52 protein-coding genes (2 of these 52 running past the window's edge) are annotated in these 55,611 nt (G+C 60.3%); 27 read left to right on the top strand and 25 right to left on the bottom strand.

Translation table 11 applies throughout. The annotated features are described in order from the left end of the window. A protein-coding gene (locus LGH70_RS04310; protein ID WP_226183063.1) for a sensor histidine kinase crosses the window boundary here: on the bottom strand, window positions 1–597 show its 5' portion. It extends 513 nt beyond the left edge of the window; the window shows 597 of its 1,110 coding nt (coding positions 1–597); it begins with the start codon at window positions 595–597; its stop codon lies off the left edge, out of view. 128 nt (window positions 598–725) lie between these two features. Here LGH70_RS04310 and LGH70_RS04305 point away from each other — a divergent pair, with 128 nt between their 5' ends. Continuing rightward, on the top strand, window positions 726–2,012 hold the full coding sequence (locus LGH70_RS04305; RefSeq protein ID WP_226183061.1) for a hypothetical protein: 1,287 nt from the start codon (window positions 726–728) through the stop codon (window positions 2,010–2,012). Window positions 2,013–2,063: 51 nt separating this feature from the next. On the opposite strand, the gene LGH70_RS04300 is transcribed toward LGH70_RS04305, so the two are convergent. Further along, window positions 2,064–2,738: an HAD family hydrolase gene (locus tag LGH70_RS04300; protein ID WP_226183059.1), complete on the bottom strand. Its 675-nt coding sequence runs from the start codon at window positions 2,736–2,738 to the stop codon at window positions 2,064–2,066. An 811-nt stretch (window positions 2,739–3,549) separates the two neighbouring features. Beyond that, window positions 3,550–5,115, bottom strand: coding sequence for a T9SS response regulator signal transducer PorX (gene porX / locus LGH70_RS04295; protein WP_226183058.1), 1,566 nt, complete (start codon window positions 5,113–5,115; stop codon window positions 3,550–3,552). A 363-nt stretch (window positions 5,116–5,478) separates the two neighbouring features. Between porX and LGH70_RS04290 the strand changes: the two genes are divergently transcribed. From LGH70_RS04290 to LGH70_RS04265, 6 genes are all read left to right on the top strand, one after another. Then, complete coding sequence (locus LGH70_RS04290; protein WP_226183056.1) at window positions 5,479–6,711, top strand: HD domain-containing protein; 1,233 nt, start codon at window positions 5,479–5,481, stop codon at window positions 6,709–6,711. Between the two features lie 128 nt (window positions 6,712–6,839). Beyond that, window positions 6,840–7,880, top strand: a complete 1,041-nt coding sequence (gene lpxD / locus LGH70_RS04285) for a UDP-3-O-(3-hydroxymyristoyl)glucosamine N-acyltransferase (RefSeq protein WP_226183054.1) — start codon at window positions 6,840–6,842, stop codon at window positions 7,878–7,880. 133 nt (window positions 7,881–8,013) lie between these two features. After that, complete coding sequence (locus LGH70_RS04280) at window positions 8,014–9,408, top strand: bifunctional UDP-3-O-[3-hydroxymyristoyl] N-acetylglucosamine deacetylase/3-hydroxyacyl-ACP dehydratase (RefSeq protein ID WP_226183052.1); 1,395 nt, start codon at window positions 8,014–8,016, stop codon at window positions 9,406–9,408. 112 nt (window positions 9,409–9,520) lie between these two features. Then, entirely contained in the window at window positions 9,521–10,318 is a 798-nt protein-coding gene (gene lpxA, locus LGH70_RS04275) for an acyl-ACP--UDP-N-acetylglucosamine O-acyltransferase (protein WP_226183050.1), read from the top strand. Continuing rightward, complete coding sequence (locus LGH70_RS04270; protein ID WP_226183048.1) at window positions 10,308–10,940, top strand: ABC transporter ATP-binding protein; 633 nt, start codon at window positions 10,308–10,310, stop codon at window positions 10,938–10,940. The genes lpxA and LGH70_RS04270 overlap by 11 nt, the downstream gene beginning before the upstream one ends. 301 nt (window positions 10,941–11,241) lie before the next feature. Beyond that, window positions 11,242–11,595, top strand: coding sequence for a hypothetical protein (locus tag LGH70_RS04265; RefSeq protein WP_226183046.1), 354 nt, complete (start codon window positions 11,242–11,244; stop codon window positions 11,593–11,595). 75 nt (window positions 11,596–11,670) lie between these two features. Here LGH70_RS04265 and LGH70_RS04260 read toward each other — a convergent pair whose 3' ends face one another. Together LGH70_RS04260 and LGH70_RS04255 are read right to left on the bottom strand one after the other, a co-directional pair. Continuing rightward, entirely contained in the window at window positions 11,671–12,429 is a 759-nt protein-coding gene (locus LGH70_RS04260; protein WP_226183044.1) for a DUF4197 domain-containing protein, read from the bottom strand. Between the two features lie 158 nt (window positions 12,430–12,587). Continuing rightward, on the bottom strand, window positions 12,588–13,406 hold the full coding sequence (locus LGH70_RS04255) for a DUF4197 domain-containing protein (RefSeq protein WP_226183042.1): 819 nt from the start codon (window positions 13,404–13,406) through the stop codon (window positions 12,588–12,590). Window positions 13,407–13,507: 101 nt separating this feature from the next. On the opposite strand from LGH70_RS04255, the gene LGH70_RS04250 reads away from it, so the two are divergent. The 3 genes from LGH70_RS04250 (at window position 13,508) to LGH70_RS04240 (ending at window position 16,741) form a co-directional block, all read left to right on the top strand. After that, window positions 13,508–14,770, top strand: coding sequence for a competence/damage-inducible protein A (locus LGH70_RS04250; RefSeq protein ID WP_226183040.1), 1,263 nt, complete (start codon window positions 13,508–13,510; stop codon window positions 14,768–14,770). A 300-nt stretch (window positions 14,771–15,070) separates the two neighbouring features. Continuing rightward, window positions 15,071–16,459, top strand: a complete 1,389-nt coding sequence (locus tag LGH70_RS04245; protein WP_226183038.1) for a dihydrolipoamide acetyltransferase family protein — start codon at window positions 15,071–15,073, stop codon at window positions 16,457–16,459. Between the two features lie 78 nt (window positions 16,460–16,537). Beyond that, window positions 16,538–16,741, top strand: coding sequence for a hypothetical protein (locus tag LGH70_RS04240; protein WP_226183036.1), 204 nt, complete (start codon window positions 16,538–16,540; stop codon window positions 16,739–16,741). Window positions 16,742–16,807: 66 nt separating this feature from the next. Here the strand turns inward: LGH70_RS04240 and LGH70_RS04235 are convergent, their stop codons facing one another. Continuing rightward, window positions 16,808–17,821 (bottom strand): hypothetical protein, encoded by a 1,014-nt coding sequence (locus LGH70_RS04235; RefSeq protein ID WP_226183035.1) that lies wholly within the window; start codon window positions 17,819–17,821, stop codon window positions 16,808–16,810. Window positions 17,822–18,129: 308 nt separating this feature from the next. Beyond that, window positions 18,130–20,760: a valine--tRNA ligase gene (locus LGH70_RS04230; RefSeq protein WP_226183033.1), complete on the bottom strand. Its 2,631-nt coding sequence runs from the start codon at window positions 20,758–20,760 to the stop codon at window positions 18,130–18,132. 233 nt (window positions 20,761–20,993) lie between these two features. Here LGH70_RS04230 and LGH70_RS04225 point away from each other — a divergent pair, with 233 nt between their 5' ends. Together LGH70_RS04225 and LGH70_RS04220 are read left to right on the top strand one after the other, a co-directional pair. Beyond that, the gene (locus LGH70_RS04225; RefSeq protein ID WP_226183031.1) at window positions 20,994–21,923 is read left to right on the top strand and encodes a carbon-nitrogen hydrolase family protein; all 930 of its coding nucleotides are present in this window, start codon (window positions 20,994–20,996) and stop codon (window positions 21,921–21,923) included. A gap of 18 nt (window positions 21,924–21,941) precedes the next feature. Next, complete coding sequence (locus LGH70_RS04220) at window positions 21,942–23,159, top strand: adenine nucleotide alpha hydrolase family protein (RefSeq protein ID WP_226183029.1); 1,218 nt, start codon at window positions 21,942–21,944, stop codon at window positions 23,157–23,159. Window positions 23,160–23,404: 245 nt separating this feature from the next. Here LGH70_RS04220 and LGH70_RS04215 read toward each other — a convergent pair whose 3' ends face one another. Then, the gene (locus LGH70_RS04215; protein WP_226183027.1) at window positions 23,405–23,755 is read right to left on the bottom strand and encodes a 4Fe-4S binding protein; all 351 of its coding nucleotides are present in this window, start codon (window positions 23,753–23,755) and stop codon (window positions 23,405–23,407) included. Between the two features lie 202 nt (window positions 23,756–23,957). Between LGH70_RS04215 and LGH70_RS04210 the strand changes: the two genes are divergently transcribed. Both LGH70_RS04210 and LGH70_RS04205 read left to right on the top strand, forming a co-directional pair. Then, on the top strand, window positions 23,958–24,971 hold the full coding sequence (locus tag LGH70_RS04210; protein ID WP_226183025.1) for an acyl-CoA reductase: 1,014 nt from the start codon (window positions 23,958–23,960) through the stop codon (window positions 24,969–24,971). A gap of 110 nt (window positions 24,972–25,081) precedes the next feature. Next, a complete protein-coding gene (locus LGH70_RS04205; protein ID WP_226183023.1) occupies window positions 25,082–25,381 on the top strand; it encodes a hypothetical protein in 300 nt (99 codons plus the stop codon). A gap of 126 nt (window positions 25,382–25,507) precedes the next feature. Here LGH70_RS04205 and LGH70_RS04200 read toward each other — a convergent pair whose 3' ends face one another. The 9 genes from LGH70_RS04200 to xerD all read right to left on the bottom strand — a co-directional run bounded on the left by LGH70_RS04200 (window position 25,508) and on the right by xerD (window position 37,603). Beyond that, entirely contained in the window at window positions 25,508–26,380 is an 873-nt protein-coding gene (locus tag LGH70_RS04200; RefSeq protein WP_226183021.1) for a nucleoside phosphorylase, read from the bottom strand. A gap of 171 nt (window positions 26,381–26,551) precedes the next feature. Continuing rightward, window positions 26,552–27,505, bottom strand: a complete 954-nt coding sequence (gene trhO / locus LGH70_RS04195) for an oxygen-dependent tRNA uridine(34) hydroxylase TrhO (RefSeq protein ID WP_226183019.1) — start codon at window positions 27,503–27,505, stop codon at window positions 26,552–26,554. Between the two features lie 101 nt (window positions 27,506–27,606). Beyond that, window positions 27,607–28,239: a NeuD/PglB/VioB family sugar acetyltransferase gene (locus LGH70_RS04190; RefSeq protein WP_226183017.1), complete on the bottom strand. Its 633-nt coding sequence runs from the start codon at window positions 28,237–28,239 to the stop codon at window positions 27,607–27,609. 111 nt (window positions 28,240–28,350) lie between these two features. Beyond that, window positions 28,351–29,595, bottom strand: coding sequence for a hypothetical protein (locus LGH70_RS04185; protein ID WP_226183015.1), 1,245 nt, complete (start codon window positions 29,593–29,595; stop codon window positions 28,351–28,353). Window positions 29,596–29,612: 17 nt separating this feature from the next. Continuing rightward, entirely contained in the window at window positions 29,613–30,914 is a 1,302-nt protein-coding gene (locus tag LGH70_RS04180) for a DUF2851 family protein (protein WP_226183013.1), read from the bottom strand. Between the two features lie 159 nt (window positions 30,915–31,073). After that, window positions 31,074–31,718, bottom strand: coding sequence for an outer membrane lipoprotein periplasmic chaperone LolA1 (gene lolA1, locus LGH70_RS04175; protein ID WP_226183011.1), 645 nt, complete (start codon window positions 31,716–31,718; stop codon window positions 31,074–31,076). 107 nt (window positions 31,719–31,825) lie between these two features. Further along, window positions 31,826–34,795 carry an FtsK/SpoIIIE family DNA translocase gene (locus tag LGH70_RS04170; protein ID WP_226183009.1) on the bottom strand — a complete coding sequence of 990 codons (2,970 nt, stop codon included), beginning with the start codon at window positions 34,793–34,795 and terminating at the stop codon, window positions 31,826–31,828. Window positions 34,796–34,877: 82 nt separating this feature from the next. Then, a complete protein-coding gene (locus LGH70_RS04165) occupies window positions 34,878–36,587 on the bottom strand; it encodes a DUF6044 family protein (protein ID WP_226183008.1) in 1,710 nt (569 codons plus the stop codon). 113 nt (window positions 36,588–36,700) lie between these two features. Further along, complete coding sequence (gene xerD / locus LGH70_RS04160; protein ID WP_226183006.1) at window positions 36,701–37,603, bottom strand: site-specific tyrosine recombinase XerD; 903 nt, start codon at window positions 37,601–37,603, stop codon at window positions 36,701–36,703. Window positions 37,604–37,865: 262 nt separating this feature from the next. On the opposite strand from xerD, the gene aroQ reads away from it, so the two are divergent. The 8 genes from aroQ (at window position 37,866) to LGH70_RS04120 (ending at window position 43,683) form a co-directional block, all read left to right on the top strand. Continuing rightward, entirely contained in the window at window positions 37,866–38,312 is a 447-nt protein-coding gene (aroQ, locus tag LGH70_RS04155) for a type II 3-dehydroquinate dehydratase (protein ID WP_226183004.1), read from the top strand. Window positions 38,313–38,332: 20 nt separating this feature from the next. Further along, window positions 38,333–38,572: a hypothetical protein gene (locus tag LGH70_RS04150; protein ID WP_226183002.1), complete on the top strand. Its 240-nt coding sequence runs from the start codon at window positions 38,333–38,335 to the stop codon at window positions 38,570–38,572. A gap of 110 nt (window positions 38,573–38,682) precedes the next feature. After that, entirely contained in the window at window positions 38,683–39,747 is a 1,065-nt protein-coding gene (locus tag LGH70_RS04145) for an aminotransferase class V-fold PLP-dependent enzyme (protein ID WP_226183001.1), read from the top strand. A 102-nt stretch (window positions 39,748–39,849) separates the two neighbouring features. Further along, a complete protein-coding gene (locus LGH70_RS04140) occupies window positions 39,850–40,410 on the top strand; it encodes a MarC family protein (RefSeq protein ID WP_226182999.1) in 561 nt (186 codons plus the stop codon). A gap of 165 nt (window positions 40,411–40,575) precedes the next feature. Continuing rightward, window positions 40,576–41,040 carry a ribonuclease HI gene (gene rnhA / locus LGH70_RS04135; RefSeq protein WP_226182997.1) on the top strand — a complete coding sequence of 155 codons (465 nt, stop codon included), beginning with the start codon at window positions 40,576–40,578 and terminating at the stop codon, window positions 41,038–41,040. Continuing rightward, a complete protein-coding gene (locus LGH70_RS04130; RefSeq protein WP_226182996.1) occupies window positions 41,040–42,155 on the top strand; it encodes an acyltransferase family protein in 1,116 nt (371 codons plus the stop codon). The genes rnhA and LGH70_RS04130 overlap by 1 nt, the downstream gene beginning before the upstream one ends. 44 nt (window positions 42,156–42,199) lie before the next feature. Further along, entirely contained in the window at window positions 42,200–42,922 is a 723-nt protein-coding gene (locus LGH70_RS04125) for a hypothetical protein (protein WP_226182992.1), read from the top strand. 38 nt (window positions 42,923–42,960) lie between these two features. Further along, window positions 42,961–43,683 (top strand): tRNA1(Val) (adenine(37)-N6)-methyltransferase, encoded by a 723-nt coding sequence (locus tag LGH70_RS04120; RefSeq protein ID WP_226182989.1) that lies wholly within the window; start codon window positions 42,961–42,963, stop codon window positions 43,681–43,683. A 5-nt stretch (window positions 43,684–43,688) separates the two neighbouring features. Here LGH70_RS04120 and LGH70_RS04115 read toward each other — a convergent pair whose 3' ends face one another. The 3 genes from LGH70_RS04115 to LGH70_RS04105 are packed head-to-tail and all read right to left on the bottom strand — an operon-like array spanning window position 43,689 to window position 46,722. After that, complete coding sequence (locus LGH70_RS04115) at window positions 43,689–44,408, bottom strand: ATP-binding cassette domain-containing protein (RefSeq protein WP_226182987.1); 720 nt, start codon at window positions 44,406–44,408, stop codon at window positions 43,689–43,691. Then, window positions 44,401–45,339: a hypothetical protein gene (locus LGH70_RS04110; RefSeq protein WP_226182985.1), complete on the bottom strand. Its 939-nt coding sequence runs from the start codon at window positions 45,337–45,339 to the stop codon at window positions 44,401–44,403. Before LGH70_RS04110 ends, LGH70_RS04115 begins: the two co-directional genes overlap by 8 nt. A gap of 18 nt (window positions 45,340–45,357) precedes the next feature. After that, window positions 45,358–46,722: a saccharopine dehydrogenase C-terminal domain-containing protein gene (locus LGH70_RS04105; RefSeq protein ID WP_226182983.1), complete on the bottom strand. Its 1,365-nt coding sequence runs from the start codon at window positions 46,720–46,722 to the stop codon at window positions 45,358–45,360. A gap of 263 nt (window positions 46,723–46,985) precedes the next feature. Here LGH70_RS04105 and LGH70_RS04100 point away from each other — a divergent pair, with 263 nt between their 5' ends. Next, entirely contained in the window at window positions 46,986–47,480 is a 495-nt protein-coding gene (locus LGH70_RS04100) for a cytidine deaminase (RefSeq protein WP_226182982.1), read from the top strand. Window positions 47,481–47,579: 99 nt separating this feature from the next. Next, the gene (locus LGH70_RS04095; RefSeq protein ID WP_226182980.1) at window positions 47,580–48,248 is read left to right on the top strand and encodes an alpha/beta hydrolase; all 669 of its coding nucleotides are present in this window, start codon (window positions 47,580–47,582) and stop codon (window positions 48,246–48,248) included. 55 nt (window positions 48,249–48,303) lie between these two features. Here the strand turns inward: LGH70_RS04095 and LGH70_RS04090 are convergent, their stop codons facing one another. From LGH70_RS04090 to LGH70_RS04075, 4 genes are all read right to left on the bottom strand, one after another. Beyond that, window positions 48,304–49,053, bottom strand: a complete 750-nt coding sequence (locus LGH70_RS04090; RefSeq protein ID WP_226182978.1) for an SDR family NAD(P)-dependent oxidoreductase — start codon at window positions 49,051–49,053, stop codon at window positions 48,304–48,306. Window positions 49,054–49,083: 30 nt separating this feature from the next. Next, a complete protein-coding gene (porT, locus tag LGH70_RS04085; RefSeq protein WP_226182976.1) occupies window positions 49,084–49,887 on the bottom strand; it encodes a type IX secretion/gliding motility protein PorT/SprT in 804 nt (267 codons plus the stop codon). Beyond that, window positions 49,836–50,561 (bottom strand): bifunctional demethylmenaquinone methyltransferase/2-methoxy-6-polyprenyl-1,4-benzoquinol methylase UbiE, encoded by a 726-nt coding sequence (gene ubiE / locus LGH70_RS04080; RefSeq protein WP_226182974.1) that lies wholly within the window; start codon window positions 50,559–50,561, stop codon window positions 49,836–49,838. The genes porT and ubiE overlap by 52 nt, the downstream gene beginning before the upstream one ends. Window positions 50,562–50,689: 128 nt before the next feature. Beyond that, window positions 50,690–52,957, bottom strand: coding sequence for an OmpA family protein (locus tag LGH70_RS04075; protein ID WP_226182972.1), 2,268 nt, complete (start codon window positions 52,955–52,957; stop codon window positions 50,690–50,692). A gap of 440 nt (window positions 52,958–53,397) precedes the next feature. Between LGH70_RS04075 and yihA the strand changes: the two genes are divergently transcribed. The 3 genes from yihA to LGH70_RS04060 all read left to right on the top strand — a co-directional run bounded on the left by yihA (window position 53,398) and on the right by LGH70_RS04060 (window position 55,264). After that, window positions 53,398–54,015, top strand: a complete 618-nt coding sequence (gene yihA, locus LGH70_RS04070) for a ribosome biogenesis GTP-binding protein YihA/YsxC (RefSeq protein WP_226182970.1) — start codon at window positions 53,398–53,400, stop codon at window positions 54,013–54,015. A gap of 74 nt (window positions 54,016–54,089) precedes the next feature. Then, the gene (locus LGH70_RS04065) at window positions 54,090–54,578 is read left to right on the top strand and encodes an energy transducer TonB (protein ID WP_226182969.1); all 489 of its coding nucleotides are present in this window, start codon (window positions 54,090–54,092) and stop codon (window positions 54,576–54,578) included. A 32-nt stretch (window positions 54,579–54,610) separates the two neighbouring features. Continuing rightward, the gene (locus tag LGH70_RS04060) at window positions 54,611–55,264 is read left to right on the top strand and encodes a DUF5606 family protein (protein WP_226182968.1); all 654 of its coding nucleotides are present in this window, start codon (window positions 54,611–54,613) and stop codon (window positions 55,262–55,264) included. Between the two features lie 73 nt (window positions 55,265–55,337). Here LGH70_RS04060 and fbp read toward each other — a convergent pair whose 3' ends face one another. Next, window positions 55,338–55,611, bottom strand: the 3' end of a protein-coding gene (fbp, locus tag LGH70_RS04055) for a class 1 fructose-bisphosphatase (RefSeq protein ID WP_226182966.1). 749 nt of this gene lie beyond the right edge of the window; the window shows 274 of its 1,023 coding nt (coding positions 750–1,023); its start codon lies off the right edge, out of view — the gene reads right to left on this strand; its stop codon occupies window positions 55,338–55,340.

Genomic DNA, 55,611 nt, shown 5'->3' with positions numbered 1-55,611 from the left:
GAGCGTGTGGAAGAGAAACTGCGGGTTGATCTGGGCCTTGAGGTAGCTACGCTCCAGCCGCAGATGGTCGCGCTCCAGAGCCAGCCGCCGCCGGTCGACCACCAGAGCATACACCAGAAAGCTCACCACCAGGGGAAAGAGCATGGGCGCCAGCATGCCCACAAACGAGCCCAGCATGCCCGTAAAGCTGGTCAGGTCCTGCCACAGGGTTTCCACGTAAAACGCGTGCAGAGTGCGCCGCAGCACCGGGTCGAGGTCCACGTAGGTTTCAGCCAGGCGGGAGCCGGCGTACATCCAGAGCCGGTAACCATAAATTAACACCAGCCCCCCGCCCAGAGCCGGCCAGAAGCGCCCTTTCAGCAGCCAACGCGGGATAATGAGGTAGGTCAGGCTGTTGAACAGGATAATGGCAAAGCCGATCTGCAGCAGCACCAGGGGCCAGATGGGGCCGTCGAAGTGGTAGTTGGGGCGGTTGTTCCAGACCACGTAGAAGCCCGCCAGCAGCACCCACAGCAGCAGCTGCAGCAGCGTGGCAGTGGTGCGGGCACTCAGGGTTTGCCAGCGCAGCGTCGGCCAGCGGAAAGCAGATTCAGGCATGAAAAAAGGCAGACCACTTCAACCGTTGGTGGTGTGGGGCGGTGATTTGGTCGAATAAAATTCCAGTGCCTAAAGCTGCGCAATTTCTTTGGACCAGATCTTCTTCTTCACCCCAAATCCTTACCACCGTGCCTTCTTTCCGCTCCCTTCTGCGCCGCCTCACTCCTGCTGCCTCTTCCGCTGCCGCTCTGGCCGGCCGCCACCGCCACCTGACGCTGGTCCTGCTGGCGGGCTTGCTCGGCGGCTCGGCCCAGGCCCAGGAAACCGATACCACTTTTATCCGGCTGCTGCGCAAAAACACCTTTACCCTAACCCAGAACGGCCCCGAGCTGGCCGGCCCCGGCTGGGCCCGCCTGCAGCAGGATATTCAGCAAAGCCAGCTGGTGCTCCTGGGCGAGGACCACGGTGTGGCCCAGATTCCGGGCTTTGCCACGGCTGTAGCCCGCGAGTTGAAACCGGCGCTGTACGTGGCCGAAATCGACAAGTACCAGGCCCAGGATTTGAACCGCCTGGCCGCGCAGCCGGGTTTGCCCACCGCGTATAACAAACAGCACGCCATGGGTCTGGCCTTCTACAGCTGGGCCGAGGAGTTTGAGCTGGCCCGCTTCCTGCGCGCCCAGAACGTTCCTATCATGGGCGTCGACCAGGTAGGTATTATGACCACGGGCAGCCTGTTTGAGCGCATGGCCGCGCAAGCCAAAAGCAAGGCAGTACGCCGTGAGCTGCAGCACCGCGCCGCTGCCTACCAGGCTCAAGACCGCGCCGTGATGGTGAAGGGCGCCGGCAACTTCAGCATTTACCAGCGTCCCTCGGCCCTCGACAGCCTGCGCGCCCTCACCCAAAAGGAAGGGCCGCAGGTACAGCAAATGGTGCGCGACTTCACCCAGAGCAGCGAGATTTTTACGCTCTACAACACCCAGGGGGCCAAAAGCCACCAGCAGCGCATCAATCTGATGAAGCGCAACCTGCTGGAAAGCCTGCGCCCCTACGACCAGCCCGGCCAGCCCCTGCCCAAGATGCTGTTTAAGTTTGGGGCGGGCCACGTGGCGCGGGGCGTGAGCCTGACCGGCGGCGTGTACGACGTGGGCAACCTGGCCCTGAACCTAGCTGAAGTGCACGACCAGAAGTCCCTGCACATCTTCATTATCGGTAAGCAGGGCCTCAAAGCTGGCATGCCCAACCCCGACGACCTGAGCAAGCCGGGCCTACCCTATTCCAACGCCACCGACAAAATGGTGCAGGCCTTCGCCGCCCCGGCTGCGCCTGGCGCCTGGCAGGTATTCGACCTGCGCCCCCTGCGCCGCTACCTGCAGGCCGACCGGCTGAAGGTGAGCAGCCAGACGCTGAGCACCATTATCCAGGGCTACGATTATATGGTTATCATTCCGGAAACCACCGCCAGCCGCCCTTACTAAGACTTGTTGAAGCGGCTCATTTTTGGCACCATGCCCCCTTACCCCGCCTGCTTACGCCCGGCGCAGAGCCGGAATTTCCAGCAGGTGGCTCACGGTGTGCGTGGGCTGCAGGGCGCGGCACTGGTCGGCCTCACCGAAGCCGAAGGTAACCCAGCAGGAGTCGATGCGGCTGTTGTGGGCAAACTGCAAATCGGCCGTGGTGTCGCCGACCATCAGAATTTTATCGGTAGGCACCTCCGGGAAGCGCGGCCGCACCACTTCGTGAAACGCCATGGGGTCGGGCTTTTTGGCCAGCTGCTTTTCCGGCATGGTCCCGTCGCCGATAACCAGGGCCACGAAGGGCAGCAGCCCGAGCTGGGCCAGGGAGGCTTCGAGCACCGCCGCGCCCTTGTTGCTGAGCACCCCGATGAGCACGCCCCGCTCCGAGAGCTGGGCAAACAAGGCCAGCGCGCCGGGAAACGGGATTACCAGCGGCTCGGCCTCCCGGGCGTAGATGCCGCGGTAAGTAACGACCCACTCCGCTACTTCGGCTTCGGACAGCTCGGGAAACAGCTCCCGGAACATATCCCCCAGCACCAGGCCCTTGTTGATGATGGTCTGCAGTACCTCGGGCGCGGGCGCGGCCACCTGGTAGTGGGCAAAGGTGCGCTCGAAGCTGAAGACGATGGCGCGGCGGGTGTCGCACAGCGTGCCGTCGTAATCGAAGAGGAATAGCGAATAGGCCATACGGGCAGGCTACGGGTAAAAGCTTCGTAAGCTACGACGAGCGGGCGGATTGATAGGCCACGTAGCGCGAACTTTGTAGTTCGCGTGCCAGAACGACCTAATAGCGCGGGCCACGCGAACTACAAAGTTCGCGCTACGCATCATGCATCCCCATTAATATGGAATTCATACCATACTCGTCGGCTTAGATTAATTCTTACGTGGAACATAGAGCTTCCTCCGTCACTCTGGTGCGCCATTCTGGTACGCCAGCGGATGAAATAATCACTCGAAAAACCACGGATGTACACTACCTTATCACCTGAGACTGTCGTAGCCGGTATTAATTGCAGACGGTAGCGAACCAGACTGATGGTGTCAGGAGCGACAGAGGAATACTTAGGATATTTCTTCTGAAACTCCTTCGTCCTGCGTTTCTCTTTTAGGTTATACTCATCAACGAAGACCTGTAATAATTTATATACCTCATCTATTTCCTGCTCCGATAAAAAGGCTGGTTTTGAACCGGGGAAAATATTTCCACCCCCTCCGAAAAGGGAAGAATTGTAAACTCTCTGATTTTCGTTTTGGGTGGTAGTGACCTATGAGTATAACTGGGAAGCGGCAGACGCGGGAGGTGAATTATAGTAGCTGGCAGTGAAGCCTCTTGCTGGGTTTGCTTGGCAGTATCGGGCGGCTGGCAACTCGCCAGGATGGCTAATAAAAGCAGTGGTAAAACCTTATTCATTTTTCTCTTAAGGCTGATATAACACAATAGCGGCGGGCCTCCGAAGAAACCCGCCGCTACCAATGTATCTAAAAACTTCCTCCGCTACGCCTTCGAGGTGAGCGTGATAAACGGAATAATCACCTCCTCCAGGGAGATGCCGCCGTGCTGGAACGTGTCCTTGTAGTAGTTCACGTAGTAGTTGTAGTTGTTGGGGTAGGCGAAGAAATAGTCGCCCAGGGTGAAAACGTAGGCGGTGCTCACGTTTTCGCGGGGCAGGAAAATGCGCTCCGGCTTGCGCACCACGTACACGTCCTTGTCGGTGAAGCCCAGGTTTTTGCCGTGCTTGTAGCGCAGGTTGGTGTTCGTGTTCCGGTCGCCCACAATCTTGAAGGGCCGCTTTACGCGTATCGTGCCGTGGTCGGTAGTGATGATGAGCTTGCCCTTTTTCTCGGCAATCTGCTGCAGCATCTCATACAAGGGCGAGTGCAGGAACCACGAGCGGGTGATAGAGCGGTACGCCGACTCATCGGCGGCCAGCTCCCGAATCATGGCCATGTCGGTGCGGGCGTGCGAGAGCATGTCCACGAAGTTGTAGACGATGACGTTGCACTTATAATTGTTGTGCAGGTTGCTCATCTTGCCCAGCAGGTCCTTGCCGGCCTGCAGGTTCGTGACCTTGTTGTAGCTGAACTTGTGCTTCTGGTTGGCCTTCTGGAACATGATTTCCATGAATTCGGCCTCGTTCAGGTTCTTGCCCTCGTCGTCGTCGTCATTCACCCACAGATTCGGGTACTTCTTCTGAATCTCGCCGGGCATCATGCCCGAGAAGATGGCATTGCGGGCGTAGGCCGTGGTGGTGGGCAGAATCGAGTAGTACATTTCCTCCTGGTCCACCGTGAACAGCTCAGCAATGATGGGCTCCAGAATCTTCCACTGGTCGTAGCGCAGGTTGTCAATCAGCAGGAAGTAGACGGGCGTGTCGCCGGTTTCTTTGAGCAGCGGAAATACGCGCTTCTGGAACAGCTCGTGCGACATCAGCGGGGCGTCGTCGTCCTCCTTGTTCACCCACTCCTCGTAGTTGTCCATGATGAACTTACAGAAGTAGTTGTTGGCCTCGTCCTTCTGCATGTTGAAGACTTCGGCCATGCTTTTGCCTTCCGTCTCGTCGATTTCCAGCTCCCAATACACGAGCTTCTTGTACACGTCGGCCCACTCCGAGGGGCTCAGCCGGTCGCCGAGCTGCATGCCCAGCTGGCGGAAGTCGCGCTGGTAGCTGCTGTTGGTTTTCTCCGAAATCAGGCGCTTGTTGTCCAGCACCTTCTTCACGCTGAGCAGAATCTGGTTCGGATTGACGGGCTTGATGAGGTAATCGGCAATCTTGGAGCCGATGGCGTCCTCCATGATGTGCTCTTCCTCGCTCTTGGTAATCATGATGACGGGCAGCGTGGGCTTCACCGCTTTAATCTCCGTCAGGGTTTCCAGGCCGGTCAGGCCGGGCATGTTCTCGTCGAGAAACACGATATCGAAGTTCTGCTCCTGCACCTGCTCGATGGCATCGGCGCCCGAGTTTACGCCGGTCACGTCGTAGCCTTTTTCGGTCAGAAAGAGAATGTGGGGTTTGAGCAGGTCGATTTCGTCGTCGGCCCAGAGGATGGAGTACCGTTGCATATAAGGATGTTGGGAATCTTGAAAAAGTCGCGCCCGGCTAGCAAACCCGGCGTTTCGGAAAGGCGGCATGCGGGCAAGCCGACCGCCAGCTATTCAGTTGTCCTCAAAGAGGCTGAAGGCCGCAAGCAGGTTGCAAATGCCGTTTCGTAAGTAGCTTTACTCCCAATACCCGGTTTTTGGTTTTGAAAAATTACGGCAATCCGATATTCGGCCGCCTAACTCCGCCGTAAAGAAGCCAAAAATTGTTGAGTTGGTTTTCGCTGCGGTGCCGCGCCTGGCTTTCCAGGTTGTTGTATCTCAACTTCTCTACCCGCCTTATGTTCCGCCCACGCGCTTTATACCGGCGCGCTACGCCTGTCTCCTTTGAACAAAAAGAAAATCTTCAACGACCCGGTCTACGGCTTTGTCACGGTGCCCACCGAGTTGCTGTTCGACCTGATTGAGCACCCCTACTTCCAGCGCCTGCGCCGCATTCAGCAGCTGGGCCTCACCGGCTTCGTGTACCCCGGCGCCCTGCACACGCGCTTTCACCACGCCCTGGGCGCCATGCACCTGATGACCCTGGCTTTGCGCACGCTCAAGGACAAAGGCGTGAAGATTTCGGCCCGGGAAGGCGAGGCGGCCCTGGTGGCCATCCTGCTCCACGACATCGGCCACGGCCCCCTCTCCCACGCCCTGGAGCACGCCATTTTCCACGAAGTGCCCCACGAGCAGCTCAGCTTGTTTCTGATGCAGAAGCTTAATAAGGAGCACGACGGGGCCCTGGACCTGGCCATCCGCATCTTCCAGGGCACCTACGAGCGGCCGTTTTTCCACCAGCTCGTCAGCTCCCAGCTCGACATGGACCGCCTCGACTACCTCAACCGGGACTCCTTCTATACCGGCGTGCAGGAAGGCCGCCCCGGCGCCGACCGTCTCATCAAGATGCTCACGGTGGTGGACGAGAAGCTGGTGCTGGAGGAAAAAGCCGTCTACAGCATCGAGAACTTTCTGGTGAGCCGCCGCCTGATGTACTGGCAGGTGTACCTGCACAAGACCGTGACCAGCGCCGAGCAGATGATTATCCGCATCATCCAGCGGGCCCGGGATTTGGTGCGCTCCGGCCACGAGGTGCCCGCCACCCCCGACCTGCACTACTTCCTGGCCAAGCCCGTGAGCATCCTCAACTTCTCCCAGGACGATACCATCCTGCAACGCTTCGTGCAGCTGGACGACACCGACGTGTGGAGCGCCGTGAAAATGTGGGCCTCCCACCCCGATAAAGTCCTCAGCTACATGTCGCGCAGCATGCTGGACCGCCGGCTGTTCAAGATTATTCTGCAGAGTGAGCCCTTCGACGACGACCTGGGCCTGGGCGTCATCGAGCTGATTGCCGAGAAGTTCGGCCTCTCGCCCCAGGATGCCAGTCAGCTCATGCTGGCCGGGCGCATCAGCAACAACGCCTACGACGCGGCCGGCAAAGACACGATTGATGTACTGACCAAAGGCGGCCGGGTTATCAACGTGGCTGAAGCCTCCGACTTGCCCAACATCCGGGCCCTGGGCCAGCGCGTCGAGAAGCACTACATCTGCTACCCTAAGGAAATAGCGCACTAAACAAGTTTTTGGCTTTTGGGTAATACCGGTTGACGCCTCCACTGAGTTTAAGCCCAAGCCAGCAGCGCGTTACTGCACGAGCAACGACCAAAAACCAAAAACCCAAAACCAACTGCTACTTTTGCGCAATGGAATTTACGGTAGGCCAGATTGCGGAAGTGCTCCAGGGCGTCGTCGAAGGCGACGCCACGCAGCGCATTGACCGGTTGGCAAAAATCGAAGAAGCACAGGCCGGGGCCCTCTCCTTCCTGTCGAACCTGAAGTACGAGCCCTACCTGTACACCACGGGCGCCTCGGCCGTCATCGTCAGTAAAACCCTGGCGCTGAAGCATCCCGCAACGGCCGCCCTTATCCGCGTCGACGACCCGTACACGAGCTTTACCACCCTGCTCGAATTCTACCAGCAGGCTACCCGCACCGGCCGGCGCGGCGTGGAAGAGCCCGCCTTTATCGGGGCCAACTCCACCATTGGTGAAAACCACTACCGCGGCGCCTTTTCCTACATCGGTCAGGACTGCCGCATCGGCAATGACGTGGTGATTTTCCCCCAGGCCTACATCGGCGACCGATGCGTGATTGGCGACGGCACCATTATCTACGCCGGGGCCAAGATTTACGCTGAAACTGTAATTGGCGCCCGCTGCACGGTGCACGCCGGCGCCGTCATCGGCTCCGACGGCTTTGGCTTCGCGCCCCAGCCCGACGGCTCCTACAAAACCATTCCGCAGATCGGCAACGTGGTGCTGGAAGACAACGTGAGCATCGGGGCCAACGCCACCATCGACTGCGCCACGATGGGCTCCACCATCATCCGTGAGGGCGCCAAAATCGACAACTTAGTGCAGATTGCCCACAACGTGGAAATCGGCCGCCACACGGTAGTAGCCGCCCAAACGGGCATTTCGGGCTCCACCAAAATTGGCGACTTCTGCGTGCTGGCCGGCCAGACCGGTATTGCCGGCCACCTCTCCCTGGCCAACCGCACCACCGTCACGGCGCAGTCGGGCGTGGGCAAGTCCATCAAGACCGAAGGCGTGCTGCTGCAGGGCTCCCCGGCCTTCAACCTGCGCGACAGTCTGCGCGCCAACGCCATTTTCCGCCACCTGCCCGAGTTGGAGCGCCGCCTCAGCGACCTGGAGCGTAACTCATCCGTGCCGGAAAAGTCCTAGCTTTGCGTCCTGAAAGGCTGCTGGTACGGAGCAGTTTGCTACCGCCCGCAGCCTTTTATTCTCTTCTACCCAAGTTCCTGAAGTCTCTTGCCCGTCAGCTAGCAGCTGATTGTCAGCCGCTACCAGCACCCCAATGAACGACAAGCAACATACCATCAAGGCGCCCGTGACCGTGAGCGGCATTGGCCTGCACACCGGCGTTTCGGCCAACATGACCTTCTGCCCCGCGCCGGTCAATCATGGCTACAAGTTTCAGCGCATCGACATGCCCGGCCAGCCCATCGTGGATGCCGATGTCGACAACGTGGTAGACCTTTCGCGCGGTACGACCATTGAGCAGAACGGTGCCCGCATCAACACGGTGGAGCACACGCTGGCGGCTTTGGTAGGCTTGCAGCTCGACAACGTGCTGATTCAGCTCGACGGCCCCGAGCCGCCCATCATGGACGGCTCCAGCTACGAGTTCATCAAGGCCATTGAGCAGGTAGGCCTGGAAGAACAGAACGCGCTGCGCAACTACTTCGAGATTCCCGAGGAAATCCGCTTCGTGGACAATGCCCGGGCCGTGGAAATTGCCGCCCTGCCCCTGAACGACTACCGCCTGACGGTGATGGTGGACTACAACTCGCCCGTGCTGGGCTCCCAGCACGCGTCGCTGACGGACATCTCGCAGTTTACCGCCGAAATTTCCTCTTCCCGCACCTTCTGCTTTCTGCACGAGCTGGAAGCCCTCTACAAGTCCAACCTGATTAAGGGCGGTGATTTGAGCAACGCTATTGTGGTCGTGGACCGCGTGGTGAGCGACGAGGAGTTGAGCGAGCTGGCAACCATGCTGGGCAAGCCCAAGGTGGCCGTTAAGAAGGAGGGCATTCTGAACAATGTGGACCTGCGCTACAAAAACGAGCCGGCCCGCCACAAGCTGCTCGACATGGTCGGCGACCTGGCCCTGGTCGGCCGGCCGCTGAAAGGCCAGATTCTGGCGGCCCGCCCCGGCCACGCGGCCAACGTGGCGTTTGCCAAGAAGATCAAAAAGAAGATGATGGAGGCCAACACCTCCGCCGTGCCCACCTACGACCCGGGCCGGGAGCCGGTGCTCGACACGAACCAGATCAGCCAGATTCTGCCCCACCGCTACCCATTCCTGCTCATCGACAAGGTCATTCACCTGGACGCCAACACGGTGGCCAGCATCAAGAACGTGACCATCAATGAGCCGTTTTTCCCCGGCCACTTCCCCGGCAACCCGGTGATGCCCGGTGTACTCCAGATTGAGGCCATGGCCCAGACCGGCGGCATTCTGGTGCTGAACACCGTACCCGACCCCGAAAATTACTGGACCTACTTCCTCGGCATCGAAAACTGCCGCTTCCGCAAGAAAGTCGTGCCCGGCGACACTATCATTTTCCGCTGTCAGCTGTTGTCTCCCATCAAGCGCGGTATTGCCAAGATGAAAGGCCAGGCCTTTGTGAACGGCAAAGTGGTAATGGAGGCCGAAATGAGTGCCGCCATTGTCCGCAAAGACGCCTAAATTCCAATTAGTAATTAGTAATTAAGAATGAATAATTCTCAGACGAAAAGCGCCCTGCGCTGCGTTGAGACGATTCTTACTTACTAATTCTTAATTACTAATTACATAACGAATGAACCAGCCGCTCGCCTACATTCACCCCGAAGCCAAAATCGCCCAAAACGTGGTAGTGGAGCCCTTCACTACCATCGATAAGGATGTGGAAATCGGGGAAGGCACCTGGATTGGGCCCAACGTGACCATCATGTCGGGGGCCCGCATTGGCAAGAACTGCAAGATTTTCCCCGGCGCCGTTATTGCCGCTATGCCCCAGGACCTCAAGTTTGCCGGCGAGAAAACCACGGTATCCATCGGCGACAACACCGTTATCCGGGAATGCGTGACGGTGAACCGCGGCACCGTGGACCGGCTGAAAACGGTGGTGGGCAGCAACTGCCTGCTGATGGCCTACGTGCACGTGGCCCACGACTGCATCATCGGCAACAACTGCGTGCTGGCCAACGGCGTGCAGCTGGCCGGCCACGTCGAAATCGGTGACCATGCCATTATCGGCGGCACTTCGGCGGTGCACCAGTTCGTGAAAGTAGGCCCCCACGCCATGATTTCGGGCGGCTCCTTGGTACGCAAAGACGTGCCGCCCTTCGTGAAAGCCGGCCGTGAGCCGCTCACCTACAGCGGCATCAACTCCATCGGCCTGCGCCGCCGGGGCTTCTCCGACCAGAAAATCAGCGAGATTCAGCAGCTATACCGCCTGCTCTTCCTCAGCGGCCTGAACAACAACGACGCCCTCGACAAGATTGAGCTGGAGCTGCTGCCCTCGCCCGAGCGGGATGAAGTAGTGAACTTCGTGCGCAACTCCGGCCGCGGCGTTATCAAGGGCTATTCGCGTAACGGCAACGGTGCAGATTGAGGCCACCGGGCTGGGAAAGCGCTTCTCCAGGGAGTGGATTTTCCGGGGCCTGAACCACGTTTTCCAGCCCGGCACGGCTACGGCGGTGCTGGGGCCCAACGGCTCGGGCAAAAGCACCCTGCTCAACACCCTTTCCGGCCAGATTCTGCCCACTGAAGGCACTCTGGCCTACTCTTTCCGGAGTCAGCCCGTGCCGGTGGAAGACGTGCCGCGCAGGCTGGCGTACTGCGCGCCGTACCTGGAGCTGATTGAGGAGCTGACCCTGACCGAGCTGCTGCACTTCCACACCCGGTTTAAGCCCCTGCGGCCCGGCATGACACCCCCGCGCCTGATTGAGCTGATGTACCTGGAGAAGTCCCGCCACAAGATGGTGCGCGACTTTTCTTCCGGCATGAAGCAGCGCCTGAAGCTGGCCCTGGCCCTCTACGCCGACTCTCCCTTGCTGCTGCTCGACGAGCCTACCACCAACCTTGACCGGACCGGCGTGGCCTGGTATCTGGAGCACGTAGCGGCCACCGTGGCGGGTCGCCTGGTGATTGTCAGCTCCAACGTGCCGGAAGAGTACAGCTTCTGCCAGCAGCAGCTCAACGTAACGGATTTCGGAGCCAAAGCGGCTCACTGACGCCGCGCTACGGCCGCCGCCGGGAGTTACAAGTTTATGGCTTCCGAGTCCGGGCTGAGCAGTTGGACAGTAAGCCGCCTAAAGTTGTAGCGCTCTGGCTGTATCGGCTCTGTTTCAGCCCAAACAGGGTTTACGGAGAGCTGGAGCGTAGGTGAGTTGCCTTGCAGGAAAGATGGCAAACCAGGGAATTTTCCCGTCAAATTTTGCCTTGCACTTCCAACCTCTGGCTGCCGGGGCCGTATCTTCGCAGCCGAACCCGCTTCGTTCCCCATCATTCACTTTTACCGCCCCTCACAAGGCTATGAAACAATACGACGACCTCGACGACGACTTCCTCGACGATGACGATGAGCTGGATACCTTCGCCAAGACTGGTGGCAGCAAAACCCGTGGCAACGACGAAGACCGCCTCAGCGCCAAGTACGCCGACTACCTGATGTGGCGCGACACCGGCTCCTCCCACGACGAGGCCCTGGACCTGGCCAACATGACGGAGGAAGAATACACCGCCGCCGAAGCCGCTGAAGACCCCGATGGCGGCGGCGGTTTTGACAGCCTCGATGACGACGATGACTTCGCCGACGACGATGAGGATTCTTTCGGCAGCAGCCGGAGCAGCCGCGGCTCGCGCTTCTCCGATGACGACGATTATTAAGCCCACAGGCCCAAATCCAAGCAAAAGCCCCGCTGGTAGCTACCAGCGGGGCTTTTGCTTGCAAATTCAGGCAGCTTACTTACCCCCGAATACGCGGCGCAGCAGCTCAGTGGTGCGGGCCACAGGATTTTCCCGGATGTTGGCCTCTTCCTGGGCGATGAGCGTGAACAAGCCGCCAATGGCTTTATCGGTAGCGTACTGGTTCAGGTCGGTCTGCACGGGCTTCACCAGCGGAATCATGTTGTAGCGGGTGGTCAGGTCGGTGTAGTAGCGCGTGGCGTTTACCTTATCCAACGACTGCTGAATGATGGGCTTGAAGGCCGCGCTCAGCTGCGTGGTAGTAGTGCGCTTGAGGTAGTTGGTGGCTGCGTCCTTCTGCCCGGTCAGGATGCCCCACACGTCGCTGAACGTGAGACTTTTGATGGCCGACAGAAAAATCGGTTTGGCGCTTTTGGCCGCATCTTCCGCCCCGCGGTTCAGCGACAACTCGAACTTATCGACCTGGGAGCCCAGGCCAATAGCCCGCAGCGACGTGGCCACGCGCTGGGCATCGGGCGGGAAGGGAATCCGGATCAGCTTGTTGAGGTAGAAGCCATCCTGCTTGGAAGCCTGGTCGGCACCCTTGGAAATACCCTGCGTCAGGGCTTCCTTCAGACCCATAGCGGCCTCGTTCTGACTGACGTTGCCTCTGGTCGTGGTGCCGGTCTTGGCGGCCGTACCGGCTTTATTGGTGAGAATCTGACCAATCTTAGACAGGTCGAAGCCTTGAGCGGAGGCCGTCAGGTTCAGGCCCGCAAAGGCCAACAGCAGGAGAAAAGATTGTTTCTTGTTCATGGTGCGCAGGAGCGAAAGGCCCGGCCAATCCGGCCGACGGTTGCTGTAAAACACAAACCAGACCAATTTTGTGCAACTCCGGCTTTTCCGCTGGCGCACAAAAAAGCCCATCCGGCCACAGCTGCCGGATGGGCTTCTTATAAGCACCTGGAGGAAGCTTATTTGCCGAAGACCCGCTTCAGGACATCCGAGCCCCGGGCGGCGGCATTCTGCCGGATCCGGCTTTCCTCGGCGGCCACCAGGGTAAAGATGCCGTCGGAGGTTTTCTGGGTGGCGTAGGCCGTCAGATCGGCATTTACCGGCGTTACCAGCGGAATCTTGTTGTAGCGGGCTACCATTTCGGCGTAGAGCTTGGTGGCGCCGGTTTGCTCCAACGACTGCTGCACGATGGGCTTCAGGGCCGTCACGAGCTGGGCTTCGGTGTTCTGGTGCAGGTAGAGCGTGGCCGCGTCGGGCTCCCGCGTCGTGACCAGGGCCATAGCATCGGCGAAGCTTAGGTTTTGCACCGCGCCCAGGAAAATGGGCCTGGCCTGAGCCGCGGCGGCTTCGGCACTGCGGTTGAGCACTACCTCAAACTTATCCACCAAGGTGCCCATGCGCAGGCCCCGCAAGGTGGTCGACACCAGCTCGGCTTCGGGCGGGAAAGGAATCCGGATATCGGCGTTGGCATTGAAGCCCTCGGCTGAGCCGGCAATATCCACGGCCCGGGTGATGCTCTGCGTCAGGGCTTCCTTCAGGCCGCTGGTAGCCTCGGGCAGCGTCAGGGGCACGGGCGCCGCCACAACGGCGGGCGTGGTCACCTTGGTGGAGGTCTTGGTCGTGGTGGTTTTGGCCGGCGCCTTGGCCGTCGTCTTCTTGGCCGTGGTGGTCTTTTTGGTAGTCGTGGTTTTAGCCTTGGGCTTGGTCTGGGCCTGCGCCCCTTGCGTAGCGGCCACGGTTACTGCCAGGGCGGCAGCGAAAATGCGAAAAGAGTGCATACAGAAGAAAAAAAGCGAAAAACCCGAGGCCCTTAGTGAGCGTCTTATGCGCGTTGGCCCCAAATTGCACCAAATTCCCTCTCCTTCCTAACTACCGGTCTATGCCCCACGTTCCAGACGCAGAAATCATCACCATTGGCGACGAGCTCCTCTACGGGCAGGTCATTGATACCAATTCCGCCTTCATGGGTCAGGAGCTGGGCAAGCTCGGCATTCGGGTGCGGCAGATTACCAGCGTTTCCGACCGGGCCGATGAGATTGTACAGGCCCTGGATGCGGCCCGAAACCGCGCCCAGGTAGTCCTGATTACCGGCGGCCTGGGCCCCACCAAAGACGACCTGACCAAGAACATCCTCACCGACTACTTCCACACCGAGCTGGTCTTGAACGAAGCATCCTTGCGCGATGTGGAGGCCATTTTTGCCCGCTTCAACCGGCCCATGATGGAAGTGAACCGGCAGCAGGCGTACCTGCCCGCCTCCTGCACGCCGGTGCGCAACGTGGTGGGCACCGCCCCGGGCATGTGGTTTGAAGACCAGGGCGTCGTATTCGTGTCGATGCCCGGCGTGCCCTTCGAAATGAAGCGCATGATGACCGACACGGTGCTGCCCCGCCTCAAGCGCCACTTCCAGACCCCACCCATCGAGCACATCGTGGTACAGACCGTGGGCCTGGGCGAGTCGTTTCTAGCTGAGAAAATAGCTACCTGGGAAGATGCTCTGCCGGCCAATATGAAGCTGGCCTACCTGCCGTATCTGGGCGGGGTGCGTCTGCGCCTGACCGGTTCGGCCGACGGGCAGCCCGACCTGCGCGGCCGCATGGAAGCGCGCCTGCCGGAGCTTCGGGTGCTGCTGGCCGAGTACATTTTTGCCGAAGGCGAGGTGCCTCTGGAAGCCGCCGTGGGCCAGTTGCTACAGGAACGGGGCCTGACCATTGGCACGGCGGAAAGCTGCACGGGCGGGTACGTAGCCCACAAGCTCACCAGCATTGCGGGTAGCTCGCGCTATTTTCTGGGCAGCGTCATTTCCTACCATAACAATATTAAAGTCAAAGAGTTAGGCGTATTTCCTGAAAGCCTGACTACACATGGTGCCGTGAGCGAGGAAGTGGTGCGCCAGATGGCCGAGGGAGCCCGTCAGCGCCTGGGCGTCGACGTAGCCATTGCCACCAGCGGCATAGCCGGGCCCGACGGCGGCACCGAGGAAAAACCGGTGGGCACCTTTTGGCTGGCCTACGCCGATGCTCACCAGACGGTGGCCCGCAAGGTCAGCTTCAACCGGGGCCGGCAGCTCAATATTGAGTACGCTACTACCAGCGTGCTGAACCTGCTGCGCCAGAGCTTGCCGGCTTTACCCAAGCAATAAGCAATGGCTCCGGCCCAGCCTGGGGTTGGCTGCTCTGCCCGTTGAATAGCGTCGTAAGCTCTGGCTGCAACCTGAATCGAGCCGTCGTCCTTTGCGGGACGGCGGCTTTCCTGCTTGTGGAATACCGGCGCTATTTCTCGGCCGGGTTTTGCCTGTGGCAAGTCATTTTCTGGCCATAAAACCGGGCGGCGCTTTTCCAGAATCATTGCCTGGCGCGAAAAGCGGGCGGCTTGCGGCTTTCTGCTACCTTTGCGGCACTAAACTCCCCACCCAACAATCCCAACCCCTAGAAACAAACGCATGGCACGAGTGGAAATGGTGATGCCCAAAATGGGCGAAAGCATTATGGAAGGCACCGTTCTGAAATGGCTCAAGCAAGTTGGCGACGCCATCGAGCAGGACGAATCAGTGCTGGAAGTGGCAACCGATAAGGTCGATACCGAAGTTCCCGCCATTTACGCCGGTGTGCTACAGGAAATTCTGGTTCAGGAAGGCCAGGTAGTTGCCGTCGGTGCTCCCATTGCCATTATCGAAACCGAGGCTGCTTCTGCCGGCGCTCCGGCACCCACCGCCGCCCCGGCTGCGCCACAGGCCGCACCCACGCCTTCGCTGAACGGCGCGGAAACCAACGTTCCGTACCTGCCCGAAACCCACGACCCGCAGGCCGATCAGCGCCTGGCCGTAGCGCAGCCCGGCCGTTTCTACTCGCCTCTGGTACTCAGCATTGCCCGCCAGGAAGGCATTTCGATGGCTGATCTGGAGTATCTGCCCGGCACCGGCAAGGAAGGACGCGTAACCAAGCAGGATATTCTGGCCTACGTGGAAGGCGGCAAAAAGCCGGCAACGACGGCCGTTTCGGCCGCCGCCCCGGCAGCAGCGCCCCAGCCTGCGGCCCAGCCGCAACCGGCTGCTCCGGCGGTTGCCGCTGCTCCGGCTTCCCAGCCCGCAGTGGCCAGCAAGCCCGCCCCGTCGGTGAGCGGCAACAACGAGCTGATCGAAATGGACCGCATGCGCAAGATGATTGCCCAGCGCATGGTCGATTCGAAGCGGATTTCGCCTCACGTCACGTCCTTCGTGGAAGCTGACGTAACGGAGCTGGTGAACTGGCGCAACAAGCACAAGGATGCCTACAAGAAGCGCGAAGGCGAGAACCTGACTTTCACGCCCATCTTTATCCAGGCCGTGGCCCGCGCCATTCAGGATTTCCCGATGATCAACGTGTCGATCGACGGTGACTACATCATCAAGAAGCGCGACATCAACATTGGCGTGGCCGTGGCCCTGCCCTCCGGCAACCTGATTGTGCCCGTGATTCACAATGCCGACCAGCTGAACCTGAACGGCCTGAGCAAGAAGGTGAACGACTTGGCCACCCGGGCCCGGGCCAACAAGCTGAAGCCCGAAGATCTGGAAGGCGGCACCTACACCCTGAGCAACGTAGGCTCGTTTGGCAACGTGATGGGCACGCCCATTATCATGCAGCCCCAGGTAGCCATCATGGCCGTGGGCGCCATCAAGAAGAAGCCGGCCGTTATCGAAACGCCCCAGGGCGACCTGATCGGCATCCGGCACTTCATGTTCCTGTCGCACAGCTACGACCACCGCGTGGTCGATGGCTCGCTGGGCGGTATGTTCGTGCGCAAAGTAGCCGACTACCTGGAACAGTTCGACCCCAACACGGCTATTTAACCGCGCCGGGCCTCCTTTGCTTTTACCAGAACAAGCCCGTCAAGTCGACGGGCTTTTCTTTTTGACAATCAGACGAGTATGAAAAACACCGTTTATCTCATTGCCCTGGTGGTATCCCTGGGCTGCATCTTGTTCCTGTACCAAAAGCTGACCGCTACGGAAGAAGCCCTGCACCAGGCCGAACAAAAATTCTCGGACTGCCAGCAGGTCACGTTTCAGCTGCAAAATCAGCTGAGCAGCCGCCGCGACATACCTGCTACGGCCCCGAAACTAAAAAAGTAGCAACGCAAAAAAGCCCGGTGATAACCACCGGGCTTTTTTTATATCATAATTTTCCCGACGCGCTTATTAGCGCTTATAGCAGAGGTAGATATAGTCACCGCCAGCCCTATCGTTCAGGTCGGTATTGTCGCGAATCCAGCCGCTGGGAGGCCAGATGTTGGAGCTGTTGCCGGCTACGATGCCGACTTGACGAATTGGAGCATAGCCGCCGTCGGTGCGCGACTTGTAAGGCCGGATGTAGTTGCCGCCCGCGCCATCGTTCAGGTCAACGCGGTAGTACTTAAGCGAATAGGGACCGGAGAACTGCGGAATAAACTGCCATACATCAAAGAAGCCGGAGGGCGGCGACGTGAACAGCGTAGAGTTGCGGTAGGAACGGGCCGTGATGTTGTTCAGGGGCAGCATGCGCAGATCATACGTGTAGGTGGAGCCAGAAGGGTGCACATAGCGCATATAGCCGGGATAGGTATCCTGCCCATACTCATTGAATTCGGCCCGGGTGCGGCTAAACGTGAGGTAGATGTACTTACCGCCAGAGCCCCGGTTCAGATCCAGGCCCAGCTTATGGTAGCCATCTTTGGCTGCGACCCCGGCCGAAGAGCTTTTGGCAATCTGCACGTCGTAGATATAGTCGGGAAAGGAGGCGTATTTGAGATAGAGCGGAGTCGGGGTGGTGAAGTTCGTCATGCCGATGCCGTCGGAGCTGACGAAGGTGTAGGTAGCGGTGCGGGCGGCATCGGCCGCGAAGGTGTTTTCAAACGAGCTCAGATAGGCATAGTTCAGCGACGTATAGCCGGCCTCGGGCTCTTCGGGCTCTATCTCTTTGAAATCCTTTTGGCTTGTCTCAGAGCGTTTGCGCTCAAAGCGGTCCGAGCTGTCGGCAGGAGTTTCGATTTGCACCGTCTTGCTCACATATTGGTCGGGTGAAAATGGAAAGTCATAGCGATGCTCATCGTTGAGTGTCTGATTAGCACTGTGGCGCGAGGCAAGGGGCTGGTCGGGTGACTGCAGGTTCTTTTCGCTACAGGCGCTCAGGCTCAGACCGGCCAGAAACAGATAAGCGGGAAGTGATTTTCTCATAAACTAAAGATGTGTGGAGTTAAAGTATGCTTGGCGGTTAGCATTCTGTAGTAGGTCTGGGCACCACGTCTGGGCCAGGAGTTATCCGCCGTACCGAAAGTAGCGGGGGGGTGCTGTTGCTAAAAGAATAATGCACCAACGCCCATATTCCCAGGATGAAAGCTGGCTTTAACCAGTACTATCTGCTGCCCTGCAGGTTCCACATGCTTGCTCTCCGGGCCTTAGCAGCTGCTCCTGGAAGGCCCATAAAAAAGCCGCCCCGTTACTGGAAGCGGCTTTTTTATGGGCCTGCTGAATTACAATTTGGCTTACAGTGCCGCTAAGCTTTGCTCCAGGGCCGCAATTTTGGACTCGGCATCGGCCTGCTTCTGCCGCTCCCGCTCCAGCACGTCGGGCTTGGCGTTCTGCACGAATTTCTCGTTGCTGAGCTTTTTGAGCACCGTGTCGCGGAAGCCGCGGGTATACTCCAGCTCCTTTTCCAGGCGCGCCTTCTCGGCCCCCAGGTCAATCTGGCCTTCCAGGGGCACGAAGAACTCACCGCCACCCGACACGAAGCCTACGGAGGCCGCCGGGGCGTCCTGCACTAGGCTTACCTCCGTCAGAGCGGCCAGCTTGCGGATGATACCGTCGTAGTCCTGCAGCAGCTGGGCGTCGTCGGTTTTGGCGGCCAGGGTGAGGGGCTTGTTGGGGCCCAGGCCTTTCTGGTTGCGGATATTGCGCACCCCGGCTACGATGTCGAGGGCCTTATCCATGCGGCCGAGCAGCTCGGCGCTGCCGGCTACGGGCGCCAGCTTGGGCCAGGCTGCCACGCACACGTACTCTTTCGGGCCCCGCTCCTTCAGCTCGTGCCAGATTTCCTCGGTAATGAAGGGCATGAACGGGTGCAGGAGCTTGAGCAGGGTCTCGAGGTAACCGATGGTGTGTTTCAGCGTTTCGGCATCAATGGGGGCCTGGTAGGCGGGCTTCACCATCTCCAGGTACACCGAGCAGAAGTCGTCCCACACCAGCTTGTACACCGTCATCAGCGCGTCGCTCATTCGGAACTTGGCGAAGTGCTCATCCAGCTCGGCCACGGTGGCTTGCAGCTTGGCCCCGAACCACTCCACAGCCTTGGCCGAAGCGAACGGCAGCTCGTTGTTTACTTCCCAGCCTTGGGTGAGGCGGAAGGCGTTCCAGAGCTTGTTGGTGAAGTTGCGGCCCTGCTCCACGAGCTTGATATCGAACAGCAGGTCGTTGCCGGCCGGCGAGGAAAACAGCATGCCGGTCCGCACGCCGTCGGCGCCGTAGGTGGCAATCAGGTCCAGCGGGTCGGGCGAGTTGCCGAGCTGCTTGCTCATCTTGCGGCCCTGGTCGTCGCGCACGATGCCGGTGAGGTACACGTTGCGGAAAGGCACTTCCTTGCGGTACTCCAGGCCGGCCATAATCATGCGGGCCACCCAGAAAAACAGGATTTCGGGGGCCGTTACCAGGTCGTCGGTGGGGTAGAAATAGTTGATATCGGCATTATCGGGGTCCTTAAACCCGTCGAACACCGAAATCGGCCACAACCACGACGAAAACCAGGTGTCCAGCACGTCCTCGTCCTGGCGCAGGTCGGTGAGCTGCAACTCAGCATTGCCGCTCTGCTCCCGGGCCTGAATTAGGGCCTGCTCCTCATTCATAGCCACCACGAACGAGCCGTCGGGCAGGTAGTAGGCCGGGATGCGCTGCCCCCACCAGAGCTGGCGCGAGATGCACCAGTCGCGCACGTTCTCCATCCAAGCCCGGTACATGTTCTTGAACTTGGGCGGGTGCAGCTTGATTTCGTCGTTTTCGACCACTTCCAGGGCCTTTTTGGCCATGTGGTCCATTTTGCAGAACCACTGCAGACTTAGCTTGGGCTCAATGACGGCGCCGGTCCGCTCCGAGGTTTGCAGCACGCTGTTGTAGTCCTCAATCCTGTCGAGCAAGCCGGCTTCGGCCAAGTCCTTGGCAATCTGCTTGCGCACGGCAAAGCGGTCCTGGCCTACGTACAGCTGCGCCTTTTCATTCAGCGTGCCGTCGTCGTTGAGAATGTCAATTACGGGCAGGTTGTGCTTCACGCCCAGCTCGTAGTCGTTCAAATCGTGGGCGGGCGTCACCTTCAGGCCGCCGGTACCGAAGTCCATGGCCACGTACTCGTCCAAGATAACCGGGATTTCGCGGCCCAGCAGCGGAATGCGCACTTTCTGGCCGTGCAGGTGGGTATACCGCTCGTCGTTGGGGTTCACGGCCACGGCCACGTCGGCCATAATCGTCTCGGGCCGTGAGGTGGCCACGGTGATAAACTGCCCGTCCTGCCCTACCACCGCATACCGTAGGTAGTACATCTTGGCCACGGTGTCCTTGGCAATAACTTCCTCGTCGGAAATGGCGGTGCGGCCCTGCGGGTCCCAGTTGACCATCCGGATGCCGCGGTAAATCTGGCCCTTCTGATAGAGGTCCACGAATACGCGCAGCACGGCCTCGGTCAGCTCGGGCTCCATCGTGAAGCGCGTCCGGTCCCAGTCGCAGCTGGCGCCCAGCTTCTTGAGCTGCTCGAGAATGATGCCGCCGTACTTTTCCTTCCAGTCCCAGGCGTGGGTCAGGAATTCCTCCCGGCTCAGGTCGCGCTTTGCAATACCTTTTTCCTGGAGCAGGGCTACTACCTTGGCTTCGGTGGCAATGGAGGCGTGGTCGGTGCCGGGCACCCAGCAGGCTTCCTTGCCCTGCATCCGGGCCCGGCGCACCAGCACGTCCTGAATCGTATTGTTGAGCATGTGGCCCATGTGCAGCACGCCCGTCACGTTGGGCGGCGGAATCACGACGGAGTAGGCGGGCTTGCGCGGGTTGGGTTTGGCTTTGAAAAAGCCCTGCTCCTGCCAGCGCTGGTACCATTTGGCTTCAACGTCGGCGGGGGTATAGGTTTTGGCGATGGACATCGTCAAGGGGAATAGCGGTTCGGAATAAGGGCAAAAGTAGGCAATTCGGCGCGGGGCGGGAAATTGCGCCGTCGGGCCCTAGTAGCCGACCCCGGTCAGCTCCTCATTAATATGATTTTAACATAGGATATAGCTAATTCAAGGTAACTTTGAAACAACAAAAAGCTCCGTGAATGGTTAAGCAGAATTTCTGTACCTTCTGAGAGTTTTTCTCTCCCTCAGTACTCGCCTGCATGGCTACACTCTTCTCTTTTCTAAAAAAAACGAAGCCGGAACACTTACCGGCTCCTTCTCCCTCTCGACCCACCTCAACAGAAAATAGTACCATTCGCTTCGGACTGGGCCAGCTGCTGGTAGAAGGCGGCGAGCCGCACCGCAACCTGGAGCGGGCCGCCCAGATGATTGCCGAGGCCGCCCGGCAGGGCTGCGACCTGGTGCTGCTGCCCGAAACCCTGGACTTTGCCTGGACCCATCCCAGCGCCCTGGAAGAAGCCCAGCCCATTCCGGGAGCCTTCAGCGAGCTGCTCTGCCAGGAAGCCCTGCGCCACAACATCATGGTGTGCGCCGGCCTGACGGAGCGCCTGAACGGCCGCAACTACAACGCCGCCCTGCTCATCAGCGCCCAGGGCGAGATTCTGACCAAGTACCACAAAATCAACCTACTGGCGGTAGAGCAACCCTTTTACGCCGTGGGCCAGACGCTGAACGTAGTGGACACGCCGCTGGGTAAAATCGGCGTCAACGTCTGCGCCGACAACTACCTCGACGGGCTGGCTATTGGCCACACCCTGGCCCGCATGGGCGCCGAGTTCATCCTAGCTCCCGCTTCCTGGACCGTGGACTTCTCCATTACGGAGGAAAACGACCCGTACCAGGAAAAATGGGTGCGCCCCTTCTCCATCCTGGCCCGGCTCTATAACGTGGCCGTGCTCAGCACAACGTCGGTCGGCTACATCGTGGGCGGCCCCTACGAGGGCAAGAAAAGCATCGGCTGCTCACTGGCCGTCGATGCCTCGGGCATTCGGGCGCAGGGTGCTTTCAATGAATTCGCGGGCCAGCTGACCGTGGCCGACATACCGCGCCCGGTGCGGCCCGAGCAGGGCACGGCCATCGGAGAAATGCTGCGCCGTAAAGGCTACCGCTTCGACGAGTTGCCGGTCTAACCTAAAACCACTTCGCCTTTGTCTACTTCCCTCCTGACCTCCACTCCTATTGCTCAAACTCTACCCTCTTCTACCACGCCTGGCTACCAACGCTGCACCCGTTGCATCATGGATACCACCGTGCCCGGCATCCGGTTTGGCACCCACGGCGAATGTAACTTCTGCGAGCTGCACGACGCCATGGACCGGGCCTTTCCGCTGGGCGAAGCCGGCCGGCAAAAAGTGCAGACCCTGGCCGCCGACATCCGGCGCACCGGCAAAGGCCGCAAGTACGACTGCGTGCTGGGCGTAAGCGGGGGCCGCGACAGTTCCTTCACCCTCTGGTATTGCGTCACGCAATTGCAGCTGCGGCCGTTGGCGGTGCATTTCAACGACGGTTTTGGCAACCCCGTGGCGGGTGAGAATATGCTTAAGGCCTGCCGCAAGCTGGGCGTGGAGATGCGCACCATCACCTCCGACTGGCGCGAGTCGAAAGACCTGAAAATCGCCTTTCTCAAAGCTTCCACCCCCGACATGGAGGAAGGCACCGACCTGGGCATAGCCACGGCCCTGTATGGCGTGGCGGCCAAAGAAGGCATTCAGCGCATCGTCATCGGGCAGTCGTTTCGCACGGAGGGCATCGCGCCGCTGTCGTGGAACTACCTGGATGGCAAGTACCTGAAGGCCGTGCACCAGCGTTTCGGCTCGGTGCCGCTGCGGCCCTGGTCGCCCACCGACCCGGGCTTCAACCTAGGGCTGAGGGAAATGTTCTACTACGCCTTCGTGCGCCGCATCAAGACCGTCACGCTGCTCTACCACGTCGACTACGTGCGCAGTGAGGTAGATGAGCTGCTGCAGCGGGAGCTGGACTGGCAGAACCCTGGCGCGCACTACTTCGACGATTTGTACCAGAGCGTGATTTACTACCTGAACCGCACCAAGTTCAACATCGACCGGCGCTTATTCAACTACTCGGCGCTTGTGCGCTCGGGGCAAATGAGCCGGGAAGTGGCCCTGCATCGTACCAGCCAGATCAACTCCATCGAGGATGCGCGGGTGATTGAGCTGTGCATCAAGCGCCTGGGCCTGACGCGGACCGAGTTCGACCAGATTGTAGCCGCCCCGCCCCGCACTTTCCACGACTACCCCAACAATTACCGCCTCATCCGGCGCCTGCGCTGGCCCATTCAGGTGCTGAGCCGCTTGAACCTGATTCCGGAATCGGCCTACGACAAATATTTCAACTGCGGCACCTAGCTTAATGTGCTGATGATGTGCGAATGTGCGAATGCCTAACGTGTTCTGGGCGCAGCCAAAGCAATCCGTCCTCTGCAATGTACTTGACCTTTTAAACTGAAAAGCCCTTTACTCCAGTAGGAATAAAGGGCTTTCCGGTAAAAGGCGACTTCGTACTGTGCAGAAGACCGGATGGCGTCGCGCTGCTCACCAGGACACGTTGAGCATTAGCGCATCAGCACCTTCAAAACACATTCGCACATTGACTACGCGCCGGCGTGGAGCCACTCTTTCTTGCTGATGAGCTTCTCCTGACTTTCGCGGTAGTCGGGGTCGTCCACGCAGCAGTCGACGGGGCACACAGCCGCACACTGGGGCTCTTCGTGGAAGCCCACGCACTCGGTGCACTTATCGGAGACGATGTAGTAGTACTCGTCGGAAACGGGCGTTTGGGGTGCGGAGCCGGCCACTACCGCGCCGCCGTCTACCTGCACTTCCTTCAGCGTCGTGCCATCGGCCCAACGCCACTGGGCGCCACCTTCGTAGATGGCCGTGTTCGGGCATTCTGGTTCGCAGGCACCACAGTTGATGCACTCGTCGGTTATCATGATGGCCATAGCCGTGTTCCTCGGGGTTGAGTGGATGCTAAAATACGTACGCCCTATACGCAGAAAATGCGGGGGCAGTAATTCGTCGGGGCACGCAAAAGTAGAAACTAACCCGTACTCTTGCGAGTTTTTTAGTCATTCCGCTCTTCGGCCCCGCCGGCCGTAGAACAACGCCGGGTACTATCCCGCTTTTTTCCTCCGCTTCCCTCCCATGAATCATTCCGAACGTCTGGCCGCTTTTGTCGCCCTGGGCCTGCGCCTGCAACACCTTTCCGCCGACGAGCTGGACGCCCTGGTGGGGCGGGCCCGCAATAGCAACAATTGGTTTGACGGGCCCAACGTACGGGCCGCCGTGGCGGGCGTGGCCCACCTGCTGGCCGAAGACACGCTGCGCACCTGGGCCGGCCGCTACCCCGCCGAGCCGCCCCACCCGCGCCGCGTGGGCGTGGTTATGGCCGGCAACATTCCCCTGGTTGGGTTTCACGACCTGTTGTGCGTGCTCCTCAGCGGCCATTATCTGCTGGCTAAGCCCAGCTCCGAAGACACAGTGCTGATGAACTGGGTGGCCCAGGAGCTGATCAGCATCGAGCCGCGCTTTGCCGAGCGGATTTCGTTTGTGGAGCGCCTCAACGAGGCCGATGCCTTTATTGCCACCGGCTCCAACAACACGGCCCGCTACTTCGAGTACTACTTCAGCAAAAAGCCCAACCTGATTCGGCGCAACCGCACCAGCCTGGCTATTCTTACGGGCCAGGAATCGGCCGGCACGCTGGCTGCCCTGGGCCGCGACATTTTCCAGTACTACGGGCTGGGCTGCCGCAACGTGAGCAAGCTCTACGTGCCCGAGGGCTACTCCTTCACGCCCCTGCTCGACGCGCTGCAGCCCTGGGAAACGGTACTGCACCACAACCGCTACCAGAACAACTACGACTACAACAAGAGCCTGCTGCTGGTCAACAGCGTGCCGCACTACGACAATGGCTTTCTGCTGCTGACCGAGGGTGGGGCGCTGGTGTCGCCGATTTCGGTGCTGCACTACGGCACCTACGGCAGCGAAGTCGACTTGGTCGACCAACTCACCGATGTGGCTGAGCAGATTCAGTGCATCGTTTCGGACGGGGCGCGCTACGCGGGCAGCTTCGCCTTCGGCCAGGCCCAGTCGCCCAAGGTCACGGACTATGCCGACGGCGTCGACACCATGGCCTTCCTGGCGGAAATCGGCTAATGGCAGTTCGGGACACCTTACCCACAACTCGTTGACAAGCAAAGCAATAAATTGCTTTTCCCAGGTTTTTTGCGCAACTTAATAAGGCACCTACCTTCGGCACGCCCTATATGCAAACCCTGGAACAAGCTCCCGAAACCATAGCCAAGGAAACCATTGCCTCGCTGCGGTTTCCGGGCCACGACGTTCTTGCCCTGCCAGCCCAGCAGCAGTGGCGGCGCTACGAAGCCGAGCGGGCGACCATGCTGGGCAACGGCTACCATAACAAGGTTGACATCTATTTCCAGACGGCGGATGGGGCCCTGAAGCGCGTGTACACCACCGTGTGGGCCTGCGACTCAGACTATCTGACGCTGAAATCGGGCACCTCCCTGCCCCTGCGCTCGGTCGTCGGCTTCGATTTCTACTAACCGCCGCCGCGTTGCTTCCAGCTGCCACCCGGCATTCTGACACAAACAAAAAGCCCCGACCGGTACCAGTCGGGGCTTTTTGTTGGGGCTCGGCACCGTTGTCAGCGGGCGGCAAATTCCCGGAAACTATACCCGGTCCAGCGTCTTCATAATCAGGTCGTTGACGGTGGCTTCGGCGTTGGTGGCAAACTCGCCGGTGGCGCGGTTGGCTACAATGGCGTTCAGCGACACTACCTCGTGGCCCAGCATGCGGCCCAGGGCGTAGTAGCCGGCAGTTTCCATCTCGAAGTTGGTCAGGCGGAACTCACCCTCGGCACTCTGGTAGCGGAAGTTCTGGAAGCGGCTGATCAGGTCGGGCTGGCGCAGGTCGAGGCGCAGCACGCGGCCCTGGGGGCCGTAGAAACCGGGGCAGGTGAGCGTGTTGCCCACCACCATGCCGGCGCCCAGCTGCTCGCGCAGCAAGTCATTGCCCCGCACGCAGTACGGGCGGTAGCTCAAATCGAGGCTCTGCTGAATGCCGGTGGCCACTTCCACTTCCAGGCCGGTTTCCACCAGGGGGTAAAACTGCATCAGCGAGTCGAGGCCCACAGCGTGCTCGGTCACGAGGTGGGAGCCAATGGGAATATCGGCCTGCAGGGCGCCGCTGGTTCCTACGCGCACGATGCGCAGGGCAATGCGCTCCTCCAGAGGCCGGGGCTCCCGGGTCACGAAGTCGATGTTGACCAGCGCGTCCAGCTCATTGATCAGGATGTCGATGTTGTCGGTGCCCATGCCGGTGGAAATTACCGTCAGGCGCTTGCCTTTGTAGTAGCCCACGTGGGTCACGAATTCCCGCTTGTGAATCTGGGTTTCGATGGAATCGAAGTGCTGGCTCACCAGCGGCACCCGCTCGGGGTCACCCACGGTGATGATGGTATCGGAAATATGGTCGGGCAGCAGGTTCAGGTGGTAGATGCTGCCGTCGCGGTTAACAATCAGCTCCGATTCGGGAATAGGCATGGGAAAGGTAGTTGGGTGAGAGAATGTAAGAGAAGGACGCTTACGGGCCCGGTGGAAGGCCAGCCGGTGAGCGGTAAACACACTAGGGTTTTAACGAAAGAAGCCGGAAACTAGCTACTCAGCTTCCGGCCTTTTCGTTTTCCCGGCCTGACGGTCAGTATGGGAAGAGCCTTACGCCCCGGGCGGCCGGTAGGAAAGCAGGCCCTGCTCGGGGTTGTAGTTGTTGCTCAGCTTCGGGTAGGTGCCGGTACCGTCGTAAGGGCGCTTGTCGGGGTGCGTCTGGCAAGTGGTGGAGCAGGCACCGTCGAGCTGCTCACCGCAGGTTTCGCACAGGGCCACGTGGGCGTTGCAGTGCGGATTGGCGCAGTTGATCATGCGGTCGGAGGCCGTGCCGCAGTGGTGGCACTGGGCAATGACCGTGGGATTCACGCGGTTCACCTCTACCGTCACGCGGTTGTCGAACACATAGCACTTGCCGTCGAAATCCTCCCCGCCGGCTTCAATGCCGTATTTGATGATGCCGCCGTGGAGCTGGTAGACGTTCTCAAAACCCTGCTCCAACAGGTAGGCACTGGCTTTTTCGCACTTTACGCCGCCGGTGCAGTAGGTCAGGATCTTCTTGTCCTTGAACTCCTTGAGCCGCTCGACCCGGTCGGGAAAGTCGCGAAAGTTCTCGATGTCGAGCGTTACGGCATTCTTGAAGCGGCCCACATTATACTCGTAGTCGGAGCGCACGTCCACCACAATCACGTCGTCGCGGTCCTTGAGTTCCTTGAACTCCTGGGGCGAGAGGTGCTGGCCGGTTTTTTCGTGGGGCCGCACGTGGTGCAGGCTGCTATGCACGATTTCGGGCTTCACGCGCACGTGCAGCTTCTGAAACGCATGTTCCGCAGCTTCATCTACCTTGAACTCCAGGGCCGCGAAGCGCGGATCGGCCTTCACGAGGCGCATGTATTCCTCGCAGTCGGCCGCGAGGCCCGACACGGTTCCGTTCAGGCCCTCGTGGGCCACGATGATACGGCCGAGCAGGTTCAGGCGCAGGCACAGGCGGTGATGCTCGTCGCGAAACGCCACCGGGTCTTCGATGGGCGAGTAGCAGTAGTAGAGTAAAACGCGGTAATCCATATTGTAGAACTGAGAACTGAGAACTGAGAGCCTAGACATGAATACAGAGAACTATTAGGCAGAAACTCTGAGTTCTAAATTCTGGGCGCTAAGTTCAAACCTTACACTTTGGCCGCCGGGTTGCCAAACACGGTCTGGTTGGCGGGCACGTCGGCCACGACCACCGAGCCGGCCCCGATGCGGGCCTTGGCCCCAATCTTGACGCCCGCCACAATGATGGCGCCCGAGCCGATAAAGGCCTGCTCTTCCACTTTCACGTTGGGGTTGATGATGGCCCCGGCTCCGATCTGCACGTAGTCGGCCAGCTCGGCTCCTACTTCCACCACGGCGTTGGCCCCAATCAGGCAGCCATTGCCCAGCTTGGCGTTGCTGGCTACCACGGCGCCGGCGCTTACCAGGTTGCCGTGGCCCAGCCAGGCGTGCTCGGCCACGCTGGCGCGGGCATGAATGGCATTAACAGGCACCACTTCGTACTCGTCGCGCAGCATGTTGGTCAGGCTGCGGCGGCTGGCCGTGTCTTCGGTGGCTACAAACACTTCGCACTTCTTGCCCAGCAGCTTGAGCAGCTCCTTGTCGTCGGTGTTGCCCATCACGGCCACGTTGTTCAGTTCCGAGTTCTGAAGCTTGGCATCGTCGTCGAGCAGACAGTAGACCACCACATCATTGCTGGTAAAGGCATCGAGGGCCGTGGTGCCGAGGCTTTGCGCCCCCAGAATAATGACAGGATTTTCCATGCAGACAAATGAAAGCCGGGTGGCCGTTGTGCTTTTAAACCAAACCGCAAAGATACAACGGCTCCGGGCCTGCAACAAGCCCACCAGAAAAGCCGTGCCCGAAAGCCCGTTTTATAAGCCCAGCCGCCGCAGCCAGCTGGCCGCCACCTCATTCTGCAGGGCCAGCAGCAACAGGTAGGGCAGCAACGCCGAGCGGTAGCGGTTCAGGGTGCCCAGGTTGGGCGTGCTCAGGCCCAGCAGCGCGGCCAGGGCCAGGCAGTAAAACCCCAGCGCCACGACCAGCGCAAACGGCAGGAGTCCGGGCTGCCGGCGCCCTAGGGCCAGGGCCGCCGTACCGAGCACCGCCAGCAGCAGCAGATTTTCGAGGCCCGCGCCTACGTACAGCGGCGCCGGATGCTCCCAGGGCATGGGCCGCACCAGGGCGCTGGCAATGGCCTTGGGCGCGTTACGCAGCACGCTTTCGAGGGTGGGTGCCAGGTTTTCGTACTCGATGTGGGGGCGGTTCTGCGTGCCAGCCTGCAGGTCGGAGTAGATACGAATCAGCTGGTTGGTGAATTTATTGAGGCGGAATACGGGGCTGATTTCACTGCCAACCCAGCCACCCAGGGTGAGCGTAGCGGCAAACAGCACCACCTGCACCCAGCGCTGCCGCCCCACCCCCAGCTGCTGCCCCACCCGCACTACAGCCAACCCGGCCAGGGCCGCAAACAGCGGGGCCGCGAAGAAAAACCGCATTTTAAACTGTAGAACAGCCAGCAGAACGGCTCCGGCTACCGTGGTAAAACGAGGAGTTTCGGCCCCGTAGAGCCAGCGCAGCGCCAGGGCCAGCAGCCAGGCCCCGCTGCCCACGAGCAGGCACTCCTTGGTCAGGCCGGCCGTCCAGTACACCACCGTGGGCCAGAGCAGAAAGGCCACCACCGGCGCCCCGGGCGGCGTCAGCGGAAACACGCGGACGACGGCAACGGCCAGTTCCCAGCCCCCCACAAAGCAGAACAGGGACAGATATAGCCCGTTCAGCAGCAGGCTGCCCAGCGAGGCCAGGTTCAGCACCGAGAGCAGCTTGATCAGGAAAAACGAGTTGGAATAGCCGTGAAATTCCAGGCTCTGCCCGCCATGCCAGAAATAGTCGCCGGCCAGGGTCAGCAGCCATTTGCCGGGCAAGTCCCAGAGTTGCCCCGTCAGCTGCAGGCCCCAGCGCTGGTAGTAGGCGGCATCCTCGGAGAGCAGGTAGCTGGCCACACCACAGGCCACCAGCTTCAGCCCCAGCAAGGGTAGCAGCCAGCGCCCAAATGAAGCCGTGCGGTATTGCTGCCCCCCCCAGCGCACAAGCCAGGCCAGCAGGAGGCTGTTCAGCACAAAGGCCACCAGTATTCTCACCCGACCACCACGTTTTGCTGCAGAATCCGGGTCCCGATAGAGCAGCGCAGACACTGGCGCGACTGGCAATACGCCCGGCTCAAGGCCAGCAGCCCCTGCGAGTCGGCAGCCGACTGGTGGGTGAAGCCGACGGCTTCGTAGAGTTCCGTTAGATGGTTGTGTTCGGCGGGCAGGTGTTCGAGCAGGGCCACGGCAGATTCGATGAGTTCGGGCTGCCCCACGTAGCGGGCGTAGGCCACCCGCAGGGGCACCGCCACGTTGGCAACAAGCAAATGTAGGCTACTGCGGCCAAGCGCGGGCACTTTGCCCGGCCGCCCCGGCTGATAATGCCCGCGCCAGTACGTCGGCACCGGCGCGCTGAAGAAATGCTCCAGGGTCCGGACGTCGGGGGCAGTGAGCAGTGGGCTGAACAATACCGGCCGGGCGTGCAGCACGGCCACCAGCTGGGCCAGCCGCACCGTGGGGAAGTTGGCGGGCCGCAGGCGCAGAAAATTCCACTCGTGCGCGGGCAGCGCCGCAGCGGCCAGTTGGTACTTGTGGCGCAGAAACTCGTACTCGCGCCGCAGCTCCTGAACGTACTCATCAGCGGCCGTAGCCTCGGTTTCGGCCAGGAACCCCGCCTGCCCGAATACCAACGCCTCCAGCTGCCGCGCCTCGTGGCGGTGGCGCCGCACCACGCTCAGCGGCAGCGCCTTGGCCAGCCGCGCCAGGGGCTCGGTGTTTTTCTTGAAGCCAAAGCCAGCGGCCAGGGTGTGGTAGGCCGTGGCTTCCCAGTCGGCACCGAGCTGCTCGTGCAGCGCAGCCACGGCATCGGCTTTCTGCTCGACGCGTTCCAGCAGGGCCCGTTCCACCATCATGGTGCGCGTTATCATGGGCACCTGGGGCAGCAGCACGGCACACGGCAGCAGCGTCGCGCTTTCCTGCTCCACGAGGTTGACGTAGGCATGCACTAGGGCCAGATCGATGCGGGGCGCTAGGGCCAGGGCAGGAATAAGGGAGCCGTTGGTGCGCTCAATGTTCTTATCAGCGGTATACACGACGTGCAGAATCACCTGGTCATATTTTTTATCGGTCTGGTGCTGGTGACGCAGCCAGTCGGAGGCCCGCAAATGGATTTCCACGGGCCCGTTCCACTCCACCTCCCCGATCTGGAGGCGGGCATCGAGAAAGTCGGGGCCGGCATCGGAGTTGCGGTGCCCAGGCCGCAGCACGGTTATGGTCTCCCCTTCCTCAGTTTGTAAATCTGTTTTGTCGAAATACTGATGCTGCCAGATGTAGTGGAGAAAATCTTCTTTCATGCAAACGGGTCAGATAGGATAGAATAATTAACTCAGTCGGGAAAATACTTATTCTTCGTCGTTTCCGTAAGAGCCCGCCCGAAATTGTCTAAAACGCAAACCGGCCCGCCCCTGCGCGAGGCAGAAGCGGGCCGGACATTTCGGCAGTAACGGACGAGCTTAGCGCAGGTCGATGACTTTTACGCCTTTGTACTTCGTTTTGTCGAAGTTGAAGGTCGTAGCATCCAGTGGGGGGTTGGGCTGGAACTTGCGGATGGTATAGGTGTAGCGGTTGCCGTTCTTCTTGAACATCTTCCAGCTTTTCACCGACTTATCGACCTTGCTGACGGTCAGGCGCACTTTGAAAACCGGATTGTCCTTGTTTTCGGGCGACAGCTCAATCACGTCGCAGGCCTCGCCGGCTTCCTTGGTTTCCTGGACGTAGCTGTACTTGTAGCCTTTCTTGTAGAGCGTGAAGATCTGGGTAGGCGACACATCCTGCTCTTCGGGGTCGAAATCGGAGATGTTCACCTCGTTTTCGGCCTTCATGTAGGTCCACATGGTCTGGCCGTTGTTGATGACCTCCTGGCCGTTGAGCTTGAGCCGGAATTTCTGCCCGCTGACGGTGATGTCGCCGGTCAGGTTTTCTTTCACTTTGGCCGCGTCATTCTCCAGGGTCTGGGTAAAGTTGGCCTTGAAGCCCTTCAGCGCCTGATATTTGGCGCTCATTTGATCCAGAATCTTACCGGCTTTAGGGTCCTGCTGGGCGCTGGCCGCGTGGGCCATCGTAACCGAAAGGGCGAGCAGGGCGAATACTTTTTTCATTAGGAAAGGATGGTGTCTTGAGGGAGTTAGAGGAAAGCGGAGCGACTGGGTGTAAGCGGTTAGTTGGAAGAATAACCCGGAAAGAACCGCTTTTGTCGCACTGCTAGCTAACTTTTGGGCAGGTTATTCAACAACTGTTCCAAACTGTATTCGTCCGGAATTAATACCTCCCGGGCCTTGCTGCCTTCAAATGGACCCACGATGCCGGCGTGCTCCAATTGGTCGATCAGGCGGCCGGCGCGGTTGTAGCCCAGCTTCAGGCGACGCTGCAGCAGCGAGGTGCTGCCCTGCTGGTGGGTTACAATCACGCGGGCGGCTTCCTCAAACATGCTGTCGCGGGAGGCGGCATCGAAGTCTTCAGCGTCGCCGCTGCCCCCGCCGCTTTCCCCGGCTACTTCCGGCAGCAGGTAGGCATCGGGGTAGCCCTGCTGCTCACCGATAAAGTCACAGAGGCGGTCTACCTCGGGCGTATCAATGAAGGCGCACTGCACCCGGATGATGTCGGAGCCCTGCGAAATCAGCATGTCGCCCTGGCCCACGAGCTGGTCGGCGCCGCCGGCGTCGAGGATGGTACGCGAATCAATCTTGGAGGTTACCTTGAAGGAAATCCGGCACGGGAAGTTGGCCTTGATGATACCGGTAATAACGTTCACCGACGGGCGCTGGGTAGCCACAATCAGGTGAATACCAATGGCGCGGGCCAGCTGGGCCAGGCGGGCAATGGGCGTTTCGACTTCCTTGCCGGCCGTCATCATCAGGTCGGCCAGCTCGTCAATCACCAGCACGATGAAGGGCATAAAACGGTGGCCCTTCTTGGGGTTGAGGCGCCGCTCGATGAATTTGCGGTTGTACTCCTTCAGGTTGCGGCAGCCGGCATCCTTCAGCAGATCGTAGCGCTTGTCCATCTCCATACACAGGGAGTTGAGCGTGTTTACTACCTTCTTGGTGTCGGTGATGATGGCCTCCTCCGTGTCGGGCAGCTTGGCCAGAAAGTGGCGCTCAATCTTGTTGAAGATGCTCAGTTCCACCTTTTTGGGGTCGACGAGTACGAACTTGAGCTGGGCGGGGTGGCGCTTGTACAGCAGCGAGGCCAGAATGACGTTCAAACCCACCGACTTACCCTGGCCCGTGGCCCCGGCCATCAGCAGGTGGGGCATTTTGGCCAAATCGACCACGAATACCTCGTTGGTGATGGTGCGGCCGAAGGAAATCGGCAGGTCCATTTCGGTGTTGATGAACTTCTCGGTGGCAAAAACCGACCGGATGCTCACCATTTCCTTCTTGGTATTCGGCACCTCGATACCGATGGTGCCTTTGCCCGGAATAGGCGCTATGATGCGGATACCCAACGCGGCCAGGCTCAGGGCAATATCGTCTTCCAGGCTCTTGATTTTGGAGATGCGCACCCCGGCGTCGGGCACGATTTCGTAGAGCGTCACGGTGGGCCCGATGGTGGCCTTGATGCTGGCGATGTTGATGCCGTAGTGCCCCAGCGTCTCCACGATGCGGTCCTTGTTGGCTTCCAGCTCTTCCTTGCTCACCTGGGCTTTGGCCACGCCGTAGTCGTTGAGCAGCTCCAGCGTGGGGTACTGGTAGCGCGAGAGGTCCAGCGTGGGGTCGTAGTTGACGGCGGGCATGATGTCCGCATCCTCATCATCGTCGGCAATGGCGGCCATGTCGGCGCCGGCGGCGGGGTCCAGCTCGCCGGGCTTGCTCTCGATCTGCAGGGCCGGACCGGCCGTTTCGCGCGGGGCCGGTAGGGGCAGCGTGGCCGGCAGCGGCGCATCGTCGTCCCCGGCCAGGTCGGCCATCGACAACGGCGTCGGAATGCTGGAAGGCGCGATGCTTAGGGGCTCAGGGTCGGTGGGCGTTTCAAAGGAGAAGCTCGGGCCTTTCGGCAGACTGGCAACGGCACCAGCCGCGGCCACGGTGGCGGAAGCACTGGCCAGGCTGGCCGCCGCCGTTGGGGCCACCGACATAACCACGGCAGCGGCACCGGCCGCTACGGCGGGGGCTGGCTCGGGAGCAGCAATGCTGAAGGCCGGCCCCGAAGCGGCAACCGGGCCCGCAGTATATTCTTCCTCTTCTACTTCATCTTCCTCATACTCCGGCTTCGGCTCGGGTTCGATGGCTACCGGGCGGGCAGTTGCGGCCACGGGCGTGGCCACCGGCCCCACGCGGCGCAGAGTCATTTCCGGAGCTGCTTCTTCCTCGTCTTCCTCAAAAGAAGCGGCGGGGCTGGCAGCGTGGTTAGCGGCGGAAGCAAACGGCTGATTGCCAACGGCTACTACTGGCTCGTCGGCTTCTTCCGTTTCGCTGCGGCGCAGGTTCAGGCTGGTCACGTTGAAGAAGTACACCACGAAGGAGATGAGCAGGAAAGCCAGCAGCAGCACCGTGCCCCAGCCAATGAGGCTGTCGAGCCACAGGGCGGCTTCGTAACCAATGCCACCGCTCAAGAAATCGAGGCTGTGGGCCAGGCTGGCATCGGCGTCGGGGGCTTCGAGCGACAACACGATGTAGCCCATCAGCATGCTCAGCCACACCATCGAGAACAGGCACAGGGCCAGCACGTAGCTCAGCGACACTTCGGCGCGCCGGAACACGATTTTGTAGCCCAGGAAGAACACGATGGGAATAACGGCAAAGGCGGCCACGCCGAAACCCTTGTAAATCAGGAGCTGGGCCAACATGGCGCCCACCAGCCCCAGCCAGTTGCCCGACTCCTGCCCGGCCTCCTTCACGGGAGTCGTGCTCAAGCCTTCCACCACGCTTTGGTCGGCGTGCCCGGTGAACACGAATGAGACAAAGGCAATGGTCAGGTAGATGGAGCTGAGCAGGAAAAAGAAGCCCAGGAAGAGCTGAAAGCGCCGGTCGCGCAGGAAGGCAAACGGATTGCCCAGCTTGATGGCCGGCAGCTTGACCCCGCGGGAATGAGCTTTGGCCGCGGCTTTGGGCGCGCTTGGCCGCGGCTCGCGGGCCGGCTCGGGAGCGGGCCGCGTCTGGTTGCGCACCGGCCGGGGCTCATTGCCTCGCCCGGGGGCCGCCGGAGTATTCTGCTTGTACGTATTTTTTGCCATTATTATGACGCACTAAAAGGCCAAATCTAGGGAATTTCGGCGGTTTTGCGGCCCCGCCGGCGCTCGGGCAGCCGTGGGGTTGCTACGGCTGCACTTCGTAAAGATACAGGTGCCAGTACGCGTTCCTAGCCGAAAAATCGTGGCGCAGGGCCAAACCGCTGCGCCCAGGCTGGGCTAACCGGGCGGCAGACAGCACGTAACGCCCGCCCAGCTGGCGGAAGGCCACGGCATTAAAGTCAAAATCCTGCACCACGCGCTCCGGAAACGCACCGACGCGAAAATTCTTGCCCAGCTCGGCCGAGAACAGGTAGCAGCGGTTGCCCCAGGCGTCGAAGTAGGTTTGCAGGTCGGGGGTCTTGGCCAGCTCGCCGGCAATGATGGGCCGGAACGCCTGTTTGTAGGCCAGCGGGTAGTGGTTCTGGTAGCTGTCCAGAGTGTAGAAGCCGTTGAGCTGGGCCACGGCCGGCGGCAGACCCAGGCAGGCCACGCGGTACTGGGCGGGCCGCTGCCCGGACTGCTGCTGAATAGCGTGGCGAACCTGGGCGAAGAGGGCCGGCGCCACGTAGGCCTGATAGTTGGGCTCGGTGGGCTTGGGGCGCCTGGCCAGCTCCCGCAGGTTGTTGAGCCACTCGGCATTCATTGCCAATCCGACACCTATCTGCATCACAACCAGAGCCATAGATACTTTGCCATAAGGTAAAGCTTGCAGTCCCCAGGCCAGCAGCACAAACCACAGCAGCGGCGTCAGAAAGTGAAACCGACTCAAATTGAACGTGCGCAGGGCCGGCACCAGATCCTGCACCTGCCCGACGAGTTGGGGGTAGAATCCACAGAACAGCGCCAGACCGACCAGCACTGCCAGCACGCTCCCAATGGCGGAACGCGGCACCTGCCCGGGCCCGGCCGGCCGCCGGAAAGCCCACAGCCCGGCCAGCAGCGCCACGCCGTGAAAAAACCGGCTGGCGTGGTATTGCCCCATGAAAAAGTACTGTGCCGCCGACTGTAGCCCCGCCCCTACTCCCTGGGGTGAGAGGCGGCTCAGATCAAACTCCAGGCGGTGGGGCACGAACTGCCTGGCGACCAGCAGGGAATATACCAGCGGATATTCGACGACCAGATACAGGCCTACCAGCAGCCCCAGGCCGCCCACCACCGGCCACGACCAGCGGCGGCCCCGCACCACATCGGAGAGCAACAGGGTTCCGATGCCCACCACCACAAACGGCCCCACGAACACGAACATCGACCAGAACGGGAAGGCGGCAATCAGCAGCCAGTCGGGCCAGCGGCCCGGGCCCCGGCGCAGGTTCAGGAAAGCATAGAGCAGCCAGGGCTGGCCCAGCACCGTGAGGCCGTACATCGAGTAGAAGGGCAACACGGCCCAGGCCAGGCTTAGCCCGGCTGCTACGGCCCGCGCCCGGGGCGCCGGCAGCACATGCCGCCGGAGCAGCGCGTACATGCCCAGCAGGGCCAGCACCCGCAGCAGGGCCTGCTGCACCAGGTAAGCCGGCAGCGGCTCGAAAAGGCCGAATAACAGCACCGTGATGCTCAGCCCGGGTCGCAAAGCATTGCGCGGCAGCCCGTTCATAATGGGAAGTACCACGGCCCCGGCCCGGTAGTCAAGGGCCAGCTGGTGCCGGGTGAGCAGGTAGGGAATCGACAGCTCCGCGTCGAGGTTGTCGTCGATGGTGACGTAGCTTTGCTCGCGCAGCAGGGCAAACGGCAGCAGAAACAGCAACAGGGCCAGCAGAGCCCAGCCCAGCGGATGGGTTGCCCGGGAAGAAAGACGCATGGGAGTGGAGAGCAAGCCGCAAAAATAAGCACTGGCCTCGCTCCTTCCCTGCCAAAGATTTTTCACCGGCTTTTGCGCCTTACCTGAAGCAGTATTTCTGCAGCAGCGGCTTTTCAGCTGCGGGGGTGAAACTCGGTGATAATCTGGCGCAGGTAGTCCCGGTCGAGGTGGGTGTAGATTTCGGTGGTAGTAATACTCTCGTGGCCCAGCATTTCCTGCACGGCCCGTAGGTCGGCGCCGCCTTCGATGAGGTGGGTGGCAAAGCTGTGGCGGAAGGTGTGCGGGCTTACCACTTTCGGCACGCCGGCCTTTTCCACCACGTCCTTGATGATGTTGAAAATCATGATGCGGGACAACTTGGAGCCGCGCCGGTTCAGAAACACGAAGTCTTCGTGGCCGGGCTGAATGTCGAGGTGGCAGCGCACCCCGCTGATGTAGAAGCCGATGTGCTTCAGCGCGTCGCGCCCGATGGGCACCAGGCGCTCCTTGTTGCCTTTGCCCGTCACGCGTACGAAGCCCTGGTCGGCGTAGAGGTTGGACAAGCGCAGCTCCGTTAGCTCCGACACGCGCAGGCCCGAGGAATAGAGCGTTTCGAGGATGGCGCGGTTGCGGGTGCCTTCGTTGGTGCTCAGGTCCACGGCCTCCAGCACCTGCGTGATTTCCTCGTAGCTGAGCGTATCGGGCAGCTTGCGGCCCACTTTGGGCGCTTCCAGCGTGTCGGTCGGGTCCAGCGTGAGCAAATCCTCCATAATCAGGTAGCTATAGAAGGCCTTGATGCCCGACAGGGTGCGGGCCTGGGAGGTGGCGCTCATGCCCAGCTCGCCGAGCCAGGCCAGAAAGTCGCGCAGGATGCGGGTCGTAACCTGGGCCGGGCTGGCGGGCAGCTTGGAAATTTCCAGGTACTGGCGCAGCTTGCCAATGTCGCGCACGTAGGCTTCCACCGTGTTGGCGGAAAGCGACTTTTCCAGCTGGAGGTAGCCTTCGAACTGCTTGATGCTGATAGACCAGGTGGACATGAACAAGGAAAGGTGGTGAAAGAAGCGGAAGGCAAAGATACAGTTCTGTCATCCCGAACGCAGTGAAGCAGCGTAAACGACCAGCCCGTCATGTCGAGCAGAGCGAGACAGCTCGCGTGCAATGTGGTATACCGTCCTGCTCGACATGAGGGGCAGTTGAATTGGCTTCCGCATCTTGGCCGTTCGCAGCCCATAAGGTCCTTCGCTGGGCTCAGGATGACAGTTCTCTATCTTTGAGCCCCACGCTACCACAACCCCTACTATGCAAATCCTGATTATCAACGGCCCCAACCTGAACCTGCTGGGCCGCCGCGAGCCGGGCATCTACGGCACCCGCTCCTTCGACGAGTACCTGCCCGAGCTGCGCGAGGCCTTCCCCGATTTTACGCTGGAGTACTTCCAGAGCAACCACGAAGGCGAGCTGATCGACAAGATTCACGAGGTAGGCTTCACCTACCACGGCATCGTGCTCAACGCCGGCGCCTACACCCACACCAGCCTGGCCCTGGCCGACGCGCTGGCCGCCATCAACACGCCCACCGTGGAAGTGCACCTCTCGAACGTGGCCGCCCGCGAGGAAATCCGCCACAAGAGCCTGATCGGCAAGAACTGCATCGGCAGCATCAGCGGTTTCAAGCTCGACAGCTACCGCCTGGCCCTGCACTACTTCGAGGGCCTGCGCCCCAAGCGCGTGGGGTTTAAGGTGTGAGGATGCTGTTCGTTTAAGCCATGAATCAACCGCTTTACTTCTTTGGAAAGAAAGGTCGTATTCTTCAGGGAGAGCACCCTGGGTGGATTGTCGAAATAGTAGACGACACGCAGGGAGATACAGGGGGATACTTTGTTTTGGTCCACAACGCAGAGGAAGCCTTTGACTGGTGGCTTGAAAAGCAAGAGCATATTCCCTTTTTCATTGATGACATGGAATGGGTTATTGATTGGCTGGATGAAAGAGAGGTGAAATGCTAACGCGCTTATTCTGTTGGCTCGACTTGTCACAGACGAACAACTCACAATTTCACCACCTCACCATTTCACCTTTCCTACCTTTGCGCCTCTTCCTTTAGCCTTTTCCACCTATGTATACATTCAACCCCGGCCCGTCGCAGGTGTATCCTGAGTTGCGCGGCTATCTGCAGGATGCTTTCGACGAGGGCTGGCTCTCGGCCCCGCACCGCGGCGAGCGGTTTACGGGCCTGATGCGCCAGACCGTGGCCGACCTGAAAACCAAGCTCAACATCCCCCAGGACTACACCGTGTACTTCCTGAGCTCGGCCACCGAGTGCTGGGAAGTGCTGGCCCAGAGCCTGACGCCCAACAAGAGCTTTCACCTGTACAGCGGCGCCTTTGGCGAAAAGTGGTTTGAGTACGCCAAGGCCCTGCGCCCCAACAGCGTCGGCCAGCAGTTCGGCATCGACGAGCTGCCCGAAGTCTACACCCTACCCCTGCCCGACGACTCGGTGGACCTGGTCTGCGTGACGCAGAACGAGACGTCCAACGCTACCCAGCTGCGCGACGGCTTCATTCTGAACCTGTATAACCGCCTGGGCAATGCCCTGCTGGCCGTGGATGCCACGTCTTCGCTGGGCGGCATTCAGCTCAAGTATATTAAGGCCGACATCTGGTACGGCTCGGTGCAAAAGTGCTTCGGCATGCCAGCCGGCCTGGGCATCATGGTGTTGTCGCCGCGGGCAGTGGCGCGCTTCCGCCAGTTCAACGAGCGGAGCCACTACAACAGCCTGGTGGCCCAGTACGAGAAGATGCTCAACTTCCAGACCACCCACACGCCCAACGTGCTGGGTATCTACCTGCTCAGCCGGGTGCTGACGGACCGGGAGCCCATCAAGGCTGTGCACCAGCACCTGCTCGACCGCGCCACCAAGCTCTACGACTACTTCGACCAAGCCACCCAGCTCACCCCGCTGGTGACGAACCCGGAAACCCGCTCCACCACCGTCATCGGTCTGCAGGGCCCGCCCGCGCTGATTGACGACGTGAAGCGCCGCGCCCTGGCCCAGGGCCTGCAGCTGGGCAACGGCTACGGCAGCTGGAAGTCGAACTCGTTGCGCATTGCCAACTTCCCGGCCATTCCCGATGTGGCCTACGAGCAGCTGGTCCAGTTTTTCGCCCGCGAATTCGCCTAGCCAATGGTTGAATGGATGAATGGGGGAATGGTTAAATGACCACAACACTTGATTCCCCCTCCATTCTTTCATTCTTTCATTCAATCATTCTCCCATTCACCTATGTTTTCTCTCAAGGAAATCTTCTCGGTTACGCTTACCCTGTTTGCGGTCATTGATATTCTGGGCTCCATCCCGATTATCATCCAGATCCGGCAGCGCGAGGGCAAGATTCACTCCGAGAAGGCCACCTTGGTGGCGGGCGTGCTGATGGTGGTGTTCCTGTTTCTGGGCCAGAGCATCTTGTCGTTGTTCGGGGTCGACTACCAGTCGTTTGCCCTGGCCGGCGCCATCATCATCTTCCTCATCGGCATGGAGATGATTCTGGGTATTGAGCTGTTCAAAAACGACCCGACCACCCGCACCGGCTCTATCGTGCCCCTGGCCTTTCCCATCATCGTGGGGGCCGGCACCATGACGACCCTGCTTTCCCTGCGGGCCGCCTACTCCCTGCCCAACGTGCTGGTGGGCATTGCCCTGAACCTGGTATTTGTGTTCATCGTGCTCAAAAGCTCGGCCTGGATTGAGCGCAAGCTGGGCAAGGCCGGCGAGGATATTCTGCGCCGCGTGTTCGGCGTGATTCTGCTGGCCATTGCCATCAAGCTGTTTAAAAGTAATTTCTGATAATCAAAGTCGTGTGTCACGCTGAGCTTGCCGAAGCATCTCTCCCGCTTCGTTGCGCCTCACCCCCCGGCCCCCTCTCCGAAAAAGGAGAGGGGGAGCCAGATGAATCAGTAGAGATGCTTCGACTCCGCTCAGCATGACGTTCCGTTAACTTCCACTTTCCCCTTGATTCAACTCTTCACCGACGGCTCGTCGCGCGGCAACCCCGGCCCGGGCGGCTACGGCGCTATTCTGCGCTACGGCCCCCACGAAAAGGAACTCACCCAGGGCTTCCGCCTCACCACCAACAACCGCATGGAGCTGCTGGCCGTCATTGTGGGCCTGGAAGCCGTGACGCGCCCCGAAATTCCGATTACCGTCACGACCGACTCGAAGTACGTGGTGGATGCGGTGGAGAAAAAATGGGTGTTCGGCTGGGCCGCCAAGGCTGATTTTGGCAAGAAAGCCAACGAGGACCTGTGGCGGCGCTTCCTCAAAATCTATAAGCAGCGCAAGGTGCAGTTCCGCTGGGTGCGGGGCCACAACGGCCACCCCGAAAACGAGCGGTGCGATGCGCTGGCCGTGCGCAGCGCCGTGCACGGCCCCCTGCTCATCGATGCCGGCTACGAAGCCGCCGCCCAGCTCCAGTAATGAAGCCGGCCTCCTACTTTCCCGCCCTGACGGGCCTGCGGGCGGTAGCGGCCTATTGCGTGTTCTTTTTCCATTTTCCGCCGGTAGTGGCCGGTGGGCCCTGGGCCGGGCAGGCGCTGCACGCCCTGTGCCGGGAAGGTCACATCGGGGTTTCCCTCTTTTTTACCCTCAGCGGCTTTCTGATTTGCCGGCGCTACTACCAGCAGTCCTTCAGCGGGCGGCAGCTGGGCCGGTACGCCCTGCGGCGCTGGGCCCGGATTTACCCGGTGTTTTTGCTGGTCACCACGCTCACCTTCCTGCTCAGCAAACTCTACCTGACTGACCACGCGCTGCAATTGTACCTGGTCAACATCAGCCTATTGAAAGGCTTCGCGGCCGACTGGGCCTTCACGGGCGTGGCCCAAACCTGGTCGTTGACGGTGGAGGAATGTTTCTACCTGCTGGCGCCGCTGCTGTTCTGGCTGGGTCGCCGCTTTTCGCCCTTCGTCTGGGCCGGGGTGGCGCTGGTGCTGCTTGGGCTGGGCTGGGTCCTGTATGCCGGGCTGCCGTCGGATGGCGGGTTGCGCTTCAGTGCCGCCCACTTTATGCTGGTAGCTACCATTTTTGGCCGGAGCACCGAGTTTCTACTGGGAGCCGCCTTTGCGTTGCTGGCGGCGCGCTATTCCGGCCGGCGGACCACGTGGACCGGCAGCCTGGGCCTGCTGCTGCTACTGTTGGTTCTGACTGGCATTCAGCTCTATACCGGCAAAGTCAGCATCGATACGCCCGTGGGCGTGGCCGTGAACAACCTGCTGCTGCCCGCCGCCACCGGGCTGCTGCTCTGGGGCCTGACCACCGAAACCACCGGGCTGCAACGGCTGCTGAGTTCCGCGCCGCTGCAGCTAGCGGGCAAGGCCTCCTACTGCTTCTACCTGCTTCACATGGGCTTCTGGCACGACTATCTGCTCCGCTGGCTGCCCGCGCAGCTACCGGCCGCGCTGTCGTTTACCCTCGTTTTTCTGCTGACCATAGCGGCCTCCATCGGGCTGTATTATCTGGTTGAAAAGCCCCTACACCGCCTGATTATCAGCCGGTTTGCGCCCAGGCCGGAAGCGCAGCCGGCCGTTTCTTTCTAATCTTCGGCCGGCCTTTCCGGGCCGGCTTGCCGTACAAATCAAGTATGATGAAGCCCCTGCTCACTCCTGCCCTCCTGGCTACGCTGGCCACCGCGGCCTGCCAGCAACAGATGGAAAGCTCCACGCCGGCCCGGGCCCAGAGCGTGCCCATCCGGGCGGCGGTGCAGTGCAGCTGTCCGGCCGAAGTACCCATGGCTTCTTCAGTGCCCGATACGCTGTTTGCCTTCTCGGCGGGGCCCGTCGTGTCGGTGTGCGGCTACAAGGAAACGCGCAAGCGCCAGGAGTTCTATTCCGAGTTTGCCGTTTCAACCTGCCAGCCCCGCAAGATTCTCAAGTACTGGGACGTGCGCGAACGGTGCCGCCTGAGCTTCCGCAACGACACGCTGACGGTGGAGTCGTTGAAAAACCTACCGGCGGGCAAAAACTTCACCTACGAGTTCGTGCGCTTCCGCCTCGACCGGTTCTACGTTCAGAAGGGTCAGGTGCGGCATGAGTCCTTGCTCAACAAGGATATGCGGCCCTATACGCCCGAGGAAATTGCCCGCGTGAAGCAGGAATACGAGTCGGCGGCAACGCTCAAAGAGGAAAAGCGCATTGAGCTGGCCAACCGCCTGCTGCTCAGCGCCCTGAGCGGCGACGTGCAGGCGGGGGTATACTTCCGGCAGTTTCCCTCCAAATTCCCCCTGCAGGGTGCCTACGGGGAAGAATACGCCGACCTGCAGCGGCTGCTCCGCGACTGGAGCCGCCCGGCCTCCGCGCAGCGCTAGGCTCTTTTTTCACTCCTACTTATTTGCCCGGCAGCGCAGTGGCCAATACCTATTTCCGCTTCAAGCAGTTTACCATCGAGCAGGACCAGTGCGCCATGAAGGTGTGCACCGATGCCTGCGTGCTGGGCGCCGCGGCCGACATAACCACTGCCGCCCGCATTCTGGACATTGGTACCGGCACCGGCCTGCTGGCGCTGATGGCGGCCCAGCGTAACGCTACGGCCCGCATCGAGGCTGTAGAAATAGCGCCCGACGCGGCCCGGCAGGCCACCGGCAACGTGGCCCAAAGCCCCTGGCCCGGCCGGGTGCGGGTGCAAGCTCTGAGCCTGGCGCAGTTTGCGGCCACAGCTCCCGCGCCCTTCGACCATATTCTCTGCAACCCGCCGTTTTTCCGCCACTCCCTCCGCTCCCCCGATGCGGCCCGCACCACCGCCCGCCACACCGCTTCCGATACGCTTTCGTTTGCCGAGCTAGCCCAATTTGCCGCTGACTTTCTGACGCCCAGTGGCCAGCTCACGGTGCTGTTGCCTCCGCTGGAAATGCAGCAGTTCGAGCGGGAAGCTGTCAGGGCCGGCTTGTTTCCGGCGGCCCGCCTGGCTTTGCACCACCGCCCCGGCAGCAAGGCCCTGCGGCACATCACCCGCTTTGGCCGCGCAGCCACGGCGGCCGCAACCCAGGTGCTGCCCATTCACGAAGCCGATAGTGCGGCCTACTCCCCCGAATTCCGGCAGCTGCTGCGCGACTTTTACCTGGCTTTCTAGCAGACTTAGACCTTAGTACCCGGGCCGGATGAAGGCAGCAGTTGGGCCAGGTGGGCAACTTTTTCCTGATAGTGCAGGTCGAGCAAATCGGTGGTGAGAGCCCCGAACTCGGCGGCGTGGTAGTGGCGCTGCACGGTGCCACCGGCCAGCAGCGTAATCTCGTCGCAGGTTTCGGTGAGGGTACCCAAGATGTGCGAGGTCAGCAGAATGCCCCGCCCCTGGGCCCGCAGGCGCAGCAGAATTTCCTTCAGCAGCAGATTGGCGCCCATATCCAGCCCATTGAAGGGCTCGTCCAGCACCAGGTAGCGAAAGTCCTGCACGAGTAAGGCCAGCAGGGCCAGCTTCTTCTTCATGCCCGCCGAGTACTCTTCCGCGTAGTGGTCCAGGGGCAATTCCAGCAGGCTGTTCCAGGCCGAGAAATCCACCAGCAGGCGGCCCCGGGCCTGCAGGCAGAACTCTAGGTACTCGCGCCCCGTGAGCCGGGGGTAGAAATAGGGCTCGTAGGGCAGCACGCCGGTATGCTCCCGGATGGGCCGGCCGGTCGTTTCCCGAATCTGGCCCGTGTAGTCGGTCAGCAGGCCGTAGAGGCAGTGCAGGAGCGTGGTTTTGCCCGCGCCATTTGCCCCCACCAGCCCGTGAATGGAGCCCGGCCGCAGGTCCATATCTACCTGCTGCAGCACCTGATGGTCGCCGTAGGCCTTGCCCAGGCCGCGAATACTAAGCATGCCAGTAGTGTTTTAGGCGGTGGCGGCTTTTCCAGACCAGGCCCCCAAAGGCGGCTACCAGCAGCGGCGCGTAAGGCGCACTGAGCAGGGGCAGCAGCGCCACTACCACCACGCCGCCCTGGGTGAGGCGCACGAGCGTGGGCTGCGGATAAAACGTGTATTTGCCCATGATGCTCATACTTACCACCAGCATCCCCCACAACAGCAGGCCAGCGGCGCCACCCCACGAAGCCGGGCTGCGGCCCATCAGCACAAAGAAGGGCGCGGCAGTCAGCAGGTAAAGCCCCAAACCCAGCCCCAGCTTGCGCACCCAAAAGGCCGTGGCGCCCCGCCCGTAGATGGTGACCATCGTCAGGGGCTCGGGCGTGGTGTAGCAATATGTGACGAGCAGGCTCCAGGCCCCCAGCACCACGGCGGGCACTACCGTGGCCTGCTGCCAGACGGCCGCGCCTATTCCGGCCAGCCAACAAAACCAGGCGCCCAGCTGCCGAAAGCCACTCACCCACTCAAAAGCCTCACTGCGCAGCAGACTGCGGCGCTGCCGAAGCCGGGCAACAGCCTGGGGTATCGGCAAAAACGGTACGGGCAGCACTGCAGCCACCGTTGCCAGGGCCGCGGCTACGTGCCCCAGGCTCAGCAGCAGGCCCCAGATGGGCAGCAGCCACAGCGCGTACTCCACCAGCAGCCACCACCGAAACCGGGGCGAGGCAATCTGCAGAAAGCCCAGATCTGTCCGCTGCCGATGCCCCGACCACACCATGAGCAGGCCTGCTACCGGCCCGGCCCACTGCGCGGCGGGCTGGCGTAGCAGTACTTCGAGCAGCTTGCCCAAAGTCAGCAGCACTGCACTCAGCAACAGCAGCCGTGCCCACCCCAGCTCGGCCTGCTGCCGGCCCAGGATGCGCAGGCGCAACTGCAGATAAGCTTTCATTCTTTTCGGGGCGGTTTTTTACAGCGACTCAACGGCGGCCCGGCTGGTTTCGTGTTCGTCGAAGCGGATTCCGTAGTCGGCGGCCAGCTCATCCAGTATCGGCTCGTAGAGGCTGGCCTCGGTGGGAATCACGACGCCGCGCTGCGTGAGCAGGCCCGCCGCCAGGCGCCGCACGGCCATAGCCACCGGCAAGCCCACGGTTTTGGCCATGGCCGTGTGGGTGGCATCGTCGCCGAGCACCACCAACGACGACTCCCAGCGGTGCGGCACCCCGGCCAGGTCGTAGTCCAGGGTGTGCTGCATTACAATCATGTCGTGGTCGGTGGGCTGCAGCTGCCATTTTTCGGTAAGCAGCCGCTCCAGCAGCTGGGCCGGAGTAGCATCAGCCAGCCCAACGGGCCGCGCACCGAATACGTCCAGCCACTGCAGGCGCTGCATTTCCGGGCCGGCCGGGTCCAGCCCTAGGTAAGCGGCAGTACGCTCGGCTAGCGGCTGGGCACCGGCAACAGCCGGTAAAAACGACTCTATCAGCGTGGCCCAGGTCATGTCGGCCGGGTTGCCCAGGTGCACCGAATCGTCGGTGAGGCCCAGGCGCACGAAGGCCTGCCAGGCGGCGCAGTAGCCCGCCCGCCGCAGCGTGCCGCGCAGCATGGTCGGAATGTCCTGCAGGCCGTAGGGTGCTCGGTAGCTGAGCGAGTCGCGGTTGGCATAGCCGTCAAAATCCCCGTAGCCGGCCACCGAAATCGGGGTGGTGCGGGCGAACAGCTGCTGGTAGGGAATAAAGCGCAGATGGCCGTTTTCGAGGTATTTAGCGGTACTCTGTCCGGCCAGCACCACGTTGCGCGGGTTCCAGGTAAACTTATACTTCCACGGGTTGTCGCCCTCGGAATCGGGGGCCAGCAGCCCGCCGCAGTACGAGCGGAAAGCCGTCAGCACCCCGCCACGGGCCCGAATATCGGCCAGGGCCCGCATGGCCGACATATGGTCGAGGCCCGGGTCGAGGCCACATTCCATGAGGATGATAATATCGGCCGCTCGCGCCTCGGCATCCAGCGCCCGGATTTCCTCCGACACGTAGCTGGCCGTCACCAGATGGCGGCGGTACTGCACGCAGGCTTTGGCCACGGGCAGGTGAAACAGGGCCGGCAGCATGGAAATAACGATATCAGCCTGTTGCACTAGGGCCGGCAGCTGAGCTTCCTGCTGTATATCGAAGGTTACGGCGCGGGCATACTCGGTGTGGGCCGCCAGCACCGGCGCTAAGTGGGCCGGATTAACATCGGCCACGGTGAGCTGCCAGCCTTCGGCGGCGGCGTGGCGGAGCAGGTAGTGAAGCAGGGACGAAGCCGAGCGGCCGGCTCCCAGAAGCAGAATTCGGGTCATGGGTGGGAAAGGATAGCGCCGGGCAGCCCCTGCCGTACACGGCGGGAAAGGCCGCGGGCAGCGCCGCGTGACGAATCAGGGTGGGAATACGGGGTCAATAATCGGGAAAAACTGCTGAACGTGCGGCACCAACGAAAAATGGTGGAGGATGCAACGGCTCCGACAGAAAATATGGGGCGGAGACTGAGAATTGTAGTACATTCACCGCCCCTTACCGGAACGGGGCCGCCATTCGGTTCCCGCACTTTGTTTTTTCTCCCCCGATGGCCCACCCGCTCCATCTGACCATCACCGTCGAGGTGCTGGCCTCCGAAGCCGAACTCTCCCCTGCCGAAGCCACCACCTGGCAACAAGCCCGCGCCGCAACTGACCAAGCCTACGCGCCCTACTCCCATTTCCACGTGGGCACGGCCCTGCTGCTCGACAACGGCACCATTCACAAAGGCACCAACCAGGAAAACGCGGCCTACCCCTCGGGCCTTTGCGCCGAGCGGACCGCCCTGTTTGGCTTAGCGTCAACTCAGCCCGAGCGCCGCATCGTGTGCATGGCCGTAGCCGCCCGCCCCGCCTCCGGCGACTTTGTGGCCGTTACTTCCTGCGGGGCCTGCCGCCAGGTAATGACGGAATACGAAAACCGCCAGGGCACCCCCATTCCGCTGCTGCTGCCGGGCCCTAACAACACCATTTTCCGCTTCCGCTCCCTGGCCGACCTGCTGCCCTTCCAGTTCTCGGCCAGCGACCTGCCGCCGGCAAAATAGCGAGTAGCAAGATGGTGAAGTAGTGAGTTGTTTAATTCGCCCAATGCCGTGCCGCTTGCGCTAGTAAAACGTTAACTCACCATCTCGCTATTTCACCCTATGTCTGTTTCGCACGAACGGCGGCTCACGATAACCCGCTCGGCCCGGTACTATCAGGCCGGTGAACTGGGGCCCGATACGCGGCAAGTGTGGTTTGTGTGCCACGGCTACGGGCAGCTGGCGGCCTATTTCATCCGCCACTTCCATATCCTCACGCAGACCGACCCCGCCGCGGTAGTTATTGCCCCCGAAGGCCTCTCGCGCTTTTATCTGAGCGGCACTGGCGGGCGGGTCGGGGCTACGTGGATGACGCGCGAAGACCGGCTGGCGGAAATCGAGGACTATGTGGCCTACCTCAACCAACTGGCTGATGCCGTGCGAAATGAGTGCCCGGCGGAAGTGCAGTTCACCGTGCTCGGTTTTTCGCAGGGCGCCGCCACCGTAAGCCGCTGGCTGGCCCGGGCTACCTTTCGTCCTGCCCGCCTGATTCTGTGGGCCGGCGCTTTCCCACCTGACGTCGACTTTGCCGTGGCATCCCGCCTGCTCCGGCAGCTGCCCATCACGCTGGTGTGCGGCGACCAAGACGAGTTCATCAGTGCCGAAGACCTGACCCGGCAGCAGGAGTTCATCCGGGGCCTGGGTGTAGAACCCGAGGTAGTTCGCTTTGCCGGGAAGCACGAGCTGAACGCCGCCGTTCTGCTGCGCCTGCAACAGTCTGCTGCTACATAGAAAAAGCCTCCCCACAAACTGGGAAGACTTTTTCAGTTTGTTCAGAAGTCCGGAATCAGGTCCGGTTGATGAGCGTAGCGGCTCCTTGGGCACCGGCAAAAACGGTGATTTCCGCAATGTGCACGTTGGCCGGGCGCGTGACCATAAACTGAATAACGTCAGCAATATCCTCCGGCTTGAGCGGGTCGTAGCCCTGGTAGACTTTCGCGGCCCGCTCGGTGTCGCCTTTAAAGCGCACCTGCGAAAACTCGGTTTCCACGGCTCCCGGATTCACTTCCGCCACCCGAATATTCAGCGGCAGCAAATCAATGCGCATGGCCTTGGATAAGGCTGCCACGGCCGCTTTGGAGGCGCAGTACACGTTACCATTGGCGTACACCTCGTGGCCAGCAATGGAACCGATATTGATGATATGGCCCTGCCGGCGCTGGGTCATGCCCGGCAACACAGCCTGGCTCACGTTGAGCAGGCCCTTCACGTTGCTGTCCAGCATTTCGTCCCAGTCATTGGGGTTGCCCTCCTGAATCGGGGCTAGGCCGTGGGCACCGCCGGCGTTGTTTACCAGCACGTCGATCTGCTGAAATTCGGCCGGCAAGGAAGCTACGGCGGCATCGACGGCGGCCCGGTCGCGCACGTCGAAGGTGAGCAGGCAGGTGGGCGTCGGGGCCAGTTGCTGGGCCAGCTCTTCCAGCCGCTCGCGGCGGCGCCCGGTCAGGATAAGTTGGAAGCCTGCTTGGGCCAGGGCCACGGCCGTAGCCCGGCCAATACCGGAAGAAGCCCCGGTAACAAAGGCGGTACGAGTCATAGAAAGGAAAATGCGCCGGCCGGGGGCCGATTATTCAAAGTTCAGATAAAGCGTCACCGAGTTGCTTTTCATGCTTTGCAGACTGGTGCTATACACGCTCTTGTCCGGAATCAGCAGGTTGTTCAGGCCGTGGGAAAAGCGCAGCTCGGGTGCAAACTTGAACAAGGGGTAAAACAAATCCAGGCCAATACCATACTCCAGGGCTAGGTCGCCGCTGGCGGCCTGCAGCTGGTTGCGCAGCGGGTCTTTGCGGCGGTTGCCCACGTTGATGCTCGGCTTTATGCCGCCTACTACATATACCCGCGTGTTGCGCCGACGCTCCGAGTGAAACTTAACCAGCAGCGGCAAGTCAATCTGAGTGCCGCCTACTTCCTGGGTGAAGATGGAATCGGCGGGCTGGTAGCCAAAGGGTTTGAACTCCACGCGGCGCGTCAGAAAGCTCACGCCCGGCGCAAACCGCAGGCTGAAATAGTCGGCCAGCCGCACGTCGCCGATAAAGCCCACCGACAGGCCTGGGCTGAGCAGCGAATTGGCCGACACGGCCGTTCCGTTCTGAATGGCCTGCACGTAGGCACTCGACTGCTCAATCTTGTAGCGCGAGAAGTTGGGCGCGATATAGAAGCCGGGATGAAACCACTTGTCGTCGTAGCCCGGCAGGTTGTTCACCGTAATGGACTTCACCTGCCCGCGCCCACCCCGGCTCGCCTTGGTCTGACTTTTCTTCTGGGCCTGGGCCGCGTGCGGCGCCAGGCCGGCCAGTAGCACGGAGGCTGCCAGAGCCGCTACTTTTGCGCCGTGTAAATGGAGCTTATGCCAAAGGTGAGGGGTTGCCATGTAGGATTTTTAAAACCAACCTGCGTCAGAATGGCCATGAAATGCTGGCCATCCGGAAAAGCCTGCACCGACTCGGGTAAGTAGGTATAGGCGGCGCGGTCCTTGGAAATCAGTTTGCCAAACACCGGCAAGATGTGCCGGAAATAAAAGTTGTACGCCTGCTTCATGGGAAAAGCCGTGGGCTTGGAAAACTCCAGAATCACGACTTTGCCGCCCGGCCGCAGCACCCGCTGCATCTCCGTCAGGCCTTTCTGCAGGTTTTCGAAGTTGCGCACCCCAAACGAGGCCGTCACGGCATCGAAATGGTTGTCCGGGAAGGGCAGGTTTTCCGAGTCCCCGAGTTCCAGCTGAATCCGGTTGGCCAGGCCCTTTTCCGTGAGCTTACGCCGCCCCACGTCCAGCATGCCTTCCGAAATATCCACGCCCGTCACCTTGGTTTCCGGCGACAGACGCAGGCTCTCAATGGCAAAGTCGGCGGTGCCGGTGGCAATGTCCAGAATGCGGGCCGGACGTAGCTCTTTCAGCTCGTTGACGGCCTTACGACGCCAGTAGATATCGGTGCCGACACTCAGAAAGTGGTTCAGGAAGTCGTATTTACCAGCAATGCTGTTAAACATCTGGGCCACCTGCGACTTTTTGCCGGCAGCATCATCTTTGTAGGGAACAACGGACATACTTCTGTAACGAAGAACGAAGACTTATGGGCTGAATTGCCCAAACATAACGCTAGTTGCCGCATTATGTTGAAAAAAAACGGGCCAGGCGAAATGCCCGGCCCGTTTTACGTGGTGCGAAAAGAAGCTTAGTCGTTGTCCGTCTTCACTTTGGTCTTCTCGCCGTTGGCGTCTTTGGTCTTGGCGTCAATCGTACCATTTTTGGTTTTGGTCTTCGACTCTTCGCCGGCGGGGCCCTTGGCCTTCACCTTTACTTTATCGTCGTCCTCGTCCACTTTGGTTTTCACCTTGGTGCCATCGGCCATTTTCACCTTGCTCTTGCCGGGTACCAGCGGAGCCGCTGGGTTGTTACCCGACGAGCCGGGAGCACCCGAGCCAGTGCCAGTGCCCGAACCAGCACCGCTAGTACCGGCACCCGTGTTCATCGTTGGCATGGCCTCACCTTCCTTCAGAATCACGCGGAACTCCACGCGGCGGTTGAGCTGCATGTTCTCGGGCGAATCGTTGGTAGCCGCTGGGCGACGCTCGCCGTAGCTTACGGTCGTCAGGCGGGTTTCAGCAATACCGTTCTTCTTCAGGTAGTTGTAGGCAGCATCGGCACGGTTCTGACCCAGTACAATGTTGTACTCATCCGTGTTGCGCGAGTCGCAGTGACCTTCAATCGAGATGTTTACGCCGGGGTTAGCTTTCAGAATGCCGCTGATGTTGTTCAGCTCCTTGATAGACTCGGGGCGCAACTTGTACTTATCCGTATCGAAGTAAATCTTCTTGAAAGCAAACATGCCCGTGTTGGTCGTATCAACATACGGCACGTAGAAGTTCTTCTCGATGACGGTAGAGTCGCTGGTCGAAACCGGTACGGCAAACTCCTGCGTCTCAATGTTCTTCCCGTCCTTCGACACGGCTACCTGGTAGGTACGGCCCGAAAGCACGCTTACCTGATAGTCGCCGGTTTCGGGCTTGGTTACATCGCGGTAGCTCAAAGCCGTTTTATCAGCCTGGGTGCCCGAGAAAACCAGCTCGACACCGGGAATAATGGTGCTGTCGCGCTGCGAGTACACTTTACCCCGGATGATGGCATTCTTGATGTAGTTGATGGTGTAGATGTCCTTCTCACCGTAGCCCCCGATGCGGTAGCTGGAGAGGTAGGCGTAGCTGCCATCGGGGCTAAGGCGGTAGTAGGTGTCGTCGTCGGGCGTGTTTACGGGGTAGCCCATGTTCTCGGGGCGGCCCCAGGTGCGGCCGACCGAGTCGTACTCCGACTTGAAGATGTCGTAGCCACCCATCGTGTTATGACCGCGCGAGCTGAAGTACAGCGTCTTGCCATCCTTGCTCAGGTACGGGCTGTCGTCGTCGTAAGGCGTGTTTACCACGTTGCCCAACGACTTGGGCGTACCCCAGTCGCCACCGGCCTGGCGGGTAGCATAGTAGATATCGAGCGTGTTCTGCTCCGAAAACTTGCTGGTCGAGAAGTAAATGGTCAATCCATCGGGCGTGATATAAGCATCCGACTCGAAGGCCTTCGAGTTGATGTTGTTATTCAGCTTCTTGGGTTCGGTCCAGTCGGTACCGCCTTTCTCCGAGTAGAAGATGTCGCCGTTTTCATCCTGGCGGTACATCAGCATTTTCGTGTCGTTGTCGAACACCTGAATCGAGGCGTCGTGGCCTTTGCCGTTCAGGGCGCCACTCAGTGAGCGGGGCTTCTCCCAGTTCTCGTCGTCGATGCGCTTGGCTTCGAAGATATCTTCGTAGTACTCGCCATCGGCGGCTACGCTCTTATTTTTGGGGTTAGCCGTCGAGCCGGTAGCACCGGTTACGTTTTCACCGCGCGAGGTGAAGAGCAACAGCTTATCATCGGCCGAAATTACGGGGCTGTGCTCCGAGAAGGCCGTGTTGATCGTCGGGCCCAAGTTCTTCACGAAGATATCCTTGGGGCTGTTGAACTGAATCTTGGCGTTTTTGCTGTGCTGAATCAGCTGAGCCAACGCCGCCTTGCGGGTGTCCTTCTTGCTCAGGCTCGTGTTGTAGGCCTGGAAGTGGGCAATAGCCTCGTCGAAGTTGTAGTTCAGGTGGTCGACACGACCGAGCCAGTACTCCACGTCCTTCGACACCTTGGGCTTCAGGCGCTGAGCCTTATAGATGTAGTCGCTGGCCTTTTCCTTGTCAAAGGACATGTACGCAATACCAGCCCGGAACAGGGCCAGCGCGTTGTTGGGCTCCTTGGCCAACACCTGCTCGTAGAAAGGGATGGATGCCCGGTAGTTCTCTTGGTCAAAGAACTTGTTTGCAGTCTTTAGCGTCTTGCGGGTGCTCTGGGCCAGCGCGGGCTGGGCCACGGCTGCGGCAAGAGCGAAGGTGCAAGAGGCTTTCAATAACCTTCTGACTAAGTTGTCCATTGTAGGAGGGGTTTGAGAATAAGGAGTTGCAGGGAGGTTTGCAGAAAAAGAACCGCCAGTTGCGGCTGCAAATTTTTTCAAGAGTTGCCTCTTATACTGAAAACCTGTTCCAGGGTTAAGCCTGCCAGTCGATTTTTCTGGCTGGAAGCGCTAAAAAAGATATTTACGCTTCTGTAAAACCAGCTTGGCAATACGGAACAAGGCAAGATTCGGGCAAAGATAGAAATTTTATAATACGACCTTAGCCGTATCCAATTATAAAGAAGTTTTACATAATCCGAGGCAGCTAAAGCAACGTAGGAAGCTCGTAGTGGAACAGGACGCAAACCGCGCAAATATAGGCGTGCTTTGTAAACTGCAAGGATTTCCCGTAAAAATTTATGACCGGCCGGAGCCGCCCGTATCTGCTACCTTTGCGGCCTCACCTTTGTTTTTGGCTTATGATTATTCGGGAAGCGAAATTTGTAATGAGCAATTCACGCGTCGACCAGTGTCCGGCGCCCACGCTGCCCGAGTACGCATTTATTGGCCGCTCCAACGTGGGAAAGTCTTCGCTAATTAATATGCTGACGGGCCATAAAGGTTTGGCCAAAACCTCCTCCCTACCCGGTAAAACCCAATTAATCAACCACTTTCTAATTAATGATAATTGGTACTTAGTGGATTTACCCGGCTATGGCTATGCCAAAGTCAGCAAAGACTCCCGGGCTACCTGGGGCAAAATGATTAACTATTATTTGCGCAATCGCGAGAATCTGGCCTGCGTTTTTGTGCTGATTGACTCGCGCCACGCGCCGTTGGCTCCCGACCTGGAGTTTATGGAAATGCTGGGTTCCGAGGGCATTCCGTTCGTAATGGTTTTCACGAAAGCAGATAAGCAGTCGGGGGCCCGTACGCAGCAACATATTAGTGCGTACCTGCAAAAGATGCAGCAGACATGGGACGAGCTTCCGCGTCATTTTATTACATCGGCCGAGGAAAAAACGGGCCGGGAGGAACTACTAGAGTTTATCGAGGAAATAAACCGGCAATTAGCCCAGGAAGCGGATAATGCGTAGATTGGCCCTGTAATTGCCAAGCTCACCGGCCAACAATTCGCCTCGTATTTCATCTTTTCTCCCTGGCATTTTCCATGAAAAAAATCCCATTTATTTTGGCCCTTGGCCTCTTCGCCGGTACCACCACGGCCTTTGCTCAAAAAACCAAGGTAAAAGTCAAAACTGAGGGCCCCGCCCCGGAAGTGGCGACGCCAGCGGCCGAGGCTGCTCCGGCCGCCGCGGCCCCGGTGCACGGCGGCAAAATAATTCCGGTAGCCGAGTACTACGAGGGCGGCCAGGAAGCTATGTATGCCTTCATCGAGAAAGAGCTGAAATACCCCATCATGGCCCGCCGCAACCGGATTCAGGGCACCTGCATCGTGAGCTTCACCCTGAACACGGACGGAACCATGTCGGGCATTAAGCTCGTAAAGAACATTGGTGGCGGCTGCGGCGAAGAAGCGCTGCGCATTACGCGCCTGCTCAAGTTCAAAAAGCCCGACTACGCCGTGCTGACCAGCCTGCCGATTGCCTTCAAGCTGCCGGCTCCGGGCCAGGCGGCGGCTCCCGCTCCTACTGAGTAACTTCGCATTTTTCTTACCCAACCCTTTTTTCTATGCCCTACGACCTCAAGGAAATTGCCGCTATCAGCGGAATGCCCGGTCTGTATCGGCTGGTGCGTCCTACCCGTGCCGGCGTCATTGTCGAGTCGCTTGATGAACGCGGCACGCGCTCAGTAGCTTCGGCCCGCAACAAGGTTTCGCTGCTGCAGGAAATCTCCATCTACACCCAGGATTACGACCAGACGGTTCCCCTGACGGAAGTATTCGACCGGATCTACCAGAAATACGGCACCGATCTGACGGTCACGAACAAGTCGCAGGACCGCGACCTGGCCACGTTCATGGGCGAGATTATTCCCGACTATGACCGGCAGCGCGTCTACATGTCCGATATCAAAAAGCTGGTATCGTGGTACAAAGCGGTGAGTGGCCGCCTGGAATACCAGGAAAACGTAGCTGAGCAGCCCTCGGCCGAGGCTGAGGCACCGGAAGTAGCCGAGCAGGCCGCAGCCGCCAAGCCCAAGGCCTCGAAGAAAGCCGCCACCAAAGAATCGACGGAGGCCGGCACGCAGCAGGAAACGGCCGCGGCCGATGAAGCCCTGAGCACGGCGGGCATTATCCCAACCGAAGAGGCAGCGGATGCCCCTGGCAATCCGGAGGCCGCCACGGAACCTGCGGCGAAGAAATCCAAGAAAAAAGCTGAGTAGTCCGCCTGCGGATACCACGCAAAAAAGCCCGGCCGATACTGTATCGGCCGGGCTTTTTCGTGGGCTCTATTTACTACATCGAGGCCAGCGCATCGGTGTACTCGGCGGCCAGAAACTCTTCTGCCTTCTCCACCAGCTCGGTCGAGCCGATAAACAAGGGGCTACGGTCGTGCAGGCCTTTGGGCTCGATTTCGAGCGTACGGCTGCGGCCGTTGCTGGATTTGCCCCCGGCCTGCTCCACAATGAAAGCCAGGGCGTTGCACTCGTACATCAGGCGCAGCTTGCCGTTGGGCGCTTTCTTGGTAGCCGGATACATATAGATGCCGCCCTTGAGCAGGTTGCGGTGA

The organism is Hymenobacter nitidus (assembly GCF_020447315.1).
Lineage (GTDB): Bacteria > Bacteroidota > Bacteroidia > Cytophagales > Hymenobacteraceae > Hymenobacter > Hymenobacter nitidus.
This window is presented reverse-complemented; position numbering and strand designations above follow the sequence as displayed.

What these genes read in the sequence shown, in the direction of transcription:
- LGH70_RS04300 (WP_226183059.1), bottom strand. Translation starts at nt 2,738, where the DNA reads ATGGCCTATTCGCTATTCCTCTTCGATTACGACGGCACGCTGTGCGAC.
- porX (WP_226183058.1), bottom strand. Translation starts at nt 5,115, where the DNA reads ATGCAACGGTACTCCATCCTCTGGGCCGACGACGAAATCGACCTGCTC.
- lpxD (WP_226183054.1), top strand. Translation starts at nt 6,840, where the DNA reads ATGGAATTTACGGTAGGCCAGATTGCGGAAGTGCTCCAGGGCGTCGTC.
- LGH70_RS04280 (WP_226183052.1), top strand. Translation starts at nt 8,014, where the DNA reads ATGAACGACAAGCAACATACCATCAAGGCGCCCGTGACCGTGAGCGGC.
- lpxA (WP_226183050.1), top strand. Translation starts at nt 9,521, where the DNA reads ATGAACCAGCCGCTCGCCTACATTCACCCCGAAGCCAAAATCGCCCAA.
- LGH70_RS04265 (WP_226183046.1), top strand. Translation starts at nt 11,242, where the DNA reads ATGAAACAATACGACGACCTCGACGACGACTTCCTCGACGATGACGAT.
- LGH70_RS04260 (WP_226183044.1), bottom strand. Translation starts at nt 12,429, where the DNA reads ATGAACAAGAAACAATCTTTTCTCCTGCTGTTGGCCTTTGCGGGCCTG.
- LGH70_RS04255 (WP_226183042.1), bottom strand. Translation starts at nt 13,406, where the DNA reads ATGCACTCTTTTCGCATTTTCGCTGCCGCCCTGGCAGTAACCGTGGCC.
- LGH70_RS04250 (WP_226183040.1), top strand. Translation starts at nt 13,508, where the DNA reads ATGCCCCACGTTCCAGACGCAGAAATCATCACCATTGGCGACGAGCTC.
- LGH70_RS04245 (WP_226183038.1), top strand. Translation starts at nt 15,071, where the DNA reads ATGGCACGAGTGGAAATGGTGATGCCCAAAATGGGCGAAAGCATTATG.
- LGH70_RS04240 (WP_226183036.1), top strand. Translation starts at nt 16,538, where the DNA reads ATGAAAAACACCGTTTATCTCATTGCCCTGGTGGTATCCCTGGGCTGC.
- LGH70_RS04235 (WP_226183035.1), bottom strand. Translation starts at nt 17,821, where the DNA reads ATGAGAAAATCACTTCCCGCTTATCTGTTTCTGGCCGGTCTGAGCCTG.
- LGH70_RS04230 (WP_226183033.1), bottom strand. Translation starts at nt 20,760, where the DNA reads ATGTCCATCGCCAAAACCTATACCCCCGCCGACGTTGAAGCCAAATGG.
- LGH70_RS04225 (WP_226183031.1), top strand. Translation starts at nt 20,994, where the DNA reads ATGGCTACACTCTTCTCTTTTCTAAAAAAAACGAAGCCGGAACACTTA.
- LGH70_RS04215 (WP_226183027.1), bottom strand. Translation starts at nt 23,755, where the DNA reads ATGGCCATCATGATAACCGACGAGTGCATCAACTGTGGTGCCTGCGAA.
- LGH70_RS04210 (WP_226183025.1), top strand. Translation starts at nt 23,958, where the DNA reads ATGAATCATTCCGAACGTCTGGCCGCTTTTGTCGCCCTGGGCCTGCGC.
- LGH70_RS04205 (WP_226183023.1), top strand. Translation starts at nt 25,082, where the DNA reads ATGCAAACCCTGGAACAAGCTCCCGAAACCATAGCCAAGGAAACCATT.
- LGH70_RS04200 (WP_226183021.1), bottom strand. Translation starts at nt 26,380, where the DNA reads ATGCCTATTCCCGAATCGGAGCTGATTGTTAACCGCGACGGCAGCATC.
- trhO (WP_226183019.1), bottom strand. Translation starts at nt 27,505, where the DNA reads ATGGATTACCGCGTTTTACTCTACTACTGCTACTCGCCCATCGAAGAC.
- LGH70_RS04190 (WP_226183017.1), bottom strand. Translation starts at nt 28,239, where the DNA reads ATGGAAAATCCTGTCATTATTCTGGGGGCGCAAAGCCTCGGCACCACG.
- LGH70_RS04180 (WP_226183013.1), bottom strand. Translation starts at nt 30,914, where the DNA reads ATGAAAGAAGATTTTCTCCACTACATCTGGCAGCATCAGTATTTCGAC.
- lolA1 (WP_226183011.1), bottom strand. Translation starts at nt 31,718, where the DNA reads ATGAAAAAAGTATTCGCCCTGCTCGCCCTTTCGGTTACGATGGCCCAC.
- LGH70_RS04170 (WP_226183009.1), bottom strand. Translation starts at nt 34,795, where the DNA reads ATGGCAAAAAATACGTACAAGCAGAATACTCCGGCGGCCCCCGGGCGA.
- LGH70_RS04165 (WP_226183008.1), bottom strand. Translation starts at nt 36,587, where the DNA reads ATGCGTCTTTCTTCCCGGGCAACCCATCCGCTGGGCTGGGCTCTGCTG.
- xerD (WP_226183006.1), bottom strand. Translation starts at nt 37,603, where the DNA reads ATGTCCACCTGGTCTATCAGCATCAAGCAGTTCGAAGGCTACCTCCAG.
- aroQ (WP_226183004.1), top strand. Translation starts at nt 37,866, where the DNA reads ATGCAAATCCTGATTATCAACGGCCCCAACCTGAACCTGCTGGGCCGC.
- LGH70_RS04150 (WP_226183002.1), top strand. Translation starts at nt 38,333, where the DNA reads ATGAATCAACCGCTTTACTTCTTTGGAAAGAAAGGTCGTATTCTTCAG.
- LGH70_RS04145 (WP_226183001.1), top strand. Translation starts at nt 38,683, where the DNA reads ATGTATACATTCAACCCCGGCCCGTCGCAGGTGTATCCTGAGTTGCGC.
- LGH70_RS04140 (WP_226182999.1), top strand. Translation starts at nt 39,850, where the DNA reads ATGTTTTCTCTCAAGGAAATCTTCTCGGTTACGCTTACCCTGTTTGCG.
- LGH70_RS04130 (WP_226182996.1), top strand. Translation starts at nt 41,040, where the DNA reads ATGAAGCCGGCCTCCTACTTTCCCGCCCTGACGGGCCTGCGGGCGGTA.
- LGH70_RS04125 (WP_226182992.1), top strand. Translation starts at nt 42,200, where the DNA reads ATGATGAAGCCCCTGCTCACTCCTGCCCTCCTGGCTACGCTGGCCACC.
- LGH70_RS04115 (WP_226182987.1), bottom strand. Translation starts at nt 44,408, where the DNA reads ATGCTTAGTATTCGCGGCCTGGGCAAGGCCTACGGCGACCATCAGGTG.
- LGH70_RS04110 (WP_226182985.1), bottom strand. Translation starts at nt 45,339, where the DNA reads ATGAAAGCTTATCTGCAGTTGCGCCTGCGCATCCTGGGCCGGCAGCAG.
- LGH70_RS04105 (WP_226182983.1), bottom strand. Translation starts at nt 46,722, where the DNA reads ATGACCCGAATTCTGCTTCTGGGAGCCGGCCGCTCGGCTTCGTCCCTG.
- LGH70_RS04100 (WP_226182982.1), top strand. Translation starts at nt 46,986, where the DNA reads ATGGCCCACCCGCTCCATCTGACCATCACCGTCGAGGTGCTGGCCTCC.
- LGH70_RS04095 (WP_226182980.1), top strand. Translation starts at nt 47,580, where the DNA reads ATGTCTGTTTCGCACGAACGGCGGCTCACGATAACCCGCTCGGCCCGG.
- LGH70_RS04090 (WP_226182978.1), bottom strand. Translation starts at nt 49,053, where the DNA reads ATGACTCGTACCGCCTTTGTTACCGGGGCTTCTTCCGGTATTGGCCGG.
- porT (WP_226182976.1), bottom strand. Translation starts at nt 49,887, where the DNA reads ATGGCAACCCCTCACCTTTGGCATAAGCTCCATTTACACGGCGCAAAA.
- ubiE (WP_226182974.1), bottom strand. Translation starts at nt 50,561, where the DNA reads ATGTCCGTTGTTCCCTACAAAGATGATGCTGCCGGCAAAAAGTCGCAG.
- LGH70_RS04075 (WP_226182972.1), bottom strand. Translation starts at nt 52,957, where the DNA reads ATGGACAACTTAGTCAGAAGGTTATTGAAAGCCTCTTGCACCTTCGCT.
- yihA (WP_226182970.1), top strand. Translation starts at nt 53,398, where the DNA reads ATGATTATTCGGGAAGCGAAATTTGTAATGAGCAATTCACGCGTCGAC.
- LGH70_RS04065 (WP_226182969.1), top strand. Translation starts at nt 54,090, where the DNA reads ATGAAAAAAATCCCATTTATTTTGGCCCTTGGCCTCTTCGCCGGTACC.
- LGH70_RS04060 (WP_226182968.1), top strand. Translation starts at nt 54,611, where the DNA reads ATGCCCTACGACCTCAAGGAAATTGCCGCTATCAGCGGAATGCCCGGT.